The 57,671-nt window shown below is 67.3% G+C and carries 30 protein-coding genes and 12 pseudogenes; 25 read left to right on the top strand and 17 right to left on the bottom strand.

The window, feature by feature from the left end; genetic code table 11:
- Positions 1 to 417 precede the first annotated feature (417 nt).
- Positions 418 to 1,752 carry a fatty acid desaturase family protein gene (locus tag G6N33_RS00200; protein WP_081662280.1) on the top strand — a complete coding sequence of 445 codons (1,335 nt, stop codon included), beginning with the start codon at positions 418 to 420 and terminating at the stop codon, positions 1,750 to 1,752.
- 376 nt (positions 1,753 to 2,128) lie between these two features.
- Positions 2,129 to 2,701 carry a DUF5994 family protein gene (locus G6N33_RS00195; protein WP_179962651.1) on the top strand — a complete coding sequence of 191 codons (573 nt, stop codon included), beginning with the start codon at positions 2,129 to 2,131 and terminating at the stop codon, positions 2,699 to 2,701.
- A 25-nt stretch (positions 2,702 to 2,726) separates the two neighbouring features.
- Here the strand turns inward: G6N33_RS00195 and G6N33_RS00190 are convergent, their stop codons facing one another.
- The 7 genes from G6N33_RS00190 to lysX all read right to left on the bottom strand — a co-directional run bounded on the left by G6N33_RS00190 (position 2,727) and on the right by lysX (position 11,564).
- Positions 2,727 to 3,200, bottom strand: coding sequence for a DUF5994 family protein (locus G6N33_RS00190; RefSeq protein ID WP_081662281.1), 474 nt, complete (start codon positions 3,198 to 3,200; stop codon positions 2,727 to 2,729).
- A gap of 156 nt (positions 3,201 to 3,356) precedes the next feature.
- Complete coding sequence (locus G6N33_RS00185; RefSeq protein WP_044511662.1) at positions 3,357 to 4,160, bottom strand: transglutaminase-like domain-containing protein; 804 nt, start codon at positions 4,158 to 4,160, stop codon at positions 3,357 to 3,359.
- A gap of 129 nt (positions 4,161 to 4,289) precedes the next feature.
- Positions 4,290 to 6,026 (bottom strand): serine/threonine-protein kinase PknH/PknJ, encoded by a 1,737-nt coding sequence (locus G6N33_RS00180; protein ID WP_044511664.1) that lies wholly within the window; start codon positions 6,024 to 6,026, stop codon positions 4,290 to 4,292.
- A gap of 29 nt (positions 6,027 to 6,055) precedes the next feature.
- A complete protein-coding gene (locus G6N33_RS00175; protein WP_044513349.1) occupies positions 6,056 to 6,304 on the bottom strand; it encodes a hypothetical protein in 249 nt (82 codons plus the stop codon).
- Positions 6,305 to 6,314: 10 nt separating this feature from the next.
- Entirely contained in the window at positions 6,315 to 6,758 is a 444-nt protein-coding gene (locus G6N33_RS00170; protein WP_331271347.1) for a DUF6653 family protein, read from the bottom strand.
- On the bottom strand, positions 6,758 to 8,236 hold the full coding sequence (locus G6N33_RS00165; protein ID WP_408632754.1) for an alpha/beta hydrolase: 1,479 nt from the start codon (positions 8,234 to 8,236) through the stop codon (positions 6,758 to 6,760). The genes G6N33_RS00170 and G6N33_RS00165 overlap by 1 nt, the downstream gene beginning before the upstream one ends.
- Positions 8,237 to 8,324: 88 nt before the next feature.
- Entirely contained in the window at positions 8,325 to 11,564 is a 3,240-nt protein-coding gene (gene lysX, locus G6N33_RS00160) for a bifunctional lysylphosphatidylglycerol synthetase/lysine--tRNA ligase LysX (protein WP_044513352.1), read from the bottom strand.
- 556 nt (positions 11,565 to 12,120) lie between these two features.
- Here lysX and infC point away from each other — a divergent pair.
- The 4 genes from infC (at position 12,121) to G6N33_RS00140 (ending at position 14,237) form a co-directional block, all read left to right on the top strand.
- Positions 12,121 to 12,732 (top strand): translation initiation factor IF-3, encoded by a 612-nt coding sequence (gene infC / locus G6N33_RS00155; RefSeq protein WP_081662283.1) that lies wholly within the window; start codon positions 12,121 to 12,123, stop codon positions 12,730 to 12,732.
- A 41-nt stretch (positions 12,733 to 12,773) separates the two neighbouring features.
- Complete coding sequence (rpmI, locus tag G6N33_RS00150; RefSeq protein ID WP_044511667.1) at positions 12,774 to 12,968, top strand: 50S ribosomal protein L35; 195 nt, start codon at positions 12,774 to 12,776, stop codon at positions 12,966 to 12,968.
- 82 nt (positions 12,969 to 13,050) lie between these two features.
- Entirely contained in the window at positions 13,051 to 13,440 is a 390-nt protein-coding gene (gene rplT / locus G6N33_RS00145) for a 50S ribosomal protein L20 (RefSeq protein WP_044511669.1), read from the top strand.
- A 5-nt stretch (positions 13,441 to 13,445) separates the two neighbouring features.
- Positions 13,446 to 14,237 carry a TrmH family RNA methyltransferase gene (locus G6N33_RS00140; protein WP_044511671.1) on the top strand — a complete coding sequence of 264 codons (792 nt, stop codon included), beginning with the start codon at positions 13,446 to 13,448 and terminating at the stop codon, positions 14,235 to 14,237.
- Between the two features lie 6 nt (positions 14,238 to 14,243).
- Here G6N33_RS00140 and G6N33_RS00135 read toward each other — a convergent pair whose 3' ends face one another.
- Positions 14,244 to 15,275: an oxygenase MpaB family protein gene (locus G6N33_RS00135; protein WP_044511673.1), complete on the bottom strand. Its 1,032-nt coding sequence runs from the start codon at positions 15,273 to 15,275 to the stop codon at positions 14,244 to 14,246.
- 272 nt (positions 15,276 to 15,547) lie between these two features.
- Between G6N33_RS00135 and G6N33_RS00130 the strand changes: the two genes are divergently transcribed.
- The 18 genes and pseudogenes from G6N33_RS00130 (at position 15,548) to G6N33_RS00050 (ending at position 47,857) form a co-directional block, all read left to right on the top strand.
- The gene (locus G6N33_RS00130) at positions 15,548 to 16,366 is read left to right on the top strand and encodes an adenylate/guanylate cyclase domain-containing protein (RefSeq protein WP_061559427.1); all 819 of its coding nucleotides are present in this window, start codon (positions 15,548 to 15,550) and stop codon (positions 16,364 to 16,366) included.
- Between the two features lie 57 nt (positions 16,367 to 16,423).
- A complete protein-coding gene (locus G6N33_RS00125) occupies positions 16,424 to 17,233 on the top strand; it encodes a rhomboid-like protein (RefSeq protein ID WP_044511677.1) in 810 nt (269 codons plus the stop codon).
- A gap of 157 nt (positions 17,234 to 17,390) precedes the next feature.
- Positions 17,391 to 18,434: a phenylalanine--tRNA ligase subunit alpha gene (pheS, locus tag G6N33_RS00120; protein ID WP_044511679.1), complete on the top strand. Its 1,044-nt coding sequence runs from the start codon at positions 17,391 to 17,393 to the stop codon at positions 18,432 to 18,434.
- Positions 18,434 to 20,950 (top strand): phenylalanine--tRNA ligase subunit beta, encoded by a 2,517-nt coding sequence (gene pheT / locus G6N33_RS00115; RefSeq protein WP_044511680.1) that lies wholly within the window; start codon positions 18,434 to 18,436, stop codon positions 20,948 to 20,950. Before pheS ends, pheT begins: the two co-directional genes overlap by 1 nt.
- 35 nt (positions 20,951 to 20,985) lie before the next feature.
- Positions 20,986 to 22,045, top strand: a pseudogene (gene argC / locus G6N33_RS00110) (N-acetyl-gamma-glutamyl-phosphate reductase).
- Positions 22,046 to 22,050: 5 nt separating this feature from the next.
- Positions 22,051 to 23,280, top strand: a complete 1,230-nt coding sequence (gene argJ / locus G6N33_RS00105) for a bifunctional glutamate N-acetyltransferase/amino-acid acetyltransferase ArgJ (protein WP_044513353.1) — start codon at positions 22,051 to 22,053, stop codon at positions 23,278 to 23,280.
- Positions 23,277 to 24,164, top strand: a complete 888-nt coding sequence (argB, locus tag G6N33_RS00100) for an acetylglutamate kinase (protein WP_044511684.1) — start codon at positions 23,277 to 23,279, stop codon at positions 24,162 to 24,164. Before argJ ends, argB begins: the two co-directional genes overlap by 4 nt.
- Positions 24,161 to 25,354 (top strand): annotated as a pseudogene (locus G6N33_RS00095) (acetylornithine transaminase); the annotation flags it as partial. The gene argB and the pseudogene G6N33_RS00095, both read left to right, overlap by 4 nt.
- A 109-nt stretch (positions 25,355 to 25,463) precedes the next feature.
- Complete coding sequence (gene argF, locus G6N33_RS00090; protein ID WP_044513357.1) at positions 25,464 to 26,390, top strand: ornithine carbamoyltransferase; 927 nt, start codon at positions 25,464 to 25,466, stop codon at positions 26,388 to 26,390.
- Positions 26,387 to 26,884, top strand: a complete 498-nt coding sequence (locus tag G6N33_RS00085) for an arginine repressor (protein WP_044511685.1) — start codon at positions 26,387 to 26,389, stop codon at positions 26,882 to 26,884. The genes argF and G6N33_RS00085 overlap by 4 nt, the downstream gene beginning before the upstream one ends.
- Positions 26,885 to 26,909: 25 nt before the next feature.
- On the top strand, positions 26,910 to 28,118 hold the full coding sequence (locus G6N33_RS00080; protein WP_044511688.1) for an argininosuccinate synthase: 1,209 nt from the start codon (positions 26,910 to 26,912) through the stop codon (positions 28,116 to 28,118).
- Positions 28,115 to 29,539 (top strand): argininosuccinate lyase, encoded by a 1,425-nt coding sequence (argH, locus tag G6N33_RS00075; protein ID WP_044511690.1) that lies wholly within the window; start codon positions 28,115 to 28,117, stop codon positions 29,537 to 29,539. The genes G6N33_RS00080 and argH overlap by 4 nt, the downstream gene beginning before the upstream one ends.
- A gap of 143 nt (positions 29,540 to 29,682) precedes the next feature.
- On the top strand, positions 29,683 to 30,744 hold the full coding sequence (locus G6N33_RS00070; RefSeq protein ID WP_044511692.1) for a type III polyketide synthase: 1,062 nt from the start codon (positions 29,683 to 29,685) through the stop codon (positions 30,742 to 30,744).
- A 61-nt stretch (positions 30,745 to 30,805) separates the two neighbouring features.
- Positions 30,806 to 37,212: pseudogene (locus G6N33_RS00065) on the top strand (SDR family NAD(P)-dependent oxidoreductase).
- A 17-nt stretch (positions 37,213 to 37,229) separates the two neighbouring features.
- Entirely contained in the window at positions 37,230 to 42,527 is a 5,298-nt protein-coding gene (locus tag G6N33_RS00060) for a beta-ketoacyl synthase N-terminal-like domain-containing protein (RefSeq protein ID WP_408632753.1), read from the top strand.
- Entirely contained in the window at positions 42,410 to 43,576 is a 1,167-nt protein-coding gene (locus tag G6N33_RS27925; RefSeq protein ID WP_408632812.1) for a type I polyketide synthase, read from the top strand. The genes G6N33_RS00060 and G6N33_RS27925 overlap by 118 nt, the downstream gene beginning before the upstream one ends.
- Entirely contained in the window at positions 43,576 to 46,653 is a 3,078-nt protein-coding gene (locus G6N33_RS00055; RefSeq protein WP_163771426.1) for a type I polyketide synthase, read from the top strand. The genes G6N33_RS27925 and G6N33_RS00055 overlap by 1 nt, the downstream gene beginning before the upstream one ends.
- 140 nt (positions 46,654 to 46,793) lie before the next feature.
- Positions 46,794 to 47,857 (top strand): annotated as a pseudogene (locus G6N33_RS00050) (type III polyketide synthase).
- On the opposite strand, the pseudogene G6N33_RS00045 reads toward G6N33_RS00050, so the two are convergent.
- The 9 genes and pseudogenes from G6N33_RS00045 to G6N33_RS00010 form a co-directional block, all read right to left on the bottom strand.
- Positions 47,840 to 49,152, bottom strand: a pseudogene (locus tag G6N33_RS00045) (cytochrome P450). The pseudogenes G6N33_RS00050 and G6N33_RS00045 sit on opposite strands and share 18 nt — an antisense overlap.
- A 4-nt stretch (positions 49,153 to 49,156) precedes the next feature.
- Positions 49,157 to 50,940: pseudogene (locus G6N33_RS00040) on the bottom strand (ABC-F family ATP-binding cassette domain-containing protein).
- Between the two features lie 7 nt (positions 50,941 to 50,947).
- On the bottom strand, positions 50,948 to 51,592 hold the full coding sequence (locus tag G6N33_RS00035; protein ID WP_044505595.1) for a PAS and ANTAR domain-containing protein: 645 nt from the start codon (positions 51,590 to 51,592) through the stop codon (positions 50,948 to 50,950).
- A 98-nt stretch (positions 51,593 to 51,690) separates the two neighbouring features.
- Positions 51,691 to 52,811: pseudogene (locus G6N33_RS00030) on the bottom strand (enolase C-terminal domain-like protein).
- Between the two features lie 105 nt (positions 52,812 to 52,916).
- Positions 52,917 to 53,336: a hypothetical protein gene (locus G6N33_RS27260; protein WP_232069490.1), complete on the bottom strand. Its 420-nt coding sequence runs from the start codon at positions 53,334 to 53,336 to the stop codon at positions 52,917 to 52,919.
- 210 nt (positions 53,337 to 53,546) lie between these two features.
- A pseudogene (locus tag G6N33_RS27255) lies at positions 53,547 to 53,919 on the bottom strand (SDR family NAD(P)-dependent oxidoreductase); the annotation flags it as partial.
- Positions 53,920 to 53,959: 40 nt separating this feature from the next.
- Positions 53,960 to 55,642, bottom strand: a pseudogene (locus G6N33_RS00020) (GMC family oxidoreductase).
- Positions 55,642 to 56,383: pseudogene (locus G6N33_RS00015) on the bottom strand (gluconate 2-dehydrogenase subunit 3 family protein). Before G6N33_RS00015 ends, G6N33_RS00020 begins: the two co-directional pseudogenes overlap by 1 nt.
- A gap of 12 nt (positions 56,384 to 56,395) precedes the next feature.
- Positions 56,396 to 56,881: pseudogene (locus tag G6N33_RS00010) on the bottom strand (hypothetical protein).
- A 429-nt stretch (positions 56,882 to 57,310) separates the two neighbouring features.
- On the opposite strand from G6N33_RS00010, the pseudogene G6N33_RS27150 reads away from it, so the two are divergent.
- Positions 57,311 to 57,654: pseudogene (locus tag G6N33_RS27150) on the top strand (acyl-CoA synthetase); the annotation flags it as partial.
- Positions 57,655 to 57,671: the final 17 nt, after the last annotated feature.

Below are 57,671 nucleotides of genomic sequence, written 5' to 3'. Positions count from 1 at the left end.
GCGAATCAAAAGCTGTCATCCGGTCATGGTGCGCCACCGCGTCCAACCCATCAAGCCCAAGTCGTGTAGCGTGTTGGGTGTTCAGACTTTCAACCAAGCCCACGTTGGTTTTGGTGCTCGGGACCCCGCTCTTTGTCGCCGGCGCATTATCGGGCGTTTGACGGGGTCCGCGGCCTCTACTGCTAAGGAGTCAGAGTTACTCGGCGCGGCTGGTCGACTCAGCCAGCCGACGCTCCGGTTGCAACCAGTTTTGTCTTCGCTGAATAGCGTTGGCCGGCGATCTCATTGGGCGCACAAGCCACCCCAGGCGAATATCGCAGGGAAGTCGTCGAGGGTGCACCTTCGGTTGCCCGCACCCGCAGCTACGCTGCTGTCCCTACTGACCGTGGTGGACCTGCCCCCGGAAGGACAAAAACTATGGCGATCACTGATATTCCGGCCTTCGCTCACCTCACAGAGGCCGACATCGAGGCCCTCGCTGCTGAGCTTGACGCGATCCGGCTGGACATCGAGGCCTCCCGAGGCGAGCGCGACGCGCGCTACATCCATCGGACCATCGCCGCACAACGCGCCCTCGAGCTGGCCGGCCGGCTCATGCTCGGTGCTAGTTCGAAACGCGCGACGTGGTGGGCGGGGACGGTAACCCTCGCGTTGGCAAAGATCATCGAGAACATGGAGGTCGGCCACAATGTCATGCATGGCCAATGGAACTGGATGAACGACCCGGAGATCCACTCCTCGGCGTGGGAATGGGACATGACTGCGGCGTCCAAGCACTGGATATCCGCACATAACCATCGGCACCACAAGTACACCAACATTCTCGGCATGGACGACGATGTCGGCTATGACCTCCTTCGCGTTACCCGAGATCAGCCGTGGAAGCCCTACAACGTCGGCAACCTGGTGTTCAATGCAATCCTCGCTCTTGGCTTCGAGTGGGGAATTGGTTTGCAGAACATCGATTTGGGCAAGCTTCTGAAGCCTGGGCCGGAGCGCATCGAAACCCTTGAGCTCGCCCGCGAATTCTTCGCGAAGGCCGGCAGGCAACTAGTCAAGGATTACGTCGCGTTCCCGGCGCTGACGTCGTTGTCGCCGGCGGCGACCTACAAGTCGACGTTGAAAGCCAACGTGGTGGCCAACCTGATACGCAACGTCTGGGCCGATGCGGTGATTTTCTGCGGGCATTTCCCAGATGGCGCAGAGAAATTCGCCAAGAGCGACCTGAGCAGTGAGACGCGGGGCCACTGGTACCTGCGCCAGATGCTGGGCAGTGCCAATTTTGGCGCGGGTCCAGCGCTGCGGTTCATGAGTGGCAACTTGTGCTATCAGATCGAGCATCATCTGTACCCTGATCTGCCGAGCAATCGGTTGGGCGAGATCTCTGGACGAGTGCGCGAACTGTGCGACAGGTACGACTTGCCTTACACCACAGGCTCCTTCCTGGTGCAGTGCGCCAAGACGTGGCGCACCATCGCTAAACTGTCCCTTCCCAACAAGTACTTGCGCGATACCGCCGACGACGCCGCGGAGACCCGCAGCGAGCGGATGTTCGCCCAACTGGCACCCGATTTCAGCGGCATCGATCCGGAGACAGGCCGTCGCCGTGGTCTCAAAACAGCGATCGCATCGGTTAGGAAGATGGCGCATCGAGATGGTGTGTTGCTCAAACCACTGGCACGCAAGCATTGCGCGACGCTCGCGATGGCGACTGCTTCAGCAGATTTACCCGAATTGTTGATCAGAGTTTGACGGGGAAATTAATCCGGCATCGCGCCCCTTCTACGGCCGGTCGCCGCTCGACGAGACTTCAGGCGCCGACTCCGGCAACCCTCCACCCGAGCCAAAACTCCTCCGCCGCACCATAGTTCAAAGGTGACCGCAGCGTCGTCTGATCGAGTCACCCTGAGCGATGACGCCTGGCCGACCGACGACGGGGAGAAGGTGATCCCAGGTGCAACGACTGCCGTTGACCACATGAGCCATCCGTGGCGTACCGTCAATAGTGAGCTGTTTCGTTGTCGACGCTGGCTTCAATCGGTATTTCGCGATGGAGACTGCTGGCAATGCGATTCCTCCCGTCGGGCCGCCCGTGGCCCGACATCGTCGAACTTTGAAGGGCTGTTCCATGAATCGCATCGATGCGGCGACCGGTGTTATTGCCGCACAAGAGAATACAACAATGATGGGGGAGCCGAGTACATCTGCGGGTGCTAGCGTCGCGGCGCGACACCCGGTGAGCCCCGTGCGGCTCACCCTGGCATCGCGGCTAGGAAACGAGATCGATGGGGCCTGGTGGCCCCGCACTGGGCAGATGTCGCGGGAACTGCCCGACTTGATTTCGATTCTGACGGTTCGGTTAGGCAATGTTGTCGACATCAACGTCAACTGGTCGTCGGCGCACTGTCAGCAGGACCTGAATTGGGGCTGGTGGCAAGGCATCCGCCCACGGGTGATGACGGTTGACGGCCGTGGTGCACGGGCGAAAATCCTGATCGTTCCGTATCAGACCGGCACGGCTCTGGCGGTCATGCTATTGCGTCGGGCGGCGGGCCTGTCAGTCCTCGCTGCGCATCGTGACTCACGCGCGTTCGTGACCGCCGACTGCGTACTGCGCGCAGCCAAGGGAGAAAAAATGTTTGAACTGCGTCGCTCCCGGCGAGCTGCTGCTGCGACGGGAACAAACGTCCGCGAGGGATGAGACCCGGGACTCGTGCGCTCGACAGCTAGGGCTGCGGTGCTCCGTTTTCTTTCGTCCCGGTCATGAGGAGGCTCTGGGTGGTCGACACATTGCTTGGTCCAGCGGCGTTCATCATGACGGTGTGCGCCCGGGCCGGATCGGCCTGCGGAGCCACCACCAACAAGACGATCTTGTTGCGATTGAGCCCGATGACTTCGACCGTGTTGATCGGCTGGCGGCGGTATCCGTCGAGCCGCACCGTTCGCCCTCCCGTCACGAATTTTGCAGGCGGCATTGCCCATTCGTTCACGTTGTAGATCACACGGCCGATCGGACCGAGTCGAACAGATAACACGGACAACAGATCTGGCAGCTCTGTAGTCAGGTCCGCACTGTGCGGCCACCATGCCCCATCGACGTACCCGTTCTGAGGAGCCTTCGGCTTGAGCTTCAGACGTGGCGTATTTTCCGGTGGGGTATGCCGATGATCGACATCAGTGTGGTCTTTTTTCTGCGTCATCGCGACGCTCCCGTCCTGGCCGCGAAACTAGCCAGATCATTCGAATCGGCGACGACATGGCGTTGAGTAGCCGGGTGCGAGATATCGCCGACACTCCCAACACTACGCGAAGAACGAGGGGCGAGCCGGGTGACGTGCCAGGAGACGGGCGAATTCTCAGCGGATGGAAACCAGTTGGTCGATCGAATCCGCAGGCAGGTCACCATCAACCACAGCGGTCACAGCGAGCTTGACGAGCGTGATCGCGCCCTTGTGATTGTCGAGAAACGCGGTATCAGAGGCATCCCGGCCGGTGGCGACACGGACCAGGGTCTGCCGCGGCGCCAATAACGTCGCGTCGACCACCCGCCATTGTCCCTCGACAAAAGCCTCCGCCACCGCATGAAAATCCATCGGATATAGGCCGGGCGCGTACACCGATACCAGGCGTGCCGGGACCTTCACCGCGCGAAGTAGCGCCACCACCAGGTGCGCGAAGTCGCGGCACACACCCTTGCCCGCGAGCAGCGTCTCCACCGCCCCGTCGATCGGGTCGCTGGAGCCGGGCACATAGTTCAGCCTGGTACCCACCCACGAACTCACATGCTCCAGCAGGGTCGCGGAGTCGTGATCATTGCCGAATTCGGTTGAAGCAAAACCATAAAATTTGTCGGCCTCGGCATAGCGACTGGGGCGTAGGTACATGGACTGGTCGTATTCCGTCACCGGAGCTGGGTCGGTCTGGCCTATGATCGTCGCAGCGTAGTGGACTTTTAACGTGCCGATCGCGGCATCGAATTTGTGAATGCGGTTGCCATGCACACCGCTGATCTCCAGCGGCTGAATCCGCTCTCCGTTCAAGACGAAGTGCAGCGACTCGAAGACCTCTGTCCGCGGATGTGGGGCCACGGCGAGCTGGAACTCTAATGTCGTGGCCGCGGTGATTTCGACTTCCAACTCGGCGCCCACTTCTCGTCTCATCACGCCATACTGCGCTTGGTGCCTCCTGTTCGCCAACTGTCTGACCTCAGATCGGCCACAGTTAGACGGTATGTGTTCTGCACCAAAGGGTTTCGTAGCTCCGCCGAACACCCTTCGTTGCACAGGGGCCTACCGCGGCAGCCGGGAGGACATCATGTTGGCGATCAGCCTGGCCTGGTTGATGGTGCCGGGCGCGCAGACGTTGACGTCGAGCACCACATTGCTCACCGCGGACAGTACGTGCTGACATACCAACGGATCGTTGGCCAGCGTGTGCTGCAGAGCGATGTTGGGCGGATTGCCGCTGAGCGGCCCGAAGGTCCATTCGAACGTGGTCTTGCCGTTGACTTGAGTCACGGTTTTGCCCGCGCACGTCCGCCACTGGGGCGCCTGCGCCGAGACGAATGCCTGGGCCTGGGCGGCCGAGGGGAAGACGACGACGCCCTGGGTCACGACATAGGCCGGGGTGCTATGCGGCTTCTGCAGCAGCTGGGCGAGCACGCCGGTGTAGCCGCTGTTCTGGTAGGTGGGGGCTTGGAAACCGATCAGCGCCCCGAGGCAGGTGTCGTCCGACAGCGTGTTACCCGGGCCGGCGTCCGTCATCTGGGTCTTGTTGTGGTCGACGACGATGCCGGTGGTGCCGACCAGCGTGTTGACCTGTTCCACCGGAACCAAGATCGAATCCAATTGCGCGACAGTCACTATCGGGGCAGCGCTACTGGTCGGGACGTTCGCGGCCGGCGGTGTTGCGATCGTACTGGGCGCCGGTGCGGCGGGCCGCGACCCACGGGATCTGTGTGTCGTCGCCCAGATCGCGGTGCCCGCGACGATCGCGATCACGAAGACGAGTGTGCCGAAGATCAATCCCAGCCTGCGCGTGGGCGGCGGGCGCCAGGGCGGGACGGGTTGGGTGGGCGCCCAACTCGGCGGCGGCGCCGGTGCGGTTTGCGGACGGAACTGGTGGACCCGCGGCGGTGGGCCGAAGTGCTGGCTGTACTCGATCAGGTCGGTCGCCTGTCGCTGGTCCGGTGCACTGAGTGCCTGCAGCGCAGCATTCGCCAGATCGCCGGCGGTCAGGTAACGGTCGTAAGGATCCTTGGCCATCCCGCGGGCGATGACCTCGTCGAAGGCGGCGGGGACGGCGGGATTGCGCATACTGGGCCGCGGGATCGGATCCATCAAATGTGCGGCCATCAGGCTGCTCAGGCTGGTGGTCTGGAAAGGCGTTGTGCCCGTGAGGCATTCGTACAGAAGGCAGGCAAGGGCGTAGATGTCGACGCGGTAGGTGAGGTCGTCGTTGCCGAATCGCTCGGGTGCCATGTAGTTCCAGCTGCCCACCGCGGCACCGGTTTTCGTTACCCGCTGGTCGGTGGCCGCCGCGGCGATGCCGAAGTCGACCAGGTAGGCGAAGTCGCCCTCGGTGAGCAGGATGTTCTCGGGTTTGATGTCGCGGTGGATGACGCCGGCGCGGTGGGCGGCATCGAGTGCGGAAGCGACTTGCTCCACGATCGCGACTGCGCGCGGCGGCGGCATCGGACCGGTGCGGCTCAGCTCGCTGGCCACGTCCCGGCCTTCGATCAGGCGCATGTCGATGAACACCTGACCGTCGAGCTCGCCGTAGTCGTGAATCGGCACGATGTGCGGTTCCTGCAGCCGGCCGGCGGTCTGGGCTTCCCGCTGCATGCGGCCGCGAATCACGTCATCGGAGCTGACTTGCTCGGAGACCAGTTTGAGCGCCACCACCCGGTCTTTGACGGTGTCGTAGGCCTCGTAGACCTCACCCATACCGCCGCGGCCCAGCAGTCGGCGCAGCTGATAGGGCCCGAACCGGCTGCCGATCCGCGAGCCCGGCCGCGTCTCACTCATCCCCGTCCCCCGACGCCGAAGCGACCGTCCTAGTCCTCATCCGCACGCATCGACTCGCGGATCTGGGCCAGCCGTTCGGCCGCGGCGCGCTGTCGCTGGTCGTACTGGTCGGCCACCGAGCGCCCTTCGCGGGATTCGGCGTCCAGTTCCGCATCGCCCAGTGACTTGGCGTACCGGTTCTCGATTTTCTCGCGCACGGACTCATAGGTCGGCACACCCGCGTCGTCATACCCGGGGTCGGGTTGGGCGGTGCCGGGCGTTGCTGGTTCGTCGGGCATGGACGTCACGCTACTGAAACGGGGCCGGGTTTGGCCGCTCGCGCTCGAGATACCGCACCATCTGCTGCCAATAGATCAGGGTCAGGATCATCTGCAGCACGGTGGCGATCGCCGCAGGAAGCAAGCGATGCCGCCGGGCCGCCAGGATGGCGACCACGGCCGACGCGGCGGTCAGCCCGCCGATCGCCAGGGCGGCGTCGCGGGGCCGGCGGGTGATCCACAACTCCTCGCCCAGCATCGCCCGCGTCGACCAGGCGTGTTGCTGGGGTGGTTGGCCGAAGACAAACGGGTTGGCCGCGAACCACACCGCCAGCCAGATCGCGTGCTGGCGCCGCCCTGTCCACGCCGCCAGCACGATCAACGGTGTGCTGGCCCAGCGCGTCCACGCGCTGCACGGATGGCAGTGCCGGGCGAATACCGCCCGCCGTATCCGTACCACCGAGGGCGCGGCCACTATCTCGGGGTGTTGGAGCGCTGCGCCGGTACGACCGGCTTTGCACCCGACGATGCGTCGGCGGGCGCGGTGCCGGGCAACGGCGTCCGCGGTACTCCGGGGGTGCCGAGCTGACCGGCCAGCCATGGCAAGGCGGCGGCGAATGCCCGGTCGGCGAACGGCCAGTCGTGTTTGCCGGGCTGAGGCAGCACGGCACAGTCGATGCCGTTGGCCCGGCCCAGCGCACACAACGAATAAGCGGCCGCGGTCTGGTTGCCGGGGTTGGCGGCGGCATCGCGTTCCGCCTGGTGCATGTCGGCGGTGTCCACCATCGGCGCCTCCCGGTGCGCGGCGTTCGCGCCGTCCGACGAGATGGCGAACCAGCCGGACACATCGTGGTACGCGCCGTGCCGGTTGATTACCGTGCTCGGGTCGAATGACGCCCAGGCATCGGCGCTGCCGCCGAACAAGCGGCTGATGGTTTGCGCCTTGTTGCCGGCGTTGGGGAAGAAGTCGCCGGCGACGTCGACGAATGCGCTGAACATGTCGGGATGCATGACCGTCAGGTCGACCGCGCAGGTGCCGCCCATCGACCAGCCCGCCACGCCCCAACCGGAGCGGGTCGCATTGACACCGAAGTTCGAAATCATATAGGGGACAACGTCTTTTGTGAGATGATCGGCGGCGTTGCCGCGTACGCCGTTGACGCATTCGGTGTCGTTGTTGAAGGCCCCGCCGGAGTCCACGAATACCAACACCGGTGCCTGACCGTGATGTGCCGCGGCGAAATCGTCGATCGTCGTGATCGCGTTGCCGGCGCGCGTCCAGTCAGCGGGGGTGTTGAACTGGCCGCCGATCATCATCACCGTCGGCAGCGCCGGGGGTGGTTGGGTGGCGAACCAGGCGGGCGGCAGGTACACGAGCTCGTCGCGGTGCTTGAAGTGCGACGCGGTCGACGGGATCGTCACCGCCACCACGCTGCCGTGCGGCGGCAGGTTTCCCCTGGCCGCCATCGCCGTAACGGCGGCCCGGTCGGCCTGGTCGGGCAGTGGGCCGGAGGTGAGTTGACTCCACGCGGACTGCACGGTGGGGAAGTAGCCGACCCACAGATTGAGTGTCAGCGCCGCGCTGAGCAGGCAGAGCGGAACCGACGCCAAGGTGGCGGCCCGCCGCCAGGCCCGGCTGTCGCGCCAGCCCAGGCACAGTAACGCGGCGGCCGCGCCGCCCAGCGCGATCCACAGCCACAGCGTCGCCGGCGCGGGATCCTCGGACAGGCCCCGGTCGCGGATGTACCAGTGCGTTCCATATGCCGTGGCGGCCCCGAGCACGGCGGCAATTGGCAGGAACACCGTCCACCATCGCCGTGATCGCCAACCGACGCCGAACGCCAGCGCGATCGCGGCCACGGCCTGGACCGTGATCGGCACCCAGCCGTGCATCAGCGAGGTGTGAGCGCTTGCCAACAATGTCCCGGTGGCGTCGGGCGCCGGCGTTGTCACGGGCTCCAGTGTGATCGATCGATAACCATCCCGAGCCCATGTTTACTCAATGTTTCTGTATGGTCGCTGGGATTGTCGGCCCCCCCGGTTAATGCGGCTTGGCCAGCGGAAAAGGCAGGGTTTCGCGGATGCTGCGGCCAGTTATGAGCATCACGAGCCGATCGACGCCCATCCCGAGCCCGCCGGTGGGCGGCATGGCGTATTCCATCGCCTGCAGGAAGTCCTCGTCGAGCTCCATGGCTTCGGGGTCGCCGCCGGCGGCCAGCAGCGACTGTGCAAGCAGCCGGCGCCGCTGCTCCACCGGGTCGGTCAGCTCGCTGTAGGCGGTGCCCAGCTCCACGCCCCACGCCACCAGATCCCAGCGTTCGGCGACACCGGGCTGGCTGCGGTGTGGACGAGTCAGGGGCGACACCGAGGTCGGAAAGTCGATGTAGAACGTCGGCGCCCCGGTCCGGTCTTCGACGAGGTGCTCGTAGAGCTCGAGCACGATCGCGCCGGCGTCCCAGTGATCCCGGTACGCAATGCCGGCGCGGTCGGACAGCTTCCGCAGAGCGGGCACGGAGGTGTTCGGGTTCACGTGCTCGCCGAGCGCCTCGGAAACCGCGTCGTGCACGGTCTTGACCGGCCACACCCCGGAGATGTCCACCGATTCCAATCTGGCGCCGGAGTCGTCGTCGGGGTGCGGCCGCAGCACGGTTTGACTCCCGTTGGCGGCCTCGGCAGCGTTCTGGATGAGTTCGCGGCAGCCGTCGATCCACACCCGGTAGTCGGCGTGCGCCTGATAAGCCTCCAGCAGGGTGAACTCGGGGTTGTGGCTGAAGTCGACTCCCTCGTTGCGGAACGCCCGGCCCAGCTCGAACACCCGCTCCACGCCGCCCACGCACAACCGCTTCAGGTAGAGCTCCGGTGCGATGCGCAAGAACAGGTCCATGTCATAGGTGTTGATGTGGGTGACGAAGGGACGCGCGGCGGCCCCACCGTGGATGGGCTGCAGGATCGGGGTTTCCACCTCGATGAAGTCCTTGGCGAACAACGTTTCCCGGATGGAGCGCAGCACGCTGCTGCGGGCGGTCACCAGATTGCGCGACTCTGTGTTGACCGCGAGGTCGACGTAACGTGTGCGCACTCGAGTCTCGGGGTCGGTGAGCCCTTTCCACTTGTTGGGCAACGGCCGCAGGCACTTTCCGACCATGCGCCAGTCGGCGACGATCAGCGACCGGGTCCCGTTTTTGCTGAAACCCATGTGTCCGGTCATTTCGACCAGGTCGCCGAGATCGATGGCCGCGGTGAAATCGGCGGTGCGGCCGGACTCCAGCCGCGAATTGTCCAGCAGCACTTGCATTTCGCCGGACCAGTCCCGTAATTCCGCGAACAGCACCCCACCGAAGTCGCGAATCCGCAGGATCCGCCCGGTGACCGACACGGTGTCCTGGTCGTCGCTGCCCAGCGCCTGCGCGACCGTGTGGCTGGGCGGAGATCCCACCGGGTAAGCGTCAATGCCGTTGCGCTGCAACGCCCTTAGTTTGGCCAGGCGGACGCGCACCTGTTCGGGCAGGCGGCGCCGGTACTCCTCGGAGTCGACTTCGTCACCGCGTTGGATGCCGCTGACGTCGGGTGCGGACCCGTCTTCGTGCAGCAACCCGGACTCCGCCAGCCTGGCCGGCACGGCGGGGTGATGCCCGGTGTGCACCTTGTCCCGCCGGCTGAACGGCAGCACCAGGAAACCCTCGGCCATGGCCGACGCCACACCCACCCGGGGAATCAACCGGGCGTCCTCGTAGCAGGCGTAGCGGGGCACCCATTCCGGCTGGTACTTCATGTTCGAGCGGTACAAGGTTTCCAACTGCCACCACCGGGAGAAGAACAGCAGCAGTCCACGCCACAACCGGGCGATCGGGCCGGCACCCAGTTGGGCGCCCTGTTCGAACGCGGAGCGGAACATGGCGAAGTTCAGCGACACGCGGTTGATGCCGAGCCGGTCGGCGTTGAGGGCGAGCTCGCTGACCATGAACTCGTTGGTGCCGTTGGGGGATTGGGGGGAGCGGCGCATCAAGTCCAGGGACACCCCGGTGCTTCCCCACGGCACCAGCGACAGCATCGCGACCACCTCGCCGGCCCGATCCAGCGCCTCGACCAGCAAGCACTCCCCGTCGGCCGGGTCGCCGAGTCGGCCCAGCGCCATGGAGAAGCCGCGCTCGGCCTGCGTGTCACGCCAGGCGTTGGCGCGTGCGATGGTCTCGGCCATCTCCTCTTCGGAGATGTCGCGGTGGCGCCGGATGCGTACCGTCAACCCCGCCCGGCGGGCGCGCGTCACGGCCTGGCGCACGCTGCGCATGTCCGGCCCGGAGAGCCGGAAATCGCTGGTCCGCAGGATCGCTTCGTCGCCCAGCTCCAGGGCGTTCAGGCCGCGGGCTCGATACACCTGCGCGCCGTGCGAACTCGCGCCCATGACGCCGGGTGCCCAACCGTAGGTCTTGCACAACGCCAACCAGGCCTCGACTGCCTGCGGCCACGCCTTGGGATCGCCCACTGGGTCACCGCTGGCGAGGCAGACACCGACCTCGACGCGGTAGGTGATGGCAGCGCGGCCGCTGTGGTCGAACACCACCGACTTGTCGCGACGCGTGGCGAAGTAGCCGAGCGAGTCGTTCTTGCCATATAGCTCGAGCAGCCCGCGGATCGCCGACTCGTCCTCTCCGGTCAGCGCGTTGTCGGCGCGCTGGGATTGGAACAGCACGATCGCGGCCGCGATCAGCGCGAGCGCGCCGAACAACCCGAAGATCGCGTTCATCAAGACGTGCGGCTTGCCGGTGAACAGGTCGGGATCGGCGAGGGCGAAGCCGACCACTCGGTTGGCCACATACGGCAGCCGGTCCTGCCGGGCCAGCGACCCGGGGAACAGCTCGACCAGGCCCCAGGACAGCAGGATCCCGATCACGTCGCCGACGACCAGGACGGCGGCCGCTTTGAACAACGCGGCGCGGCGGACCTTGGCCCAGAACTCCCGGTAGCTCAACACCAGCAGCACGATCACGACGATGTGCAGCGCGAAGCCGAGGTTCTCGCCGAACGTCTCTGACGCCGTGTTGTCGCCGGCGGCGATATCGGCGGCATTCCAGAATGCGGCCAGCACCATCTGGCCCAGCAACACCCACCAGGCGATGCGCTTGCGCGCGCTCAGCGCCGCCGCCAGCAGCGCCAGCACGAACGACCACGCGATGCTGGTGTCGGGGAAGTTGAACAGGTAGTCGTTGATGAATTCCCGGGGGGCTTTGATCAGCCACCGGATCAAGGGGGACACGCTGGCCAGCAACGACAGGGTGGCAATGACGCCAACGGTCCAGCCGGCCGCCGCCGGTACCCACCGATACCGGGAACTCGACCGGCTGCCGGAACGGGGCCCCGAAGCAGCAGAAGCGAGAGTCACAGACCGCGAGGATAAGCCTTCGATCCGTGAAATGCCTGGCGAAGCGCCAATAGTCGTCACCGCGAGTTGTGGGCGTGGTGGCGCCGAATTGCGCCCGCCAGCGAACTCTCGCGACGGCGCCGCCGTGGTCGAGATGCTAAATGAGGCCCAATGGCTGCTAGACTGGTCGACGCGACCATCCCGGCTCAGGCCTGGGACAGTTAAGTGGAGTCCCCTCCCACCGCTAACCGCGAGAGTATGTCAAGGTTCAGCGGTCCGGTCACAGGTACCGCGAGGTACCTGTTCCGCGCATCTCGCGGGCGGTTTGAACCCCGTTCAATCCGTGATCGGTCGGCATCGGGCCCTGCTACCGCAGGGCTTTTTTGCTGATGGTGTGGCGTCGCCACCGCTGACTCCCCAACGGCCACCGTCGCCGGTGTCGCAGCGAGTGGACTAGAAGCCCAACAAGGGAGGCCCCATCAGCACTGAGACCCGCGTCAACGAGCGCATCCGCGTACCTGAAGTCCGATTGATCGGCCCAGGGGGGGAGCAGGTAGGCATCGTGCGCATCGAAGACGCCTTGCGCGTCGCCGCGGACGCCGATCTCGACCTCGTCGAAGTTGCCCCCAACGCCAGACCGCCGGTCTGCAAGATCATGGACTACGGCAAGTTCAAGTACGAGGCGGCGCAGAAGGCGCGCGAATCCCGCCGGAACCAGCAGCAGACCGTAGTCAAGGAACAGAAGCTGCGGCCCAAGATCGATGATCACGATTACGCGACCAAGAAGGGTCACGTAATCCGCTTCCTGGAAGCAGGATCAAAGGTCAAGGTCACCATCATGTTCCGCGGTCGTGAGCAGTCGCGGCCCGAACTGGGCTACCGGCTCTTACAGCGGCTGGGCGCGGACGTCGCCGAATATGGGTTCGTCGAGACATCCGCCAAGCAGGATGGACGCAACATGACGATGGTGCTGGCACCGCACCGCGGCGCGAAGACCCGCGCCCGGGCGCGCCACCCCGAAGAAGTGGGAGCCGACGCGGCGCACGACGCCGATGGCACCGATGCGGCCGGCGACACCACGGCTTCATAGACCTGACCGATACCGAGAACTCAGCGAGAACCAGAGGAAACATGCCAAAGGCTAAGTCCCACAGCGGGGCAACCAAGCGATTCCGGCGCACCGGAACCGGCAAGATCGTCCGCCAACGAGCCAATCGCCGGCACCTGCTCGAGCACAAGCCGACCAAGCGGACCCGGCGGCTCGACGGCCGCACCACGGTCGCGGCCAACGACACCAAGCGCATCAACGCGCTGCTCAACGGCTGACCTTGCCCAGGCGGGCCGGGCCTGGCACGGCCACCCGGACCCGCACCCAGACCACCACGTTTGAACGAGAGTAGGAATATCCATGGCACGCGTAAAGCGGGCAGTCAACGCCCACAAAAAGAGGCGCAGCATCCTGTCGGCCTCCAAAGGCTATCGCGGCCAGCGGTCCCGCCTCTACCGCAAAGCCAAAGAGCAGCAACTGCATTCGCTGCAGTACGCCTACCGCGACCGTCGGGCGCGTAAGGGCGAGTTTCGCAAGTTGTGGATTTCGCGGATCAACGCCGCGGCCCGTGCTAACGACATCACCTACAACCGGCTGATCCAGGGCCTGAAGGCCGCGGGCGTGGAAGTCGACCGGAAGAACCTGGCCGACATCGCGGTCACCGACCCGACGGCATTCACCGCACTCGTCGACGTCGCGCGGGCCGCACTGCCCAAGGACGTCAACGCACCCTCTGGAGAGGCTGCTTAACTCCGGTGCTCACCGAGCGCTCGGCCCGGGTGGCCGCGGCGGTCAAGTTGCATCGGCATGTCGGACGACGACGGGCCCACCAGTTCCTGGCCGAAGGCCCCAACCTGGTCGGGGCGGCTGGCGCGCGCGGGCTGGTGCGCGATGTCTTCGTCACCGAGCTCGCCGCGCAGCGGCACGCGAAACTGCTGGCCGGGCAGCAGTGCCCGATCCATGTGGTCACCGAGCGGGCCGCGAAAGCCTTGTCCGACACCGTCACTCCGGCGGGTCTGGTGGCCGTGTGCGACATGCCGGGGACCGGGCTGCGCGATGCGCTGGCCGGCTCCCCGCAACTGGTCGCCGTCGCCGTCGAGATCAGCGAGCCAGGCAACGCGGGCACGTTGATCCGGCTTGCCGACGCCATGGGGGCCGCCGCGGTGGTCCTCGCCGGGCACAGCGTCGACCCCTACAACGGCAAGTGCCTGCGCGCCTCGGCCGGCAGCATCTTCTCGCTGCCGGTCGTCGCCGCGCCCGACATCGAGGCGCTGCTGACCGCGCTGCGCGGCGCCGGGCTGCAGACGCTGGCCACCACGGTCGACGGCGGCACCCGCTTGGACGAGGCTGGTGAACTGTTGGCCATGCCGACGGCGTGGCTGTTCGGGCCCGAATCGCACGGCTTGCCCGAAGAGATCACCGAGCACGCCGACCATCGGGTGCGCATCCCGATGTCCGGCGGGGCGGAGAGCTTGAATGTGGCCGCCGCGGCGGCGATCTGCCTATACCAGAGTGCCCAGGCGCTCGGCGTGCTGCAGCGTTTCTAGCCCGCCTTAGGCGGCCCGTGTGCGGCCCCGACCGGGGCGCAGTCCCGCCAGTGACAGCGTGATGTGCACCAGCGAGCCGGCCCGCTCGACCAACGACTTAGAGCGAAGGGAACCCGGGGGAAAGTAGTGCATCGGCAGGCCACGTCGGTCGCGGGGCGGGGCCACAAATTCGGGTGCCTCCACCAGCGGCGCGTTGACCGGGACGCGGCCCTCGGCACGACGGTAGGCGGCCAACGCCCGCGGGTGCAGGCGGATCTCGTCGGGAACCGCTAGGAACGCCAGCTCGATCAGTTTGCCGAACACCCGCAGCAGGATCTCGTCGCCCGGTGTCCAGCGCATGCCCGCCTTCTCGCGCACGGCGGGGTCGAACAATCCCGCCGCGATCCAGCGTTGACCGGCGACCAGGGGCTTGAACATCTGGTCCCACAACGGTGTGGGCATCAAGATGAACTTGGGCTTGGGAATCCGCATGTGGAAGATGTCCAGCGTCGCCCGATTGATCACCAGCTCCTCACGGCATACCCGCGCCCAGTACTCCTGGAACTCCTCCCACGAGGCTGGCACTGGCCGCATGCTCATTCCGTACATCCGATACCACTGCACGTGCTCGTCGAACAGCTGGCGCTTTTCGGCTTCGGTCAAGCCGCCGCAAAAGTATTCGGCGACCTTGATGATGAGCATGAAGAAGGTGGCGTGCGCCCAATAGAAGGTCTCCGGGTTCAGCGCGTGATAGCGACGGCCCTCGGCATCAATGCCCTTGATGGTGTCGTGGTAATGCTTGATCTGCGCGCCGGTCAGGGGTGCGCGGTCACCGTCGTAGACGACCCCCATGATGGGATAGACGGACCGGGCCACCCGTTGCAGCGGCTCGCGCAGCAGGATCGAATGCTCTTCAACGGCCGAGCCGAGTTGCGGGTACATATTCTGGATTGCTCCGATCCAGATGCCCATCATCCCGGTGCGCAGATCGCCAAAGTACTTCCAGGTAAGGGAATCTGGTCCGAGCGGATCAGCGGATGTAGTCGCTACGGAACTCATCACGACCTCCTACTTCCTTACTGCGCTCACGATAACTTTGACAACGGTTGTTGTCTACGTTTCGGTGCGCCACGGGTGGACGTGTTACCGAGATTCCATCCGCGTGTGGCATGCCCGTGATGAGGCGGGGATGAGAACGCGGGGGCGGTGTTCGCCACAACCGGGACGGGTTCGTTGCCCGGCTTCCCCGAAAGTACTTACCCTTGCCACGTGGAATTCGCGCCTCGCGATGCGGATCCGGGCAGTCCTGCAGAATCCGAGTCGGTGACGACGTGACGGGGGCGGCGCCCCGATCCCCGGTGTCGCTACAGAGCGCGGCCCAGTGGTGGCAGAACGCCAACCGCAGCCCGGGTGTGGTGGCCTTCCTGCGGCGAGCGCGACGGCTGCTGCCCGGGGATCCCGAGTTCGGCGATCCACTCTCGACCGCGGGCGACGGCGGTCCGCGCGCGGCGGCGCGCGCCGCCGACCGGTTGCTGGGGGACCGCGACGCCGCGTCGCGCGAGGTCAGTTTGGGAGTGCTGCAGGTGTGGCAGGCGCTCACCGAGGCGGTGTCGCGACGTCCCGCCAACCCGGAAGCGACGCTGGTCTTCACCGATCTGGTCGGGTTCTCGACGTGGTCACTGGAGGCTGGCGACGACGCGGCGTTGTCGTTGCTGCGCCAGGTGTCCCGGGCGGTCGAGCCGCCACTGCTCGACGAGGGCGGCCACATCGTCAAACGGATGGGCGACGGCATCATGGCGGTGTTCCGTCGCCCGGACGTCGCGGTCCGGGCGGTGCTGGCCGCCGACGAGGCGATGCGGTCGGTCGAGGTGGCGGGTTACCGGCCTCGGATGCGGGTGGGAATCCACACCGGTCGGCCGCAGCGGTTGGCCGCGGATTGGCTCGGCGTCGACGTGAATATCGCCGCGCGCGTTATGGAACGCGCCACAAAAGGCGGCATCATGATCTCCAGCACGGCGCTGAATTCAGTGCCGGCAAGCGAGCTCGACGCCCTCGGTGTGGTCGCGAAACGCGCACGTAAATCGGTGTTTTCGCCGAAAACTCCGGGCATCCCGCCAGAGCTGGTCATCTACCGCCTGGAACACTCTTAGGGAGTTGACAGCCTCCCATCACGAAGCCGAAACAATTTAGCCCTCATAATGGATTCAATGTGTGGGGGCATCTTCTCCCGGTTGGCCCGGGTCCGTTTCACCGTCGGATACATCGCGGTGCTGCTTGCGGTCAGCTGCGCCATCTTGCTGCTCGGCCAGCATGCGCATGACGTCATCGTCGCGCGGGCCAGCACCAACCTGCACAACCTCGCGCACGGCCACGTCGGGACGCTGCTGGGCAGCGCGCTGGTCGTCGACGCCGGCCCGCTCTACTTCTGGTTGCCCTTCCTGACCTGCCTGCTGGTTCTCGCCGAACTGCACCTGAGCACCATCCGCTTGATGATCGCCTTCCTGGTTGGCCACATCGGCGCCACGCTGGTGGTGGCCGCTGCCCTGGCCGCGGCGGTGGAGTTCGGCTGGTTGCCCATCTCGATCACCCGTGCCAGCGACGTCGGCATGAGTTACGGCGCGCTCGCGGCGCTGGGCGCGATGACGGCGGCCATCCCGCGGCGATGGCGTCCGGCGTGGGTCGGCTGGTGGATCTCGGCGGGCCTGGCCTCGGCGATCATCGGCGCGGACTTCACCGATGCCGGACACACCGTCGCGGTGATCCTGGGCGTGCTGGTGTCCGCCCGGTTCCGCCAACCCATCCGCTGGACGCCGGCGCTGCTGTTGATGCTGGTGGCCTCGTCGGGCTTCGGCTTCCTGGTTTTGGCTCACCACTGGGGAACGATGGCCGCCGCTCCGGTCGTCGGCGCGCTGGGTGCGTTCGTGGCGCATAAGGTCGTCCAACTCCGCGCGACGCGTAACGCGCTGTCCGGCGACCTGCCTAGCCCGGTCGCCGTGCAGCCCGTCCCGGTCGGCTAGCAACCTCCCCCCGCGGGCGCCGAAGACAACTGCCCGCCCAGCGGCTACCGCCGGGTCACATATGATCGGCACTCGACCCGCGCCGGGTTGTCAGAACGAACCCACCGGCCCTGCGGGCAGCCCGTACAGCCTCGTCAGTAAGGGAGAGTGTCGCCGCGTGGGTGAGCAACCCGTCGACTTGTCGCCGGAAGCACTGGCCGAAGTGGTCAACGCTGCTCGGCAGGCGATCCGCCGCGCCGAAACCCTCGACGCGCTGGCCCACGTCAAGACCGACCATCTCGGCGACCGCTCGCCGGTGGCGCTGGCCCGGCAGGCGCTGGGCACGTTGCCCAAGGAGGCACGCTCCGACGCCGGCAAGCGGGTCAACACCGCCCGTGGCGACGTGCAGCGCTGCTACGACGAGCGGCTGGCCGAGCTGCGGGCCGAGCGCGACGCGGCCGTGTTGGTCGCGGAGAGCATCGACGTCACGTTGCCCTCCACTCGGCGGCCCCCCGGCGCCCGGCACCCGATCACCATTCTGGCCGAGCACGTCGCGGACACGTTCATCGCGATGGGGTGGGAGCTGGCCGACGGTCCGGAGGTCGAGGCGGAGCAGTTCAACTTCGACGCCCTCAACTTCCCGCCCGACCATCCCGCCCGCAGCGAGCAGGACACCTTCTACATCGCGCCGGGGGATTCCCGGCAGCTGCTGCGCACCCACACCTCACCGGTGCAGGTGCGCACCCTGCTGGAACGCGAGCTGCCGGTCTACATCATCTCGATCGGCCGCACCTTTCGCACCGACGAACTCGACGCCACCCACACCCCGGTGTTCCATCAGGTCGAGGGGCTGGCGGTGGACCGTGGTCTGTCGATGGCGCATCTGCGCGGCACGCTGGACGCGTTTGCGCGCGCGGAGTTCGGCCCGCAGGCCCGCACCCGCATCCGTCCGCACTTCTTCCCATTCACCGAGCCGTCCGCCGAGGTCGACGTGTGGTTTGTCGGCAAGAAGGGCGGCGCGGGCTGGGTGGAGTGGGGCGGTTGTGGCATGGTCCATCCAAACGTGTTGCGCGCGGCGGGGATTGACCCCGACGTCTACTCCGGCTTCGCGTTCGGGATGGGCCTGGAACGCACTCTGCAATTCCGCAACGGCATCCCCGACATGCGCGACATGGTTGAGGGCGACATCCGCTTCTCGTTGCCGTTCGGGGTAGGCCTGTAATGCGAATCCCGTACAGCTGGTTACGCGAGGTCTTGAATGCCGGCGCCGTCGGAGCTCCGGCGTGGGATCCCGGCCCGGATGAGGTCGAGCAGACGCTGGTGCGCATTGGCCATGAGGTCGAGGATGTCATCACGCTCGGGCCGGTCGACGGCCCGCTGACAGTGGGACGGGTCAGCGCCATCGAGGAGCTCACCGGATTCAAGAAGCCGATCCGCGCCTGCCTGGTGGATGTCGGTGCTGGCCAGGATCGCGGAATCGTTTGCGGTGCAACGAACTTCGCCGTCGGTGATCTGGTAGTGGTGGCGTTGCCGGGGACCACGCTGCCCGGTGACTTCGTGATCACCGCCCGCAAGACCTACGGCCGCACCTCCGACGGGATGATCTGCTCTGCCGCCGAATTGGGCTTGGGCACCGACCATTCCGGCATTCTGGTGCTGCCACCCGGCACTGGCAAACCGGGTGCCGCCGCGGCCGAGGTGCTCGGCCTCGACGACGTGGTCTTCGACCTGGCCATCACACCGGATCGGGGTTACTGCATGTCGGTGCGCGGGGTGGCGCGCGAGCTCGCCTGCGCCTACGACGTGGACTTCGTCGACCCGGCCTCCGAGGCCGTGGTGAAGCCGCTGCCGGCCGAGGGGGAGGCCTGGCCGTTGACCGTGCAGGCCGAGACCGGTGTGCGTCGTTTCGCGCTGCGCCCGGTCACCGGGATCGACCCCACCGCGGTGTCGCCGTGGTGGCTGCAGCGCCGGTTGCTGCTGGCCGGCATCCGTGCCACCTCCCCGGCGGTGGACACGACCAACTACGTGATGCTGGAACTGGGCCACCCCATGCATGCCCACGACCGCAACCGGATCACCGGCGGTTTCGCCGTGCGGTTCGCCCGGCCCGGCGAGACCGTCGTCACGCTCGATGATGTTGAGCGCAACCTCGATCCGGCGGATGTGCTGATCGTCGACGACGTCGCGACGACCGCGATCGGCGGAGTGATGGGCGCTGCCAGCACCGAGGTGCGCGACGATTCGACGGACGTGCTGCTGGAGGCGGCGGTTTGGGATCCGGCCGCGGTGTCGCGCACTCAGCGCCGCCTGCATCTGCCCAGCGAGGCCGCGCGCCGCTACGAGCGCTCGGTCGATCCGGCCATCTCGGTGGCCGCGCTGGACCGGTGTGCCGCGCTGCTGGCCGACATCGCCGGGGGAACCGTCTCGCCGACCTTGACCGACTGGCGTGGCGATCCGCCCGTCGGCACCTCGGCCGACGATTGGGCGGGAGCGCCGATCGCCATCCCGGCCGACCTGCCGGATCGGGTTGCCGGGGTGGGCTACGCCCCGGGCACTACGGCCCGCCGCCTGGCCCAAATCGGCGCCACCGTCGCCGAATCCGGCGACGTGCTCACGGTGACCCCGCCGAGTTGGCGGCCTGACCTGGTGCAGCCGGCGGATCTGGTCGAGGAGGTGTTGCGGCTGGAGGGGCTGGAGGTCGTCCCGTCGGTACTGCCCCAGGCACCCGCGGGGCGGGGTCTGACGGCGGTACAGAAGCGCCGCCGGGCGATCGGCAAGGCGCTGGCCCAGTCCGGGTTCGTCGAGATCCTGCCCACGCCGTTTCTGCCCGCCGGAGTTTTCGACCTGTGGGGCCTGCCCGCCGACGACCCGCGGCGCAGCACCACCCGGGTACTCAATCCGCTGGACGCCGATCGTCCGGAGCTTGCCACCACCTTGCTGCCCGGTTTGCTGGAAGCTTTGAGCCGCAACGTGTCTCGTGGCCTGGTCAATGCGGCGCTGTATGCCATTGCCCAGGTGGTGCAACCGACCGAACACACTCGCGGCATCGCGCTGATTCCGGTCGACCGGCGCCCGACCGATGCCGAGATCGCCACCGTCGACGCGTCGCTGCCTCGGCAGCCGCAACACGTCGCGGCGGTGCTCGCGGGGTTGCGCGAACCACGCGGACCGTGGGGCCCAGGCCGGGCGGCCGACGCCGCCGACGCACTCGATGCGGTGCGGACCATCGCGCGCGCCAGCGGAATCGATGTCACGCTGCGGGCGGCGCAGCAGCTGCCGTGGCATCCGGGACGGTGCGCGGCGGTGCTGGTCGGCCAGACCGTCGTGGGTCACGCGGGTCAGCTGCATCCGGCCGTCATCGAGCGGTCCGGGTTGCCGAAGGGCACCTGCGCCCTAGAACTCGACCTCGACGCGCTACCCATTACCTCGACCCTGCCGGCGCCCCGGGTATCGCCGTTTCCGGCCGTGTTCCAGGACGTCAGCTTGGTGGTGGCCGCGGATGTGCCGGCGCAGGCAGTGGCGGACGCGGTCCGTGCGGGTGCCGGTGAACTGCTGGAAGACCTTCAGCTGTTCGACGTGTTCAGCGGCCCGCAGATCGGCGAGGGCCGCAAGTCGCTGACATTCGCGTTGCGATTCCGGGCGCCGGATCGCACGCTGACCGAGGACGATGCCAGCGCGGCCCGCGACGCGGCGGTGCGGCGGGCCGCCGAGGCCGTCGGCGCCGAATTACGCACCTGACAAGCCAGCATGGATTTGCAATCAACTGCATAATCATGCAGAATCGGTGAAATGGCCGACGGAATTCGGGTAGCGGTGGCCGGTGCCACCGGCTATGCGGGCGGGGAAATCCTGCGCCTGTTGTTGGGACATCCGGCATACGCCGACGGCCGGCTCACGATCGGGGCGGTGACGGCTGCAGCCAGCGCCGGCAGTGTGCTCGGGGAGCACCACCCGCACCTGGCGCCGCTAGCCGCCCGGGTGGTCGAGCCCACCGAAGCCGACCTGCTGCGCGGTCACGACGTCGTGTTTTTGGGCTTGCCGCATGGACATTCGGCGTCGCTGGCCGAACAACTCGACCCCGAGACTGTGATCATCGACTGTGGGGCGGACTTTCGGCTGACCGATCCCGCCGCGTGGGAGCGGTTCTACGGGTCCCCGCACGCCGGCAGCTGGCCCTATGGCCTGCCGGAATTGCCGGGCGCCCGAGACCGGCTGCGCGGCGCCCGCCGCATCGCGGTGCCGGGCTGCTATCCGACCGCCGCGCTGCTGGCCCTGCTACCCGCGGTGGCCGAGGACCTCGTCCAGCCCGCCGTCACCGTCGTCGCCGTCAGCGGCACCTCCGGTGCGGGCCGCGCGGCCAAGACCGACCTGCTCGGCTCCGAGGTCATCGGCTCGGCCCGGGCCTACAACATTGCCGGCGCCCACCGGCACACCCCGGAGATCGCGCAGGGGCTGCGGACCGTCACCGGGCGTGATGTCAGGGTGTCGTTCACCCCGGTCCTCATCCCGACCTCCCGCGGAATCCTGGCCACCTGCACCGCGCCCACCAGTACGCCGCTGTCGCAGCTGCGCGCGGTATACGAAAAAGCCTATGACGCAGAGCCATTCGTGCACTTGCTGCCCGAAGGCCGGCTGCCCCGCACCGGGTCCGTCATCGGCAGTAACGCCGCGCAGGTTTCGGTCGCGGTGGACGAGGACGCCGCTACGTTCGTCGCGATCGCCGCGATCGACAACCTCACCAAGGGCACCGGCGGTGCGGCGGTGCAGTCGATGAACCTCGCGCTGGGTTGGCCCGAGACGGAAGGCCTTTCGGTGATCGGGGTGGCACCGTGACGGATCTGGTCCCCGCCAGCGAGTCGGCGGCTTCCGGAGCCAGGCTGGTTCGCACGCAGGGTGTCAGCGCGGCGGCCGGTTTCCGCGCCGCCGGTATTGCCGCCGGTCTGAAGAAGTCTGGCCGCCGCGACCTAGCGCTGGTGTTCAACGAGGGGCCCGACTATGCGGCCGCGGGGGTGTTCACCCGCAACCAGGTCAAGGCCGCGCCCGTGTTGTGGAGCCAACAGGTGCTCAGCACCGGGCAGTTGCGTGCGGTGATCCTCAACTCCGGTGGGGCGAATGCCTGCACCGGGCCGGGGGGCTTTCAGGACACCCATGCGACCGCCGAGGCCGTCGCGGCCGCCTTGTCGGACTGGGGCACCGAGACCGGGGCCATTGAGGTCGCGGTCTGTTCCACCGGACTGATCGGCGACCGGTTGCCGATGGATAAGGTGCTCGCCGGGGTCACGCACGTCGTGCACGAGATGCACGGCGGCCTGTCCGGCGGCGACGAGGCCGCCCAGGCCATCATGACGACCGACACCGTGCCCAAACAGGTTGCGTTGCACCATCAGAACAACTGGACCGTCGGCGGCATGGCCAAGGGAGCGGGCATGATGGCGCCCTCGCTGGCCACCATGCTGTGCGTGCTGACCACCGACGCCATCGCCGACTCGGCCGCGTTGGACGCCGCGCTGCGCCGCGCGTCCGCCCGCACCTTCGATCGGCTCGACATCGACGGCTGCTGTTCCACCAACGACACTGTGCTGCTGCTGGCCTCCGGCGCCAGCGGGATTGCACCGGCGCAGGACGAGCTCGACGACGCGGTGCTGCGGGTGTGTGACGACCTGTGCCTGCAACTGCAGGCCGACGCCGAGGGCGTCACCAAACGCGTGACGGTCACTGTGACCGGGGGCCGCTCGGAGCGCGACGCGGAACTGGCGGCCCGCGCGATCGCCCGGGACAGCCTGGTCAAGACCGCCATGTTCGGCTCGGATCCCAACTGGGGTCGGGTGGTAGCGGCCGTCGGACTGGCCCCCGGGGTGTTCGTCGACCCAGATCGAATCACAGTGTCGTTCAACGGGTTTCTGGTGTTCACCAATGGCATCGGCACGCCGAACTCGCGCGAGGTGGACCTGTCGGGCCCCGACATCGCGGTCGTCGTCGACCTAGGCCTGGGCGACGGCCAGGCCACCATCCGGACCACCGATCTGTCGCATGCCTACGTCGAAGAGAACTCGGCCTACAGCACATGACCAGCACGGACGAACTACCCACCCAGGTCAAGGCCCAGGTGCTGGCCGAAGCGTTGCCGTGGCTCAAGCAACTGCACGGGCGGATCGTCGTCGTCAAGTACGGCGGCAACGCGATGACCGACGAGTCCCTGCGCCGAGCGTTCGCCGCGGACATGGCCTTCCTGCGCAACTGTGGCATCCATCCCGTCGTCGTGCACGGCGGCGGGCCCCAGATCACCGCCATGCTGCGCCGGCTCGGCATCGACAAGGGCGACTTCAAGGGTGGATTCCGGGTCACCACACCGGAGGTGCTCGACGTCGCGCGAATGGTGCTGTTCGGCCAGGTGGGCCGCGAGCTGGTCAACATGATCAACGCGTACGGGCCGTACGCCGTCGGCATCACCGGCGAGGACGCGCAGTTGTTCACCGCGGTGCGGCGCAGCGTCACCGTCGACGGTGTGGCCACCGACATCGGCCTGGTCGGCGACGTCGACAAGGTCAACACCGCCGCGGTGCTGGATTTAATTGCGGCGCGGCGTATCCCGGTGGTATCGACGCTCGCACCGGATGCCGAGGGCGTGGTGCACAACATCAACGCCGACACCGCCGCTGCCGCGCTGGCAGAAGCGCTCGGCGCCGAAAAGCTGTTGATGCTTACCGATGTCGAGGGCCTGTACACCAGCTGGCCGGACCGCGACTCGCTGGTCAGCGAAATCGACACCGCCACACTGGCGCAACTGTTACCCACTTTGGAGGCGGGAATGATTCCCAAGATCGAGGCGTGTCTGCGGGCAGTCTCGGGGGGCGTGCCCAGCGCCCACGTCATCGACGGCCGGGTCGAGCACTGTGTGCTGGTGGAGCTGTTCACCAACGCGGGCACCGGCACCAAGGTGGTGCCCGCATGAATGCGCTGACGACGGCAACGGACGCCATGCGGCAGCGCTGGCAAGCCGTGATGACGAACAACTACGGCACCCCTGCGGTGGCGCTGGCCAGCGGCGACGGCGCCGTGGTCACCGACGTGGACGGCAAGAGCTACCTCGACCTGCTCGGCGGCATCGCGGTCAACGTGCTCGGGCATCGCCACCCCGCGCTCATCGAGGCCGTCACCCAGCAGATGTCGACGCTGGGCCACACCTCCAACCTGTATGCCACCGAACCGGGCATCGCGCTGGCCGAGGAGCTGGTCGCGTTGCTCGGCGCCGACACCACCACCCGCGTCTTCTTCTGCAACTCCGGCACCGAAGCCAACGAGATGGCGTTCAAACTGTCTCGGCTCACCGGGCGCACGAAACTCGTTGCGGCGCAGGACGGTTTCCACGGCCGCACGATGGGGTCGCTGGCGCTGACCGGTCAGCCGGCCAAGCAGGCGCCGTTCGAGCCGCTACCCGGCGACGTCACGCATGTGCCCTATGGTGACGCCGAGGCGCTCGCTGCCGCCGTCGACGACGACACCGCCGCGGTGTTCCTGGAACCGATCATGGGGGAGAGCGGGGTCGTCGTCCCACCCCCGGGTTACCTGGCCGCGGCCCGCGACATCACTGCCCGCCACGGCGCGCTGCTGGTGCTCGACGAGGTGCAGACCGGAATCGGGCGCACCGGAGCGTTTTTCGCCCACCAGCACGACGGCATCACCCCCGATGTGGTGACCCTGGCCAAGGGCCTGGGCGGTGGGCTGCCGATCGGGGCAGTGCTGACCATCGGTCCCGCGGCCGACCTGCTGACTCCCGGCCTGCACGGCAGCACCTTCGGCGGCAACCCGATGTGCACCGCGGCGGCCCGCGCCGTGCTGCGCGTGCTTGTCGACGACGACCTGCTGCGGCACGCCGATGCGATGGGAAAGGTGTTGCGGCAGGGCATCGAATCGCTCGGCCACCCGCTGATCGATCACACCCGCGGTCGCGGACTGCTGTGCGGGGTGGTGCTGACCGCGCCCCGCGCCAAGGACATCGAGGCCGCCGCGCGTGACGGCGGGTTCCTGGTCAACGCCGCCGCACCCGACGTCATCCGACTGGCGCCGCCCCTGGTCATCACCGAGGCCCAGATCGATGCGTTCATCACCGCGCTGCCCGGGATTCTGGACACGGTGGGAGCCCACGCAGATGACCGCGCCACGACGATGCAGAGCGAAGCGATGAGGAGAAGTGGCGCAGATGACCGCGCCACGACGATGCAGAGCGAAGCGATGAGGAGAAGTGGCGCAGATGACTAGACATTTCCTGCGCGACGACGACCTGTCGCCGGCCGAGCAGGCCGAGGTGTTGGAGCTGGCCGCCGAGCTGAAGAAGAGCCCGTTCAGTCGCCGCCCCCTGGACGGGCCGCGCGGCGTCGCGGTGCTGTTCGACAAGAACTCCACCCGGACCCGTTTCTCGTTCGAGGTCGGCATCGCACAGTTAGGCGGTCATCCCGTGGTCGTCGACAGCGGTGCCACCCAACTCGGCCGGGACGAGACCCTGCAGGACACCGCGCAGGTGCTGTCCCGCTACGTCGAGGCTGTCGTGTGGCGCACCTTCGGCCAGGTCCGGCTCGAGGCCATGGCGCAGACCGCGACGGTTCCGGTGGTCAATGCGCTGTCCGACGACTTCCACCCCTGCCAGGTGCTGGCGGATCTGCAGACGATCGCCGAGCACAAGGGGCCGCTGGCCGGCTTGCGGCTGTCCTATTTCGGCGACGGCGCCAACAACATGGCGCACTCCCTGATGCTGGGCGGAGTAACCGCCGGCATCCACGTCACGGTGGCCGCGCCAGATGGTTTCACGCCCAACCCGGCCGTGCTGACCGCCGCCGAGCGGCGGGCGTCGGAAACCGGTGCCTCGATCACCGTTACCACCGACCCCGCCGCGGCCGCGGCGGGCGCCGACGTCTTGGTAACCGACACCTGGACGTCGATGGGGCAGGAGCACGACGGCTTGGACCGCCTGACCCCGTTCCGGCCATTTCAGGTCAACAGCGGGCTGCTCGACCTGGCGGATTCGAAAGCTATTGTGCTGCACTGTCTTCCGGCTCACCGCAACGAAGAGATCACCGACGAGGTGATGGACGGACCGGCCAGCGTGGTCTTCGACGAAGCTGAAAACCGACTGCACGCCCAGAAGGCGCTGTTGGTGTGGCTGCTGGAGCGGTCCCGATGACCCGCAACACCAAGGCCGTCTCCGACATCACCCGGGCGGGTCGCCAGGCCCGCATTGTGGCGATCCTGTCGTCCTCGTCCATCAGCAGTCAAAGCGAACTGGCCGCACGGCTGGCCGACGAGGGCATCGACGTCACCCAGGCCACGCTGTCGCGCGATCTCGAGGAGCTGGGCGCGGTGAAGCTGCGCGGCGCCGACGGCGGCGTCGGGGTCTATGTCGTCCCCGAGGACGGCAGCCCAGTGCGCGGCGTGTCCGGGGGCACCGCGCGGCTGTCGCGACTACTGAGCGAGCTGCTGGTGTCGACCGACTCCAGCGCGAACCTGGCGGTGCTGCGCACCCCGCCGGGGGCAGCTGACTATTTGGCCAGCGCAATCGACCGTGCGGCGTTACCGTACGTCGTCGGCACCATCGCCGGCGACGACACTCTTTTCGTGGCGGCTCGGGAGCCGATGACCGGCGCCGAGCTGGCCAGAGCCTTGGAAGAACTCAAGTAGCACTCAAAAGACTGGAGACTGATTCATGTCAGAACGCGTCATCCTGGCGTATTCCGGCGGTCTGGACACCTCGGTGGCGATCAGCTGGATCGGCAAGGAGACCGGCCGCGAGGTGGTAGCGGTCGCGATCGACCTCGGCCAGGGCGGCGAGGACATGGAACTCGTGCGTCAGCGGGCACTGGACTGTGGCGCGGTCGAGGCGGTCGTGGTCGACGCCCGCGACGAGTTCGCCGAGGGCTATTGCCTGCCGACGGTGCTCAACAACGCGCTGTACATGGACCGCTATCCGCTGGTGTCCGCGATCAGCCGGCCGTTGATCGTCAAGCACCTGGTCGCCGCGGCCCGGGAGCACGGCGGCACCATCGTCGCGCACGGCTGCACCGGCAAGGGCAACGACCAGGTACGGTTCGAAGTCGGGTTCGGTTCGCTCGCACCGGATTTGGAGGTGCTGGCACCGGTCCGCGACTACGCCTGGACGCGAGAGAAGGCGATCGCGTTCGCCGAGGAGAACGCGATCCCCATCAACGTCACCAAGCGCTCGCCGTTCTCCATCGACCAGAACGTGTGGGGCCGCGCGGTGGAAACCGGTTTCCTGGAACACCTGTGGAACGCCCCCACCAAGGACATCTACGCCTACACCGAGGACCCCACCCTCAACTGGAGCACGCCCGATGAGGTGATCATCGGTTTCGAGCGCGGGGTGCCGGTGAGCATCGACGGCAAACCGGTGTCCATGCTGGAGGCCATCGTGGAGCTCAACGCTCGGGCCGGCGCCCAGGGTGTCGGTCGCCTCGACGTCGTCGAGGATCGGCTGGTCGGCATCAAGAGCCGCGAGATCTACGAGGCGCCGGGCGCCATGGTGCTCATCACCGCCCACGCCGAGCTCGAACACGTCACCCTCGAGCGTGAACTGGGCCGATTCAAACGGCACACCGACCAGCGCTGGGCCGAGCTGGTCTACGACGGGTTGTGGTACTCACCGCTGAAGGTGGCGCTAGAGAGTTTCGTCGCCAAGACGCAGGAGCACGTCTCCGGGGAGATCCGAATGGTGTTGCACGGCGGGCACATTGCGGTGAACGGCCGGCGCAGCGCCGAGTCGCTCTACGACTTCAACCTGGCCACCTACGACGAGGGTGACACCTTTGACCAATCGGCCGCCAAGGGCTTTGTCTACGTCCACGGCCTGTCGTCCAAGCTGTCGGCCCGCCGTGACCTCGCAACCGACGAAGCGTGAGCACTCGCGAGGGATCGTTGTGGGGCGGGCGGTTTTCCGATGGACCGTCCGACGCGCTGGCCGCGCTGAGCAAGTCCACCCACTTCGACTGGGTGCTGGCCCCCTACGACATCACCGCGTCGCGGGCCCACACCGTCGTGTTGTTCCGGGCCGGGTTGCTCACCGAGGAGCAGCGTGACGGCCTGCTGGCCGGACTGGACAGCCTCGCCCAGGACGTGGCCGACGGCAGCTTCACACCGCTGGTCACCGACGAGGACGTACACGCGGCGCTGGAACGTGGCCTGATCGACCGGGTCGGCGCCGACTTGGGCGGCCGGCTGCGTGCGGGACGGTCGCGCAATGACCAGGTGGCCACGCTGTTCCGGATGTGGCTTCGCGACGCGGTACGGCGGGTCGCGGCTGGGGCCTTGGATGTCGTCGCCGCGCTGGCCGAACAGGCCGGGGCGCACCCGGCGGCGATCATGCCCGGCAAGACCCACTTGCAGTCCGCCCAGCCGATCCTGCTGGCCCACCATCTGCTCGCCCACGCCCATCCGCTGTTGCGCGACGTGGAACGCATCGCCGACTTCGACAAGCGTGCGGCGGTGTCGCCGTACGGCTCGGGAGCTCTGGCCGGCTCGTCGCTGGGCCTGGATCCCGACGCCATCGCCGCCGACCTGGGCTTTGCCGCCGCCGCGGCCAATTCCGTCGACGCGACGGCCGCCCGGGACTTCGCTGCCGAGGCGGCGTTCGTCTTCGCGATGATCGGTGTCGACCTGTCCCGGCTGGCGGAGGACATCATCCTGTGGAGCTCGACGGAGTTTGGCTACGTCACGCTGCACGACTCCTGGTCGACCGGCAGTTCGATCATGCCGCAGAAGAAAAATCCCGACATCGCCGAGCTGGCGCGGGGCAAATCTGGGCGGCTGATAGGCAATCTGGCGGGATTGCTGGCCACGCTGAAGGCCCAGCCGCTGGCCTACAACCGGGATCTGCAGGAGGACAAGGAGCCGGTGTTCGACTCGGTCGCGCAGCTGGAGTTGCTATTGCCCGCGATGGCCGGGCTGGTGGCCAGTCTGACCTTCCATGTCGACCGGATGGCGGCGCTCGCTCCCGCCGGCTACACGTTGGCCACTGATATTGCGGAATGGCTTGTCCGCCAAGGTGTTCCGTTTCGCTCCGCGCACGAGACCGCCGGCGCCGCGGTGCGCGCGGCCGAGGGTCGCGGGGTCGGGCTGGAGGAGCTGACCGACGACGAACTGGCCGCCATCAGTCCAGAGCTCACGCCTCAGGTTCGCGAGGTGCTGAGCATCGAGGGCTCGGTGTCGTCGCGGGACGCGCGTGGGGGCACTGCGCCGGGCCAGGTCGCCGCTCAGTTGCGTGAGGTGCTGGACAGCTGCGGGCAGCTGCGGGCCCGGTTGTCCGAACAATTCCGACGCTGACTCCACCGCGGAACTGGCGGTTTGCTGTGGCCGTCTTTTTGCGGCGGCTTGTCTCGGCACCGGCCCGCCAAGAGGGCTAAACTCCCAGCTAACAGCGCTAAGGTTGAACGGCTGAACATGTCTGCCATTACCAAGGGGGGCCAATGAGCGTCATCGCGGGCGTCTACGGTGCGTTGCCTCCGTATCGCTACTCCCAGCGCGAACTCACCGACTTCTTCGTGAGCATTCCGGAGTTCGAGGGCTACGAGGACATCGTTCGGCAGCTGCACACCAGCGCCAAGGTCAACAGCCGCCACTTGGTGATCCCGCTGGAGCGCTACCCGTCACTGACCGACTTCGGGGTGGCGAACCAGATCTACATCGACAACGCCGTCGAGTTGGGCTGTGAGGCGCTCACCGGCGCCCTCGACGAGGCCGGGGTCCATCCGCGCGACCTGGACGTGCTGATCACGACGACGGTGACCGGGCTGGCCATCCCGTCGATCGACGCCCGGATCGCCGGACGGGTCGGGCTGCGCGAGGACGTGCGCCGGGTCCCCCTTTTCGGGCTGGGCTGTGTGGCCGGCGCGGCCGGCGTGGCCCGTCTCAATGACTACCTGCGCGGCGCCCCCGACGGTGCGGCGGCGCTGATCTCGGTGGAACTGTGCTCGTTGACCTATCCCGGCTATAAACCCTCGCTGGCCGGGCTGGTCGGCAGCGCGCTGTTTGCCGACGGGTCCGCGGCGGTGGTCGCGGTGGGCGACCGCCGCGCCGGGGAGATCGACGCGCACGGCCCCGATGTCCTGGATTCGCGCAGCCACTTGTACCCGGATTCGCTGCGCACAATGGGCTACGACGTCGGCACCACCGGTTTCGAGCTGGTCCTGTCGAAAGACGTCGCGGCCGTCGTCGAGCAATACATCGAAGACGACGTCACCGCGTTCCTCGGCGCGCACGGCCTGACCGCGACCGACATCGGCGCCTTCGTCAGCCACCCCGGCGGCCCCAAGGTCATCGAGGCGATCAACGCCGCGCTCAGCCTGTCCCCGCAGGCCCTGGAACTGACCTGGCGGTCGCTTGGCGAAATCGGCAACCTGTCGTCGGCCTCGGTACTGCACGTGCTGCGCGACACCCTGGCCAAACCGCCGCCCAGCGGCAGTCCGGGCCTGATGCTCGCGATGGGACCCGGCTTCTGCTCGGAACTGGTATTGCTGCGCTGGCACTGATGCAAGTCGGGCGTGAGTCGCCGCACCGCGCGGCCAGGGCGACACGAGAGGGTCGTGTTGCATGACTAGCAGTTCCGACGAGCTGATCCAGGCCCTGCGGGCATCGCTGAAGGACAACGAGCGGCTCAAGCGGGAAAACCGCGAGTACCTGGCCGCGGCGAGCGAACCGATGGCGCTGGTGGGCATGGCCTGCCGCTACCCGGGTGGAATCGATTCCCCGGAGGCCTTGTGGGACATGGTCGTCGAGGGTCGCGACGTGGTGTCGGAGTTCCCGGTCGACCGCGGCTGGGACCGGGCTGCACTGTTCGATCCGGATCCCGATGCGACGGGAAAGTCCTATACTCGCAGCGGCGGATTCCTTTCGCAGGTAGCCGATTTCGACGCGGCGTTCTTCGGAATCGCGCCGAGTGAGGCGCTGGCGATGGATCCGCAGCAGCGGTTGCTGCTGGAAGTGTCGTGGGAGGCGCTGGAGCGGGCCGGAATCGACCCGATCACCTTGCGGGGCTCGGCGACCGGGGTTTTCGCTGGCATTTTCCACGGATCGTACGGCGGCCAGGGCCGGGTGCCTGGAGACCTGGAGCGCTACGGGTTGCGCGGCTCGACGCTAAGCGTCGCCTCTGGACGAGTCGCGTATTCGTTGGGGCTGGAGGGTCCGGCCGTCTCGGTGGACACCGCGTGCTCGTCGTCGCTAGTGGCTCTACATCTCGCTGCCCGCGCACTGCGATCGGGCGAATGTGATTTGGCGTTGGTCGGCGGTGTGACGGTGATGGCCACCCCGGCGATGTTCGTGGAATTTAGCCGGCAGCGTGCGCTGTCTCCCGACGGCCGGTGCAAGGCGTATGCCGGCGCAGCCGACGGAACCGGCTTCGCCGAGGGCGTCGGCGCGCTGGTGCTAGAGCGGCTGGCCGACGCGCGGCGGCTGGGCCACCGGGTGTTGGCGCTGGTGCGCGGCTCCGCGGTCAATCAGGACGGTGCCTCCAACGGCCTGGCCACCCCTAACGGACCCGCACAGCAACGCGTGATCCGCGCGGCGTTGGAAAACGCTCGGCTGGGCACCGCCGACGTCGATCTGGTCGAGGGCCACGGCACCGGGACTACGCTCGGCGATCCCATTGAGGCGCAAGCGATCCTGGCCACCTACGGGCAGGGTCGCCCGGCCGGTCAGCCGTTGTGGCTCGGCTCGATCAAGTCCAACATGGGTCACACCTCGGCCGCGGCCGGTGTGGCCGGTGTCATCAAGATGGTGCAGGCGATGCGCCACGGCATCATGCCCAAGACGCTGCACGTGGATGTGCCGACGCCGCACGTGGATTGGTCGGCCGGTGCGGTGTCACTGTTGACCAACCACCAGCCATGGCCGCCGCGAGACCGGCCGCGCCGGGCCGGGGTGTCGTCGTTCGGGATCAGCGGCACGAACGCGCACGTGATCTTGGAACAGGCGCCAGCAGTTCCATCATCATCGAAAACCCTTGACAGTACTGCAAATAACGACTCACGCCCGGTTCCATGGGTGTTATCGGCGCGATCCCCGGAGGCGCTGGCCGGCCAGGCGCAGCGGTTGCTGACGCGGCTGCAGGCCGAACCCGGCCTCGACGTCGACGATGTGGGCTTCTCGCTGGTGTCGACCCGCTCGACTTTCGAGCATCGGGCGGTGGTCGTCGGCAACCGCGGCCAGCTCGCCGCGGGGCTGGCCGGTCTCGCCGCCGGTGAGCCTGGACCCAACGTCGTGACCGGACGCGCCCGCGGCGTCGGTAAGACGGTGTTCGTTTTCCCCGGCCAGGGTTCGCAGTGGCTCGGCATGGGCGCCCAATTACTCGACTCCGCACCGGTATTCGCCGAGCATCTGAACCGCTGCGGCAAGGCGCTCGGCGAGTACGTGGACTGGTCGTTGATCGACGTCATCCGCGCCGCGCCGGGTGCGCCGGGTCTGGAGCGGGTGGACGTGGTGCAGCCCGTGCTGTGGGCGATGATGGTGTCGTTGGCCGCGTTGTGGCGTTCGATCGGGGTGCACCCCGACGCGGTTATCGGACATTCACAGGGCGAGATCGCCGCGGCCTATGTGGCCGGCGCGCTGTCGCTCGACGACGCCGCCCGGGTGGTGGCGCTGCGCAGCCGGCTGTTGCTGCAATTGTCGGGGTTGGGCGGCATGGTCTCGTTGGCGTGCGGATTGTCCCGGACCCGCGAACTCTTGGAGCCCTTCGGTGATCTGCTGAACATCGCTGCGATCAACGGTCTTTCGGCTGTAGTCGTATCCGGCGAGGTCGATGCGCTCGAGGAGTTGATGCGCCGTTGCGAGACCGCCGACGTCCGTGCCCGCCGCATCGACGTCGACTACGCCTCGCACTCGGGGCAGATCGAGCCGATCCGTGAACCGCTGGCTCAGGCGCTGGCCGGTATCGTGCCACGCTCGTCCTCGGTGACCTTCATCTCGACCGTCACCGGTGAATCCATCGACACCGCCGGACTGAACGCCGACTACTGGTACCGCAGCATCCGCCAGACGGTGCAGTTCGACCAGGCGGTGCGCACCGCCGGTGAGGCGGGATATCAGGTATTCGTCGAGTCAAGCCCGCATCCGGTACTGATCGCCGGCATTGAAGACACGATTGCGGAACGAAACGCCTTGGAGCCGATCGTGATTCCGACGCTGGGTCGCGACGACGGCGGCCTGGACCGGTTCTGGTTGTCGGCGGGCCAGGCGCATGCCGGCGGTGTGGCGGTCGATTGGCCCTCGGTGTTCCCCGGTGCGACGCCGGTCGACTTGCCGACCTACGCGTTCCAGCGGAGACGATTCTGGTTGCCGCCGGTTCAGACTGGCGGCGGCGACCCGCACACGCTGGGTATGGCCGGCGCCGAACACGGCCTGCTCGGTGCCGTCGTGCAGCGACCCGATTCCGGCGGGGTGGTGCTGACCGGTTGGTTGTCGCTGGCTGCGCAGCCCTGGCTGAGCGATCACGCGGTGGCCGGCGTGGTGCTGTTCCCCGGCGCCGGTTTCGTGGAATTGGCGTTGCGGGCCGGCGACGAGGTCGGCTGCGCCGTGGTCGACGAACTCACCTTGTCGGCGCCCTTGGTGCTGCCGCCGGGCGACGGGGCGCAGGTGCAGGTCCTGGTGGGCCCGGTGAGCTCCGGGGCCGACTCGGACCGGCGATCGGTGTCGATCTATTCCCGTGCCGTACAAGACGATTCGGAATGGACGCTACACGCCGAGGGGCTGCTGAGCACCGAACCGGCCGCACCGGCCGCCGACCTGTCCGTGTGGCCACCGGTGGGGGCCACCGCGATCGACGTCACCGACGCCTACCCGCAGTTGTCGCGACGTGGCTACGAATATGGTCCGGCTTTCCAAGGCCTGCACGCCATGTGGCGCGTGGACAATGACGTGTTTGCCGAGGTCACCGTGCCCGAGGCGGCCGGCGGCGCGGTCGACGGTTTCGGCATCCACCCTGTGCTGCTGGACGCCGCCCTGCACGCGATGGGCGTGGTCGGCGACCAGGCCGAGACGATGTTGCCGTTCTCCTGGCAGGGTGTGTGTTTGCATGCCGCGGGCGCGTCACGGGTCCGGGTGCGGATCGCGCCGATCGGCGTCAGCGCGGTGTCGGTGGATCTGGCCGACAGCGCCGGGCTGCCGGTGCTGTCGGTGCGCGAGTTGGTGGTTCGACCCGTCGCGGCGGCACAACTCAACGCGGCGCCGCGGGCCGGCGGCGGACTGCTGGAGGTGACCTGGTCGCCGGTGTCGTGGGAGTCGGTTGTGGTTGGGGTCGAGGGTGTGTGGGTGTGGGAGCCGTCGTCGGGGGTGTCGGTGGGGTCGGTGTATGCGGCCACGCATGAGGCGTTGGGGGTGTTGCAGTCGTGGTTGGCCGGTGATGATGCGCGTTTGTTGGTGGTGTTGACGCGGGGTGCGGTGGGGTTGGCCGGTGAGGGTGTGGCCGATTTGGCGGGTGCGGCGGTGTGGGGGTTGGTGCGGTCGGCTCAAGCTGAGCAGCCGGGTCGGGTGGTGTTGGTCGATTCGGATGGGTCGTTGGATGTTGCCGATGTGGTGGGGTGTGGGGAGTCGCAGGTGGTGGTGCGCTGCGGTGTCGCTCACGCCGCCCGACTGACCCCGTCCCGGTCGGTGTCGGTGCTGCCCCCCGGACAGTGGCGGATGACGGTGGGCGGTGGCGGAACCCTGGAAGATCTGGTCGTTCGCCCGCTACCCCGCACTGAATTGGCGCCCGGGCAGGTGCGGGTTGCGGTGGCCGCGGTGGGGGTCAACTTCCGGGATGTGTTGGTGGCGTTGGGGATGTATCCCGGTGGCGGTGAACTGGGGGCTGAGGGTGCGGGCGTCGTGGTGGAGGTGGGCTCCGGTGTGACCGGGTTTGCGGTGGGTGATGCGGTGCTGGGTTTGTTGGGGGTGGTGGGTGCTGAGGCGGTGGTGGATGCGCGGTTGGTGACGGTGGTGCCGGCGGGGTGGTCGTTGGTGCAGGCGGCGGGGGTGCCGGTGGTGTTTTTGACGGCGTTGTATGGGTTGTCGGTGTTGGCCGGGGTGAAGGCCGGTGAGCGGGTGTTGGTGCATGCGGCTACCGGTGGGGTGGGGATGGCTGCGGTGCAGTTGGCTCGGTATTGGGGTGCGGAGGTGTTTGTCACCGCGAGTCGTGGTAAGTGGGACACGTTGCGGGCGTTGGGTTTTGATGATGATCATATTGGTGATACCCGCAGCACGGAGTTTGAGCAGAAGTTTTTGGCCACTACCGGTGGTGGTGGGGTGGATGTGGTGCTTAACTCGCTGGCTGGGGAGTTTCTGGATGCGTCGTTGCGGTTGTTGGTCAATGGTGGGCGGTTCATCGAGATGGGCAAGACCGACCTGCGTGACCCGCCACCGTCCCCGAGGGCGTGCGCTACCGCGCCTTCGACCTGATGGAAGCCGGTCCGGACCATATCGCGTCGATGCTCTCGGATCTGGTCGGACTCTTCGATGCCGGTGTGTTAACGCCGTTGCCCGTCAAGGTGTTTGACGTGCGGTCGGCGTCGGCGGCGTATCGGTTTGTTAGTCAGGCCCGCCAGATCGGCAAGGTGGTGTTGACGTTGCCGGATGGTCCCGACGATCGCTTGCTTGCGACGTCGGGGGGTGGCTTGGCTGGTGGCAGTGTGGTGATTACTGGGGGTACCGGGATGGCTGGTGCGGCGGTGGCTGAGCATCTGGTGACCCGGTATGGGGTGGGCCATGTGGTGTTGGTGAGTCGTCGGGGGGCCGAGGCGCAGGGGGCCGCTGAGGTGGTGGACCGGCTGACGGTGGCGGGGGCTGAGGTGTCGGTGGTGGCCTGTGATGTGGCTGATCGCGGGGCGGTGGGTGAGTTGGTTGGGGGGTTGTCGCCGCGGTATCCGTTGCGGGGTGTGTTCCATGCCGCTGGTGTGCTCGATGATGGGTTGATTGGTTCGTTGACGCCGGAGCGGATGGATGTGGTGTTGCGGGCCAAGGTTGATGGTGCGTGGAATTTGCATGAGTTGACCCGGGATCACGATGTGTCGGCGTTTGTGTTGTTTTCGTCGATGGCTGGCATCGTTGGTTCGCCGGGGCAGGGTAACTATGCGGCGGCTAACAGTTTCCTCGACGCGTTGGCGACTGCGCGGCGGGCGCAGGGTCTGCCGGGGTTGTCGGTGGCCTGGGGGCTGTGGGAACAGGCCAGCGGCATGACCGGACACCTCGACGAGCGCGACAAAGCCCGCATGAGCCGAAGCGGACTGGCACCCATGGCCACCGAACAGGCGTTACGGCTTTTCGATGCCGCGATGCTCACCGAGCAGCCGGCGATGGTGGCCGCCCGCATCGACGCCGGCGCATTGGCGGAAAACAGCGCGTCGCTGCCGCGGCTGCTCAGCCAGCTGGTCACCCGACCGATCCGCCGCATCATCGACGAGAGCGAAACCATCTCCGCCTCAACGACCAGCCTGGTGGCACGTCTGCACGGGTTGTCGGCAGAGCAGCGCCACACCGAATTGGTGGAATTGGTGTGCCGCAACGCCGCCACGGTGCTGGGTCGTGCCCACGCCGCCGACATCAACGCCGGCAGCGTCTTCCAGGATCTCGGCTTCGACTCCCTGACCGCGGTGGAATTACGCAACCGGCTGAAAACCGCGACCGGACTCACCCTTTCACCCACGCTGATCTTCGACTACCCGACACCGCTGGTCTTGGCGGAACATCTCGACTCCCGCCTGGCGGCGTCCGCTGCTCCCGACCCCGGGACCGCTAAACCTGCCGACCTGATGGCGCGGTTCAACCAGATCACCCGCGAGCTGCAAACACTGCTCAACCAGCCGGATTGGCGGCCCGAGGACAAGTCGCGCCTGACCACCCGCATCCAAGCCCTGCTGGGCACGCTCGGCGCCCGCCAAGACCCCATCGACCGGCACGAACCCGATGACGAGGACATTCACACGGCTACCGAAAGTGAACTCTTCGCCATCCTCGACGAAGAACTCGGCTCGTAAGAGCCCAAGGAGCGCCCGTGTCGGACACCGACAAACATCTCGATTACCTCAAACGGCTGACCGCAGACCTGCGGCGCTCGCGCCGGCGGGTGGCCGAGCTGGAAGGCCGGCTGTCCGAGCCGGTCGCGGTGGTGGGCATGGCCTGCCGGTATCCGGGCGGCGCCGATTCCCCGGAAGCGCTGTGGGACATGGTCGTTGAGGGTCGCGACGCCGTCGCCGATTTCCCGGCGGACCGCGGCTGGGATGTCGCGGGGCTGTACGACCCCGACCCCGACGCGCCCGGGAAGATGTATGTCAACCAGGGCTCGTTTCTCGCCGACGCGGGACATTTCGACGCCGGCTTCTTCAATGTCGGGCCCAGCGAGGCGCTGGCGATGGATCCCCAACAGCGACTGATGCTGGAGCTGTCCTGGGAGGCATTGGAGCGCACCGGAATCGACCCACTCGGCCTGCGCGGCTCGGCGACCGGCGTGTTCGCCGGCGTGATCCACGCCGGGTACGGCGGTCAGGTCGAGGGCGAACTCGAAGGATACGGGCTCACCGGCTCGACACTGAGCGTCGCCTCCGGCCGGGTGTCGTATGTGCTGGGCCTGGAAGGCCCTGCGGTGTCGGTCGATACGGCGTGCTCGTCGTCGTTGGTGGCGCTGCATTTGGCCGCCCAGTCGCTGCGATCCGGCGAATGCGACCTGGCCTTGGTCGGTGGCGTCACGGTGATGGCGACCCCGGCCGCATTCGTCGAGTTCAGCCGTCAGCGAGCGCTCGCGCCCGATGGTCGATGCAAGGTGTACGCGGGCGCCGCCGATGGGACAGCGTGGTCGGAGGGGGCCGGAGTACTGGTGGTCGAGCGCCTCGCCGACGCGCGGCGATCCGGTCACCCCGTGCTGGCGCTGGTGCGCGGCACCGCGGTCAACCAGGATGGCGCCTCCAACGGACTGACCGCGCCGAACGGGCCCTCCCAGCAACGGGTCATCCGCACGGCCCTGGCCAATGCCGGATTGACCGCGACCGACGTGGACGTCGTCGAAGGGCACGGCACCGGCACCGTGCTGGGGGATCCGATTGAGGCGCAAGCATTGTTGGCCACCTACGGCCAGGATCGCCCCGCCGATCGCCCACTCTGGCTGGGCTCGATCAAATCGAACATCGGCCACACCTCGGCCGCGGCGGGAGTGGCCGGTGTCATCAAGATGATTCAGGCGATCCGGCACGGGGTGCTGCCGCAGACGCTGCACGTGGATGTGCCCTCGCCCCACGTGGATTGGTCGGCGGGGGCAGTGTCGGTGCTCACCGAGCCCCGCGACTGGCCCCAGCACGACGGGCCGCGCCGGGCCGGGGTGTCGTCGTTCGGGATCAGCGGCACCAACGCGCACGTCATCATCGAGCAGGCACCGGACGCTGAACCTATTGCGGTGCAACCTATTTCAGGCGCGACCGGATGGGTCCTGTCGGCCCGCTCCGAGCAGGCCCTGATCAACCAGGCCGCACGGCTGCTCGCACACGGGTCCGAACACGCGGGCCTCAGTCCCCACGACATCGCCTGGTCCCTAGTGACCACCCGCGCGGTGTTCGACCACCGCGCCGTGGTGGTCGGTGCCGACCGGGACCGGCTACTGCACGGACTGCGCGAACTGGTCGCCGCCGAGCCCGCCGCGGGCGTGGTCGCCGGGCGGGTCCGCTCGATGGGTAAGACGGTGTTCGTGTTCCCCGGGCAGGGGGCCCAATGGCTGGGGATGGGACGGCAGCTTTACGACCGTTATCCCGAATTCGCGGAAGCGTTCGACGACGTTGCCGCGGCGCTGGATGCGCAGCTGAGACTGCCGCTGCGACAAGTGCTCTGGGGCAGCGAGCCTGCGCTGCTGGAGAATACCGAGTTCGCCCAGCCCGCACTGTTCGCCGTCGAGGCGGCCCTGGCGGCACTGCTGCGACGTTGGGGCGTCGAACCCGACATCGTCACCGGCCATTCCGTCGGTGAGATCACCGCGGCCTACGTGGCCGGCGTGCTGTCCCTGCCGGACGCCGCGAAGGTGGTCGCCGCTCGCGGCCGCATGATGGCGGCACTGCCGCCGGGTGGTGCGATGATCGCGGTGGCCGCTGCCGAAGCTGACGTATTGCCGCTGCTGACCGATCAGGTCGACGTCGCGGCGGTCAATGGCCCCAACGCCGTGGTCCTCTCGGGTGCCGACGCCGCGGTTACCGCGGCCGCCGAACTGCTGGCGCAGCGGGGGCGGCGGACACATCGACTGGCGGTCTCGCACGCGTTTCATTCCGCGCTGATGGAGCCGATGCTCGGCGAGTTCACCCGGCTGGTCACCGGGATATCGCCCGCCGCCCCGCGAATACCGTTGATATCCAACCTGACCGGGGAGCTGGCCGGTCCGGGCTACGGTGCGCCGCAGTACTGGGTCGAGCATGTGCGCCGACCGGTACGGTTCGCCGACGGCGTGCGGACCGCCGAGTCCCTGGGCGCCAACGCGTTCGTCGAAGTCGGCCCCGGTCGTGGTCTGAGCGGCGCCGTCGAACAATCGGTGACCACCGGGCCGACCACCGCGGCGGCCCTGCTGGTCAAGGATCGCCCGGAGGTGGAGTCGGCGCTGACCGGACTCGGCCAGTTGTTCACCATCGGCGTCGGCGTGAATTGGGCCGCCGCGGTGGGCGAGGGGCGGCGGGTCGAGCTTCCCACGTACGCGTTTGCCCACCAACGGTTCTGGTTGCCGCCCGCGGCGGTGGCATCGGGAAACGTCAGCGGTGTCGGCCTGGCTCGCACCGCGCACCCGCTGCTGGGCGCGGTGGTCGAACGGCCCGACTCCGGTGGCATGGTGCTCACGGGTTCCCTCTCGGTGGGCGGGGCGCCGTGGCTGGCCGATCATGTCGTTGATGGAGTCATGCTGTTCCCCGGTGCCGGGTTCGTGGAATTGGCGTTGCGGGCCGGCGACGAGGTCGGCTGCTCGGTGCTGGAAGAGCTGACGTTGCTGGCGCCGCTGGTGTTGCCGCGGGGCACCAACGCCCGCGTGCAAGTTGTCGTGGACGCCGCGGCCGAGTCGGGCTCCCGGGCCGTGTGGGTGTATTCGCGCGGCACCGCACCCGATTCGGTCTGGGTCCTGCACGCACAGGGCTCGCTAAGCGCGGCGCAGCACGAACCAGGCGCGGACCTGTCGATATGGCCGCCCATCGGGGCCACTGCGGCCGACGTGGGTGACGTCTATGAGGTGCTGGCGGCCCGCGGCTACGACTATGGACCGGCATTTCGTGGTCTGCGCGCCCTTTGGCGCCGCGGTGACGCGGTCTTTGCCGAGGTGAGCGCAGCCGAAGGGGTTACGGTGGGCGGCTTCGGAATTCATCCTGTCGTGCTCGACGCGGCCTTGCATGCCTGGGGAGTCGCCGAGGGCGGCGACACCACGATGTTGCCGTTCTCCTGGCAGGGTGTGTGTTTGCATGCCGCGGGCGCGTCACGGGTCCGGGTGCGGATCGCATCGACCGGGACCGGATCGGTGTCGGTGGATCTGGCCGACAGCGCCGGGCTGCCGGTGCTGTCGGTGCGCGAGTTGGTGGTCCGCCCGATCTCAATTGGCGCGCTGTCGGCGGCATTGGCCGCCGCGGCTGGCGGGGCCGGGGGCCTGTATGAACTCGCGTGGTCGCCGGTGTCGTGGGAGTCGGTTGTGGTTGGGGTCGAGGGTGTGTGGGTGTGGGAGCCGTCGTCGGGGGTGTCGGTGGGGTCGGTGTATGCGGCCACGCATGAGGCGTTGGGGGTGTTGCAGTCGTGGTTGGCCGGTGATGATGCGCGTTTGTTGGTGGTGTTGACGCGGGGTGCGGTGGGGTTGGCCGGTGAGGGTGTGGCCGATTTGGCGGGTGCGGCGGTGTGGGGGTTGGTGCGGTCGGCTCAAGCTGAGCAGCCGGGTCGGGTGGTGTTGGTCGATTCGGATGGGTCGTTGGATGTTGCCGATGTGGTGGGGTGTGGGGAGTCGCAGGTGGTGGTGCGCTGCGGTGTCGCTCACGCCGCCCGACTGGGAGCGGTCGGCGCCGGGGCCGTGCTCGAGTTACCGGTCGGCGGTTGGCGCTTGGCTGCCGGTGGCGGCGGAACCCTGGAGGACGTTGTGGTCGCTCCAGCAGTTCCGGGCGAGGTAGGCGCGGGGCAGGTGCGGGTTGCGGTGGCCGCGGTGGGGGTCAACTTCCGGGATGTGTTGGTGGCGTTGGGGATGTATCCCGGTGGCGGTGAACTGGGGGCTGAGGGTGCGGGCGTCGTGGTGGAGGTGGGCTCCGGTGTGACCGGGTTTGCGGTGGGTGATGCGGTGCTGGGTTTGTTGGGGGTGGTGGGTGCTGAGGCGGTGGTGGATGCGCGGTTGGTGACGGTGGTGCCGGCGGGGTGGTCGTTGGTGCAGGCGGCGGGGGTGCCGGTGGTGTTTTTGACGGCGTTGTATGGGTTGTCGGTGTTGGCCGGGGTGAAGGCCGGTGAGCGGGTGTTGGTGCATGCGGCTACCGGTGGGGTGGGGATGGCTGCGGTGCAGTTGGCTCGGTATTGGGGTGCGGAGGTGTTTGTCACCGCGAGTCGTGGTAAGTGGGACACGTTGCGGGCGTTGGGTTTTGATGATGATCATATTGGTGATACCCGCAGCACGGAGTTTGAGCAGAAGTTTTTGGCCACTACCGGTGGTGGTGGGGTGGATGTGGTGCTTAACTCGCTGGCTGGGGAGTTTCTGGATGCGTCGTTGCGGTTGTTGGTCAATGGTGGGCGGTTCATCGAGATGGGCAAGACCGACCTGCGTGACCCCGCCACCGTCCCCGAGGGCGTGCGCTACCGCGCCTTCGACCTGATGGAAGCCGGTCCGGACCATATCGCGTCGATGCTCTCGGATCTGGTCGGACTCTTCGATGCCGGTGTGTTAACGCCGTTGCCCGTCAAGGTGTTTGACGTGCGGTCGGCGTCGGCGGCGTATCGGTTTGTTAGTCAGGCCCGCCAGATCGGCAAGGTGGTGTTGACGTTGCCGGATGGTCCCGACGATCGCTTGCTTGCGACGTCGGGGGTGGCTGGCTGGTGGCAGTGTGGTGATTACTGGGGTACCGGGATGGCTGGTGCGGCGGTGGCTGAGCATCTGGTGACCCGGTATGGGGTGGGCCATGTGGTGTTGGTGAGTCGTCGGGGCCGAGGCGCAGGGGGCGCTGAGGTGGTGGACCGGCTGACGGTGGCGGGGCTGAGGTGTCGGTGGTGGCCTGTGATGTGGCTGATCGCGGGGCGGTGGGTGAGTTGGTTGGGGGGTTGTCGCCGCGGTATCCGTTGCGGGGTGTGTTCCATGCCGCTGGTGTGCTCGATGATGGGTTGATTGGTTCGTTGACGCCGGAGCGGATGGATGTGGTGTTGCGGGCCAAGGTTGATGGTGCGTGGAATTTGCATGAGTTGACCCGGGATCACGATGTGTCGGCGTTTGTGTTGTTTTCGTCGATGGCTGGCATCGTTGGTTCGCCGGGGCAGGGTAACTATGCGGCGGCTAACAGTTTCCTCGACGCGTTGGCGACTGCGCGGCGGGCGCAGGGTCTGCCGGGGTTGTCGGTGGCCTGGGGGCTGTGGGAACAGGCCAGCGGCATGACCGGACACCTCGACGAGCGCGACAAAGCCCGCATGAGCCGAAGCGGACTGGCACCGCTATCCACCCCGCACGCGCTGCAACTGTTCGACGAAGCCATGCTGGCCGACCGCCCACTGCTGGTTGCCGCACGCATCGACCCCTCCGGGCTGGGTACACGCGGCGCCGTCCCACCCGTGCTCCGTGATCTGGTCGCCCGGCCGGGCCGTCGACTCATCACCGACGCCGGAGCCGCCGTCCCGACGTCGGGCCTGGCCACCCGGCTGCACGGGCTCAGTCCCGAGCAGCGCCACCACCAACTGGTGGAACTGGTGTGCACCAACGCCGCAACGGTTTTGGGTCGATCGAGCGCCGATCTCGAGGCGCAGCTGCCGTTCCAGGATCTCGGCTTTGATTCGCTGACCGCGGTGGAATTACGCAACCGGCTGAAAACCGCGACCGGACTCACCCTTTCGCCGAACCTGATCTTCGACTTCCCGACACCGGCGGCGCTGGCCGAACACATCGACCAGCAGCTGAGCTCCGCGACACCCGGGGCATCGGCCGCCGAGCCCGAGCGGCTGGCTCGGTTCAACGACATCGCCCGCGAGCTACAGACCCTGGTCAATCAACCCGACTGGACCCCCGACGACAAGACCCGCCTGGCCGCCCGCATCCAAGCCATCCTGGCCGAGCTGGAAAGTCCACCGCCGACCGCACCCGACGAAACGCAGCTGCTCGACGACGACATCGCCACCGCCACCGAACGCGAACTCTTCGCCATCCTCGATGACGACTACGGCCCCTGATGGCACCCACCGACGTCGCGATCATCGGCCTGGCCTGCCGGCTGCCCGGAGCCGGCAGCCCGAATGAGTTCTGGAAGGTGCTGCGGGACGGACGCGAAGAGAACCGGTTACCCGGAAACGCGGCCGAGTTTGACGCCGACTTCTTCAACCTCTCCCCGCGCGAGGCCCGCGCAATGGACCCGCGGCAGCGGCTGGCCCTCGAACTGGCCTGGGAGCTATTCGAAGACGCCTTCCTGATCCCGGAAACCATTCGTGGCGACTATGTTTCGATCCACCTCGGCGCAATGAACGACGACTACGCCGTCCTGACGCTTCGCGCGGGCGGCGACCACCTCGACCACCATTCCTTCGGTGGGCTCAGCCGCGCGATGATCGCCAACAGAATCTCTTACGCCTTCGGTTTGCAGGGCATCAGCATGGCGATCGACTCCGGGCAATCGTCGTCACTGGTCGCCGTCCACCTAGCGTGCGAGAGCCTGCGCGCCGGTGAGTCGACGCTTGCCGTCGCCGGCGGCATCCATCTCAACCTGGCCGACGAAACCGCAATGCTGGAACACGAATTCGGCGCCTTGTCGGTCTCCGGTCACACCTACGCATTCGACCGCCGCGCCGACGGGTACGTGCGGTCCGAAGGGGCCGGCCTGGTGCTGCTCAAGCCGTTACCCAACGCCATCGAGGACGGCGACCGCATCCGCGCGGTCATCCGCGCAACTGCAGTCAACAATGCCGGGCACAGCTCGGCCGGGCAAACCGTGCCGTCGACCTCGGCACAGGTCGCGGTCATCCGTCGCGCGCTCGCACATGCCGGCCTGGGCAGCGACGATATCGACTACATCGAGGCGCACGGCACCGGCACCGAAGTCGGCGACCCGATCGAGGTCTGCGCCCTGGGCGAGATCTTCGCCGGACGACGACAGGGCCCGGTGCGCCTCGGCTCGGTGAAGACCAACATCGGCCACACGGGGGCCGCCGCCGGCATCGCCGGCCTGCTCAAGACAGTGCTCGCCCTGGACAACAGCATGATCCCGGCGAGCCTCAATTACGACGGAGCCACAGCCGGCGATCTGAAAGACCATGGCCTGCAGATCAACACCACGCCGACCAGCTGGCCGGCACCGGGCCGGCCGCGGCGGGCCGGGGTGTCGTCATTCGGAATGGGCGGGACGAACGCGCACGTGATCCTCGAGCAGGCGCCCCCGATGCCCCCCACGCTGACGTCGGCGGCACCGCAGACACCGGTGGCCTGGGTGTTCTCGGCCCGTTCCGAGCTGGCACTGACCAACCAGGCTGCGCGGCTGGCGGCCCATCTTGACGCCGAGCCGGAATTGACGGTGCCCGACGTGGCCTGGTCGCTGGCCACCACTCGCGCGGTGCTCGAGCATCGAGCTGTGTTGGTGGGCAGCGACCGGCACGGGCTGACAACGGGTTTGGCGCGGCTGGCCGCTGGTGATTCCGATGCGGTGGCCGGACGGGCCAAACCGCTGGGCAAGACGGTGTTCGTCTTCCCCGGGCAGGGCTCCCAATGGCTGGGGATGGGGCGGCAGCTCTACGACCGGTGGCCGGTGTTCGCCGAGGCTTTCGACGCGGCCGTCGTCGCGCTGAATCGGCATACGAGCGCCGACGTGCGCGACGTCATCTGGGGGGACAGCGCGCAGTTGCTGGGCAACACCGAGTATGCGCAGCCTGCGTTGTTCTCGATCGGGGTGGCGTTGACGGCACTGTTGCGCAGCTGGGGAATCGAACCCGACCTGGTGATGGGCCATTCAGTCGGCGAGATCACCGCTGCACACGTCGCGGATGTGCTGACGCTCGAAGATGCCGCCCGGCTGGTTGCCCGGGGCCGGCTGATGGCCGAGCTTGCGGCCGGCGGCGTCATGGTCGCGATCGCCGCGGGCGTGGAAGCGGTTGCCCCGTTGCTCAGCCCCGACGTCGCGATCGCGGCCGTCAATGCCGAAGATTCCGTGGTGGTTTCGGGTGCCGAGGGCCCCGTGCACGCCCTGGCCGACCGATTCGCGCAACAGGGTACCCGAGTGCACCGGCTGGCGGTGTCTCACGCGTTTCACTCGGCACTGATGGAGCCGATGATGGACGAGTTCGGTCACCTCATCGCCGGTATCACGCCCCATGAACCACGAATTACGCTGGTATCCAACATGACTGGGCAATTGGCCGAACCCGGCTACGGGTCGGCGGCATATTGGGTTGAACATGTGCGCCGTCCGGTGCGGTTCGTCGACGGCGTGCGGTTGGCGGAGTCGCTGGGAGCCGGGGTGTTCGTCGAAGTGGGGCCGGCGGCGGGCCTAAGCGCCGCCATCGGGCGGTCGTTGCGCGATGAGGATGCGGCCGCGGTCGCGATGCTGACCCAAGACCGGCGCGAAGTCGAAGACATACTGGACGCGGTCGGGGAACTGTTCTGCCAAGGGACGCATGTTGTTTGGCCCGCGGTGCTCAGTGGACTGGCTGCCCGGCGCGTCGGTCTTCCGACGTATGGCTTTGCCCGGCAACGTTTCTGGCTGGACACCGACGGTGCGGCGTCGGCTCCGGTGAGCCGGGCGGCCGGCCTGGCTGAGGAGTTGCGGACACTGCCGCCCGACGAGCAACACCGGCGGCTGCTGGAGTTGGTCTGCGCACACGCGGCAACAGTGTTAGGACACTCGAGTGGCCGCGACATCGACGTCGACCGCGCCTTTCAGGACTTCGGCTTCGAATCGCTGACCGGGGTGGAACTTCGCAACCGGCTCAAATCCGCCACCGGATTGGCGTTGTCGCGCACCCTGATATTCGACTTTCCCACTCCGTCGGCGCTGGCCGCTCAGCTGCGCCAGCGACTGCTGCACGGCGAGGAGGCAATGTCTGGCACAGAGTCCGACGATGACGAGGTCTGGGCAACGCTGAGAAGGATTCCGCTGCGCGAACTTCGGCGAACGGGATTGCTGGACAAGTTGCTGGTGCTGGCCGGTGAGACCGAACCACCGCTCGCCGAGGTGGCGGTCGATGGTGACGTCATCGACTCGCTCAGCACCGATGCGTTGATCGCGCTGGCGTTGGAGTCCAACAAAACCGACGATATCGAATGACGAAATCCCCGTTGAGGGAACACGATTACGACCTTCACCACGATGTATCCGACACATGTTGAATAGCTGTATCTTTGCGGGCCTGAACCGGGCCGCATACACTTCGTGCAGTGGGGAATCGTTCTGAGCAGAGGCTAGATATGAGCGTCATCGCAGGTGTGTTCGGTGCATTGCCGCCGCACCGCTACAGCCAGAGCGAGATCACCGATCAGTTCGTCCAGCTTCCGGCGCTGCAGGAACACGAAGATATCGTGCGGCGGTTGTACGCCGGTGCGAAGGTCAACAGTCGCCACCTGGCGCTGCCGCTGGAGCAATACCTGTCGCTGACCGATTTCAGCGAGACGAACGAGATCTACATCGAAAAGGCGGTCGACCTCGGCTGCGAGGCGCTAAAGGGCGCCCTCGAAGACGCCGGGCTGCAACCCCGCGACGTCGACATGATCGCCACTACCACCGTCACCGGAGTGGCGGTGCCATCACTGGACGCCCGCATCACCGGCCGCCTCGGTCTGCGCGCAGACATTCGGCGGATGCCGCTGTTCGGGCTGGGGCCGGCGGCGCGGCCGGCGTGGCCGCGCTGCACGACTACCTGCGCGGGGCCCAGGACGGCGTCGCGGCCCTGGTGTCGGTCGAGCTATGCTCGCTGACCTTCCCACGGTCAAGCCGACCGTCTCCGGGTTGGTCGCTACCGCGATGTTCGGTGACGGGGCGGCCGCGGTGGTCGCGGTGGGGGATCGGCGCGCCGAAGGCGACGAGCAGGGCCGGGCCGGCGGTCCGGACATCGTCGATTCACGCAGCCGCCTCTACCCCGATTCGCTGCAGGTCATGGCGTGGCACGTCGGATCATCGGGTCTACAGCCGGTGCTGTCCCCGGAACTGGCCCCCATGATTGAGCGCCACCTGGCCGACGACGTCGACCAGTTCCTCAGCCGACACGGCCTGACCCGGGACGACATTGAGGCCTGGGTCAGTCACCCGGGCGGCCCGAAGGTGATCGAGGCGATCGGCAAGTCCCTCGGCCTGCGGCCCGAGGCACTGGAGTTGACCTGGCGCTCGCTGGGCGAGATCGCCATCTCTCGTCGGCGTCGGTGCTGCACGTGCTGCGCGACACCATCGCCAAACCACCACCCGCCGGCAGCCCCGGGCTGATCGTCGCGATGGGGCCCGGCTTTCGTCCGAACTCGTACTACTGCGCTGGCATTAAGGCGTCGACTTCGACGAAGACCCCCGGCTTGGGACTCAGCGCCGCGAGGTTGGCCGCGCGGATGCGTTGTGGGGGCAGGCGGAGCGTTGTTCGGCTGACTAGCCGGGCCAGCATCACCGTCATCTCCATCGTCGCCATCACCGACCCGATGCACCGATGCAATCCGCCGCTGAACGGAATGAACTCGTGCGGTGCGGGCTTGCGGTACTCCGCGGCCCGCGGATCCCACCGCTCCGGCCGGAATTCGTCCGGCTGCGGCCACACTTCGGGCAGCCGGTGCGTGACATAGGCGCTGAAGATCAGCAACCGGCCGGCGCGGATCCGGCCGCCGTCGAAGTCGAGGTCGCGCATCACCCTGCGGGCCGAAATCACCGCGGGTGAGTACAGCCGAAGCGTTTCCTGCACCACGCCATTGAGGTAGGTCAGGGAGGTCAGGTCGGCCGCCCAGGTGCCCGGTGACCGATCGCCCAGGACCCGACGCACTTCGTTGGCGGTCCGCTCCCACGCGCCCGGCAAGCTCAGCAGCAGGTAGATCGCCCAGGCCAGCGCCCCGCTGGTGGTTTCGTAGCCGGCGGTGATAAGCGAGATGATCGAGTCGCGAATCTCGTTGTCGCTCAGCGTATATCCTCTTCACCCCGGCCCTCGATCAGCATGGTCAGCAGGTGATCGTCGGTCCGGGGCTGCCTGCGCGCCTGGATGATCTGACCGTCGATGAAATCGTTGAGGTGTTGCCGCGCGGCCACCGCCCGCCGCCAGCCGGGGGCTCGGAGACGTTGCTGCAGCGAAACCAGTTGGGGCAGCTGATGAGTCAGATCCAGCAACGGTTGCAGGTGCTCGCCCACAAAGTCGGAATGCTGCGCGAGTCGCGGGCCGAACAGGCTCTCGATGGTGCTGCGCCGCACCGCGCCGCGGCACTGCCGGTAGATGTCCAGCCGTTGGCCCGGTTGCCAACCGTTGATGACGAGGTCGATATTGGCGACCATGGTCCCCAGATAGTCCTGAACCTGGCGATGCCGCAGCCCCGGCGCCACCACGCTGCGGCGGCGCCGGTGATCGTCGCCGTCACTGACGATCAGCGCGGTCGGCCCGTCGACGATGGCCAGGTTTTCGAACGTCTTCGCCCAGCTGAACGCGTCGGCGTTGGCGAACACGAACTTGTTCGCCGCCGGCCCGAGGAGATACGTGTAGCCGTGGCGGCCGATCCCGGCATCGATCACCGCGCCGCGGCGCCGGTACAGCGCGAGCAGCGCTTGCCCGGGCAGGTAGCGGACCGGTCGGCGCGGCGGCGTCCTCATGGCATCATTCGACCACTTCGGAGAGCTCCAGCCACCGGGTTTCCAGCGCGGCGACCTCGTCCTCCAGGTCGCGGAGCTCGCCGGTCAACCGGGTGATGCCGACGTGGTCGGATTGGTCGTGCTCGGCGAGCTCGACGTGTTTGGCGGCGATGCGATCCGCCAGCCGGGCCAGCTGGCGGTCGACGGCGGCCAGCTCCTTTTCCGCGGCGCGGCGCTGTGCGCCGGACATCGCCTGCGGCCGCGACGGCGGCTGAGCGGAAGCCTGAGACGGCACCGGCGCGCTCGCGGACCGTCCCGCCAGCCGCAAATACTCGTCGATGCCGCCGGGCAGGTGGCGCAATCGGCCGTCGAGGATCGCGTATTGCTGATCGGTGACGCGTTCCAGCAGGTAGCGGTCGTGGGAGACCACGATCAGCGTGCCCGGCCAGGAGTCGAGCAGGTCTTCGGTCGCGGTCAGCATGTCGGTGTCGACGTCGTTGGTGGGCTCGTCGAGCAGCAGGACGTTCGGTTCGGACAGCAGCGTGAGCATCAGCTGCAGCCGCCGCCGCTGGCCGCCGGACAGCTCGCCGACCCGTGCCGAGAGCTGGCCCCGTCCGAAGCCGAGGCGTTCCAGCAGCTGGGCAGGCGTCACCTCGCGGCCCTCGACCTGGTAGCCGCCGCGCAGCCCGCTCAGCACGTCGGCAATACGGTCGCCGGTAAACGGGGTCAACAAGTCGCCCTGCTGGTCGAGTACCGACAACCGCACGGTCTTGCCGCGCTTGACCCGTCCGCTATCCGGCGTGATCGTGCCCGCGATCAACCCCAGCAGCGTCGACTTACCCGCTCCGTTGGCGCCGACGATGCCGGTTCGTTCCCCCGGTGCGATGTGCCATTCGACGTCGCGCAGCACCGGGCGACCGCCGTAGCAGACCGACACATCCAGCAGGTCGATCACGTCCTTGCCGAGCCGGGCCGTCGCCAGCTTGGCCAACTCGACGGTATTGCGCAGCGGCGGCACGTCGGCGATCAACTGGTTGGCGGCATCGATGCGGAACTTCGGCTTGAGGTCCGCGCCGGCGGCCCGCGGCGCAGCCAGGCGAGCTCCTTGCGCATCAGGTTCTGTCGTTTGGCTTCCGCCACGGCGGCCTGCCGGTCGCGCTCGACGCGCTGCAACACATAGGCCGCGTATCCGCCCTCGAACGGTTCGACGATGCCGTCGTGCACCTCCCACGTCGTGCTGGCCACTTCGTCGAGGAACCACCGGTCATGCGTCACCACCAGCAGGCCGCCGGCGTTGCGCGTCCAACGCTGTTGCAGGTGATCCGCCAGCCAGGTGATGCCCTCGATGTCGAGGTGGTTGGTGGGCTCGTCGAGGGCGACGACATCCCAGTCACCGATCAGCAATTGGGCCAGCTGCACCCGCCGGCGCTGTCCACCGCTGAGCGTGGAAACCGTTGCATGCCAATCCAGATCGGCGACAAGCCCAGCCACCACGTCGCGAATACGTGGGTCGCCGGCCCACTGATGCTCGGCCGCCTCGCCGACCAGTGTCCAGCCCACGGTGCGGGCCGGGTCCAGGGTGTCGGCCTGGCTGAGCACACTGACTCGCAACCCGCTGCGCCGGGTAACGCGACCGGCGTCGGGTTGCAGCTCACCGGTCAGCAGACGCAGCAGACTCGACTTGCCGTCGCCGTTGCGTCCGACGATGCCGATGCGAGCGCCGTCGCTGACCCCCAACGAGATCGACTCGAACACGACCCGAGTCGGGTATTCCAGGTGAACGGCCTCGGCCCCCAGTAGGTGCGCCACCGGGCAATTATTCGAGAGTGAGCAACGCGTGGTCGACGTGGGTCCGGGTGTCCGGCGAAGAGGTTCCGGCGACGGCCTTCAAAAATCGCACGGCCAGGTCACGAACCTTGAGGTTGGTCTCCTGGGAGCGCCAGACCAAGACGTCGAAGGCGCGCTCGGCCGAGATGCCGTAGGCAGCTATCAGCACGCCCTTAGCCTGCTCGATGGCCGCGCGGGCGTCGGCCACCGCCTCGAGGACCTGGGTGATGTCGGAGTGCAGCGAATCGGTGACGTCAACGTAAAAACCCGACGTGCCGATCAGCGCGCCGGTGTCGTCGAGCATTTCCTCGCCCGCCACGATGACGCAGCGGGTGTGGCCGGCCTTGTCCACGAGCCGGTGTCGGCTGCTGAACGGCTCGCCACTGACCACGCGGTCCAGCACCGTCGCGACGCCCTCGCGGTCGTCCGGGTGCTTGTGCTGCAGCAGGAGTTCTGTGGTGGGCTCCACCGTTCGCGGTTCATAGCCGTGCATGCGTGCAACAGCATCGGACCACTCCCAGCGCTCGCCGTCGAGAAAGAACTTGAATCTGCCGACTCGCTGCGGTTCGCCGAGGCCTAAGACCAAGTCGATGGCCCCCAGCTGAGCGGTATCGTCGTCGAAGTTCACAGTCATCGCGGGCCCCCGAAATACGTTGGTTCCACTTCGGTGATATTGCCGATATCGACGTCCGTCAACCAGACTCCTGTTGCGGCTGCGCAGGTTTTGGTGGCTCAGCTAACTCGGAACTGCTCGGCGTCCGGGCGCTTGAAGTCCAGGCCGAGTCCGGGCCGTCCCTGATCGGGCCGCAGTACCCCGCCCGCTGGGGGCAGCACGCCGTCGAAAAGCAGCTGTTCGATGCGATGGTGGTCGTGGAAGTACTCGAGATGCCGCAGGTTCGGGATCGCCGCGGCCACGTGAGCATGCAGGTTAGGGGCGCAGTGTCCGGATACCTCGACGTTGTTCGCGGCGGCAACGGCCGCGGCGCGCAGCCAGTCCGTGATGCCGCCGCAGCGGGTGACGTCGATCTGCAGACAGTCGACCGCCTCGGCGGCCAGCATCCGGTTGAAATACGCCAAGTCGTAGCCGTATTCGCCGGCGGCGACGTCCGGGCGCACCTGATCGCGCACCTGCCGCAAGCCGACGAGGTCATCGGATGACACCGGTTCTTCGAACCATGTGACATGGTGCTCGTCCATGGCGTGCGCGACCCGGATCGCCTGCTTGCGGCCGTAGCCGCCGTTGGCGTCGACATACAGTGCCACATCATGACCAATAACCTTGCGCGCGAAGGCGATCCGCCGGATATCGCGACGCGGGGCAGAGCCCGACGACTCACCGATTTTGATTTTGACCCGCGGAATCTTCCAGCCGTCCACCCAACACTCGAGTTGCGTTCGAGTCGTGTGTTCGTCGTAGGTGGTGAATCCCCCGCTGCCATAGATCGGTACCTCGGGCCGCGCCATGCCGAGCAGCCGGCAAACCGGCGTTTCCAATAGTTTGCCCTTGAGGTCCCACAGCGCCGTGTCGACCGCCGAGATCGCGCAGGCGACCAGGCCGGACGTCCGTTGTTACGCATCGCCGTGACCATCGACTGCCACGCGGCGGTGATGTCGAGGGCACAATGCCCTGTGACGGCATGGGCGAGCGGGCCGGCGATCAGTTCGCGGGCGACGCTGCTCGCGTAGGTATAGCCGATCCCACGCCGGCCCCCCGCGGTCACCTCCGCCAATACCAGCGTCGTGGCGGTCCACGCGAACGTGCCATCGGCTTCTGGTGCGTCTGTGGGTATTTCGTACGCCTGGGCGGTGACCTGGTCGATGCAGACGTCCGAGCGGCTGGTGGTTGTGGTCATCTGAGCTCCTGCAGGTTCAACCGGGCGAGGACGGCGCTCGGCGGATCGTGGCGCTGAGAATGCGACGGCGGGGGAGCCCGACGAAACTGAGCCGTATCCAAACCATCACCATGGTCCTCGTCGGGCGGCCAGGGCGCCCAGCACACCGACGCCAAGGGCCAGCACCGCGGTGCCGCCGGCGACGCGATGGCGGGACAACCACACCTGCGGGCTCCGGCCGTGGGACCTGTCATCGAAGCCGCCGTGGGCGCCGTGATCGCTGCCCGGGGCGTCGTCAACCGGTCTCCATAAGTTGTCCGGTCGTTGGCCGCTGGTGTGTTGATCGGTCTGCTGGGAGTCGTATCCCGTTTGGCCGAGGTAACGGTCCAGTAGGGGGGCGATGAACTTCTGCGCGACCAGTGTGACCGCAGTGCTGTCGCCGACCCAGTATTGTTTGCGCCCCGGATGAGCGGCGGCGTAAGCGACGGCCCGCGCGGCGAGTTCGGGTTGATAGATCGGCGGTACCGGTTGTGGAAGCCGAGGCAATCGCGACAGCACCCAAGAGAATTGCGGGTGTTGACCGCCGGCATCTGTACCAGGGTGATCCGCACCCGGAGCCTTCGTGCAGCAGCTCACAGCGCACGGACTCGGTAAAGCCGTTGATCGCGTGCTTGGCTCCGCAATAGGCCGACTGCAGCGGATGGCCCGCTGGCTCAACGCGGACCCGACCTGGACGATCGCGCCGCGGTCGCGGGCAGCATCTTTGCCAGCGCGGCCATCGTCCCGTGCACAGCCCAGGTAACTGACCTCGGTGACGCGCCTGAACTCGGCGGGGCTGATGTCGCGGAGAGGAGCGAAAACGGAGGTGAATGCGACGTTGATCCAGGTATCGATGGGCCCGAACGCGGCCTCGGCCTGATCCGCGGCGCCCTGGACCGCCGAAAAATCGGCGACGTCAGTCGGGATGGGCAGCGCGTTGCCGCCACCCGCCTCGACGTCGCGGGCCGCGCCGTCCAGCTCCCGCGCCGCGGGCGAGCAAGGTGACGTTGGCTCCGCGCTGGCCGAAAAGTGCAGCGGTGGCGCGCCCGATTCCGGCGCTGGCTCCGGTGATTACGACGTTGTGTGCCATCGGAATTGTCCTTCGCGATCACTCGCAGGAATCGGAGTCATCAAGCATCGCTGCGCATTCGAGGAGCAGGCGGCCGGGTTGTATCGATCTTCCCAGCCGCCATTCGCTCGGCCAGCCGGGATGCCAGCGCCATGATGGTCAATGCGGGTTGGCCGAACCCCTGGGACAGACCGACCCGTCGGAGATGAACAGGTTCGGTACGCCCACGCGGTGGTCGGCGTCGACCACCGAATTCGCTGGTTGGTGCCCATCCGAGCGCCGCCGATCAGGTGAGCGAAGCGCTGGATGGTCAGAATGTCCTGGGCGTCGGCAGCATGCAGGATGTCCGCGATCACTTTGGTGGAGTACTTCATGTTGGCCTTATCGTTGTCGCACAGCGTGTAGTCGAACCGGGCGACGGGCAGGCCGTAAGGGTCGCGCTCGTCGGCCAGGGTGACCCGATTGTCGGGTTGCGGCAGCAGCTCGTTGAGCACCCCGACCGTCGCCCAGTGGTTGTAATCGCGCATGTACTCGCGCATGGCCCGGCCCCAAAGTCCTTCGGCGAGCACATGTTCAGCCCAGCCGATGGGCATCGGGGACACGGTCTGGATGGCGAATCCGCGGGCGAATCCCGGGCGGGGTCGGTCTCAGAACTGTTCGGAGCTGACCTCCGGCGGAGGTGCCTTGTACATCCGAACCTCTTCGGGCCACCGGCCCGCGGACTGGGCCGCGCCTTGCACCATCACATAACGCCCGACCTGATCATCGTCGTTTCCCAATCCATCCGGAAACCTCGCGCAGGCCGAGTTCAGCAGCAGACGGGGGGTTTCGATCGAATATCCCGCGACGGCAACCACTTTAGCCCTCTGCAACCGTTCGGAGCCGCCGACCGTGTCGTAGTACACCACGCCCGCGCCGAACCGTTCTCGTCGAGTTCGACACGGGCGGCCATGCAGTTTGCGCGGATCTCCGTGGCGTGCGCCAAGGCATCGGGCAGGTGCGTGACGTAGGGGCTGGCCTTCGCGTTGACCTTGCAGCCCTGCAGGCAGTAACCGCGGTAGATGCAGTGCGGCCGATTACCGAAGGTGCCGTTGACGATGCCGACGGGCCCCACCCGCATCTCGATCCCGCGCTCCAGCGCTCCGCGCCAGATCTTGGCCGCCGAGCCTGAAATAGGGTGTGGTGAAAAGGGATAACGGTGTGGGTCACCCCACGGCCAGTTCTGTCCGGCGACCGGCAGTTCGAGTTCCACCCGCTCGTAGTGGTGGCGGATGTCTTCGTAGCGGATGGGCCAGTCGGCCCCCACCCCGTCCAGCGTGTAGGTCGCGAAGTCGCTGGGATGGAATCGTGGACAGTAACCCGCGTAATGAACCATGGAGCCGCCCACACCACGTCCGGAGTTGTTCTTGCCCAGCTCGATCGGGTCCTTACCGCCGATGATTCGTTTCTGTGTCCAGTACAGCTCGTGCGCACCGGCCTCGTCGGAGACCCAGTCCTCGTCGGGGTGCCAGAATGGACCGGCCTCGAGAATCACGACGCGCCACCCGGCCCGCGCCAGCCGTTGCGCCAGCACCGAACCACCCGCCCGGCGCCGATGACCACCAAGTCGACCTCGTCGTCGTCGGGTAGCGGCGCATGGTCTCTCGCCCGGCAGATCGCGGGAGTGCACGTCGAGCAGGAATCGGGAATCGTTGTCTCGCGGCGCGATTGCGCCCTTGAACAGACCACGCCAGAAGTCACTCATCACAGCTCACCGCTCTGCTCGACCCGCACCGGGTCTTCATCGGTGGCGCCGGCAGTCTCAGGGTTCGCGCGCGGCGGCCGGCTGTGGCACCGCCCAGCCTCATGAATCCACGCGGGTAGGCCGGGCCGCCGAACCCGATCTCGTTCCACGCCCACGGGTGAGAGTAGAAGCTGGACAGCACCATTCGCATGCACACCGACCATGCTCGCTTCACGTTCAGGGTGTTCCAAGTCGTGCCCGTCAGCGAGCCCTGCGAGAAGGCCTCGATGATCGCCTCGCGCGTCTGGGGTCGGCGGCGTCGAAGGAGGCCTTGCCGTAATCCCGGGCGGCGGTCTCGTCGAGCGCCCGCAACACCATCCGGAAGGCGTCGCGGTCGTCGGGCATGTCGGCATACTGGTAGCCGTCGAGGCGACCGTCGGCGAGCTTGCTGTCGACCGACTCGGCCACCGGCACCCGCGGCTCGACATCCTGCGCTAGCACCGTGTCGCAGAACGCCCGCAGACACGGTTCCTCTGCTGCGGTGAAAAAGCGCAGCGGTCCCGGTGGCTCTAACCGTGCCAGCACCATCCTGCGGGTGGCCTCATCCCAGGTGTCGGCCGTTTGCAGCACGTCGAAATCGGGATAGCGGCCGATCATCTGGGGGGTGATGCCAGCTCGTTGTCGGGGGAGCCAGGACGGATGGGGCGGTTTGCGGTCCGCGCGCCGGTTGGGCAAATGGTCGGGGCGGCTGGTGTCGGCCATCGTCGCGCCCCGTCAGCCTCGGAACCGCTCGCGGCGCAGGATCGACGCCAGCAGCCCCATCCCCCCGACCATGCACATCAGGCCCGGTGCCGCGATGGGCGGCCCCATCGGGACGTTGTAAGACGCGTTCTTCCAACCACCCGGCTTGCGCGCCACGCCGCGGGCATGCAGATACTCACCCATCAGGCCGTTCGCGGTGTAAATGCCGGCGGTGATCGGCAACCAGCTCTTGGCCCAGCGCCGGGAGAACACCCGCCGACGCCCGCGACGACCACCGGCGGTCACCACGATGGGGCTCCACATCCATTTGTTGCCAAAGCTGGCCTTGTAATGCTCGAAGTAGATCTCCGCCGTTGTGATGAGCGCGGCTACCGCGGTCAGGCCGGACAACGACCGTTCGAATCGGCCGTGCGCGACGTCGTAGAGCGCCCGTTCGGTCAGGTTTTCGGCCTTGGCGGTCGCCCTGGAACCGGGTTCGCGCTTGCTGACCAGCAACATCGAATCTCCTCCCTGGCTGTGTGTCCCATCCCCCGCGCGGCCAGCTTTGGGGCACAGGCGGCGGGCCCTCAAAGCAGAAGGTCGCGGTCGACATATCCATGCGCGCGCCACCTCCGGCCGCAGCACGGCCCGGTACCCGGCGCTCGACGGTGTGCTGCACAGACGCGTCGGCAGGCTGCCACGACTTTGGCATTGGCAACGCGCCCAGCTGTGTATTTCAACCGAGGTGGCCACGACGACGAACGCAGACGCGTCGCGACCGATACGCATTTGCGTTCGTACCGGTTCCGGCGTCGCTAATCGTCGAGCGTCACGGCGGGCGGCGGAACCACCCGCTTGAGCAAACTGCCTGACCAGAACCGTCAACCGCCGCCGTGCCATGATTGCCAAGCTGTCGAGAGAGGAGCAGCGGTGGAGCTGAACTTGTCGATGATCACGCGGCCGGTGGAACGGCTGGTCGCGACGGCACAGAACGGCCTGGAGGTCTTGCGGCTAGGGTTCTCGAGACCGGCAGCGTTCCGTCGCCGTCCCAGATCGTCGAAAGCGTGCCGATGTACAAGCTGCGGCGCTACTTCCCCGGACAATCGTCCGGCAGCGCCCGTCGGCCCGCCGGTGCTGATGGTGCACCCGATGATGATGTCGGCCGACATGGGACGTCACTCGCGACGAGGGTGCCGTCGGCATCCTGCATTCGCACGGCCTGGACTGCTGGGTCATCGACTTCGGATCCCCGACAGGTCGAGGGCGGCATGCGCCGCAACCTCACCGACCATCGTCGCGCTGAGCCAGG

Source organism: Mycobacterium simiae (genome assembly GCF_010727605.1).
In the GTDB taxonomy this organism is placed as follows: domain Bacteria; phylum Actinomycetota; class Actinomycetes; order Mycobacteriales; family Mycobacteriaceae; genus Mycobacterium; species Mycobacterium simiae.
The sequence above is the reverse complement of the archived record's forward strand: the minus strand, read 5'-3'. Positions and strand labels throughout refer to the sequence as shown.

Bases quoted from the DNA above. Each gene is read 5' to 3' on its own strand.
- G6N33_RS00195 (WP_179962651.1), top strand. From the start codon at position 2,129: ATGAATCGCATCGATGCGGCGACCGGTGTTATTGCCGCACAAGAGAAT.
- G6N33_RS00055 (WP_163771426.1), top strand. From the start codon at position 43,576: ATGGCACCCACCGACGTCGCGATCATCGGCCTGGCCTGCCGGCTGCCC.
- G6N33_RS00180 (WP_044511664.1), bottom strand. From the start codon at position 6,026: ATGAGTGAGACGCGGCCGGGCTCGCGGATCGGCAGCCGGTTCGGGCCC.
- G6N33_RS00200 (WP_081662280.1), top strand. From the start codon at position 418: ATGGCGATCACTGATATTCCGGCCTTCGCTCACCTCACAGAGGCCGAC.
- G6N33_RS00080 (WP_044511688.1), top strand. From the start codon at position 26,910: ATGTCAGAACGCGTCATCCTGGCGTATTCCGGCGGTCTGGACACCTCG.
- G6N33_RS00125 (WP_044511677.1), top strand. From the start codon at position 16,424: ATGTGTGGGGGCATCTTCTCCCGGTTGGCCCGGGTCCGTTTCACCGTC.
- G6N33_RS00035 (WP_044505595.1), bottom strand. From the start codon at position 51,592: ATGACTGTGAACTTCGACGACGATACCGCTCAGCTGGGGGCCATCGAC.
- argF (WP_044513357.1), top strand. From the start codon at position 25,464: ATGACTAGACATTTCCTGCGCGACGACGACCTGTCGCCGGCCGAGCAG.
- rplT (WP_044511669.1), top strand. From the start codon at position 13,051: ATGGCACGCGTAAAGCGGGCAGTCAACGCCCACAAAAAGAGGCGCAGC.
- G6N33_RS00085 (WP_044511685.1), top strand. From the start codon at position 26,387: ATGACCCGCAACACCAAGGCCGTCTCCGACATCACCCGGGCGGGTCGC.
- G6N33_RS00190 (WP_081662281.1), bottom strand. From the start codon at position 3,200: ATGACGCAGAAAAAAGACCACACTGATGTCGATCATCGGCATACCCCA.
- argB (WP_044511684.1), top strand. From the start codon at position 23,277: ATGACCAGCACGGACGAACTACCCACCCAGGTCAAGGCCCAGGTGCTG.
- G6N33_RS00070 (WP_044511692.1), top strand. From the start codon at position 29,683: ATGAGCGTCATCGCGGGCGTCTACGGTGCGTTGCCTCCGTATCGCTAC.
- rpmI (WP_044511667.1), top strand. From the start codon at position 12,774: ATGCCAAAGGCTAAGTCCCACAGCGGGGCAACCAAGCGATTCCGGCGC.
- G6N33_RS00135 (WP_044511673.1), bottom strand. From the start codon at position 15,275: ATGAGTTCCGTAGCGACTACATCCGCTGATCCGCTCGGACCAGATTCC.
- G6N33_RS00175 (WP_044513349.1), bottom strand. From the start codon at position 6,304: ATGCCCGACGAACCAGCAACGCCCGGCACCGCCCAACCCGACCCCGGG.
- G6N33_RS00185 (WP_044511662.1), bottom strand. From the start codon at position 4,160: ATGAGACGAGAAGTGGGCGCCGAGTTGGAAGTCGAAATCACCGCGGCC.
- pheT (WP_044511680.1), top strand. From the start codon at position 18,434: ATGCGAATCCCGTACAGCTGGTTACGCGAGGTCTTGAATGCCGGCGCC.